This window comes from Streptomyces sp. NPDC007917 (genome assembly GCF_042959105.1).
GTDB lineage: Bacteria > Actinomycetota > Actinomycetes > Streptomycetales > Streptomycetaceae > Streptomyces.
The window spans coordinates 399381-455657 of sequence record NZ_JBIBKK010000002.1 but is presented as its reverse complement, the minus strand read 5'-3'; the positions used below and the strand labels follow the sequence as shown (position 1 = coordinate 455657).

16 protein-coding genes and 1 pseudogene (1 of these 17 cut by a window edge) are annotated in these 56277 nt (G+C 73.1%); 10 read left to right on the top strand and 7 right to left on the bottom strand.

Features of this window, described 5'->3' with window-relative positions; genetic code table 11:
- From ACFZDL_RS04895 to ACFZDL_RS04855, 9 genes and pseudogenes are all read left to right on the top strand, one after another.
- A pseudogene (locus ACFZDL_RS04895) lies at nucleotides 1-2524 on the top strand (hypothetical protein); the annotation flags it as partial.
- 91 nt (nucleotides 2525-2615) lie between these two features.
- Entirely contained in the window at nucleotides 2616-3095 is a 480-nt protein-coding gene (locus ACFZDL_RS04890; protein WP_353591959.1) for a YbaB/EbfC family nucleoid-associated protein, read from the top strand.
- A complete protein-coding gene (locus ACFZDL_RS04885; protein WP_353591958.1) occupies nucleotides 3092-3496 on the top strand; it encodes a hypothetical protein in 405 nt (134 codons plus the stop codon). Before ACFZDL_RS04890 ends, ACFZDL_RS04885 begins: the two co-directional genes overlap by 4 nt.
- Nucleotides 3497-3500: 4 nt before the next feature.
- Complete coding sequence (locus ACFZDL_RS04880) at nucleotides 3501-42056, top strand: lonely Cys domain-containing protein (protein ID WP_353591957.1); 38556 nt, start codon at nucleotides 3501-3503, stop codon at nucleotides 42054-42056.
- A 121-nt stretch (nucleotides 42057-42177) separates the two neighbouring features.
- On the top strand, nucleotides 42178-42324 hold the full coding sequence (locus tag ACFZDL_RS04875) for a hypothetical protein (protein ID WP_353591956.1): 147 nt from the start codon (nucleotides 42178-42180) through the stop codon (nucleotides 42322-42324).
- A gap of 116 nt (nucleotides 42325-42440) precedes the next feature.
- Complete coding sequence (locus ACFZDL_RS04870; protein ID WP_391190398.1) at nucleotides 42441-43301, top strand: type VII secretion system-associated protein; 861 nt, start codon at nucleotides 42441-42443, stop codon at nucleotides 43299-43301.
- Nucleotides 43298-43840, top strand: a complete 543-nt coding sequence (locus tag ACFZDL_RS04865) for a hypothetical protein (protein WP_353591955.1) — start codon at nucleotides 43298-43300, stop codon at nucleotides 43838-43840. The genes ACFZDL_RS04870 and ACFZDL_RS04865 overlap by 4 nt, the downstream gene beginning before the upstream one ends.
- Nucleotides 43837-46890, top strand: coding sequence for a hypothetical protein (locus ACFZDL_RS04860; RefSeq protein WP_353591954.1), 3054 nt, complete (start codon nucleotides 43837-43839; stop codon nucleotides 46888-46890). The genes ACFZDL_RS04865 and ACFZDL_RS04860 overlap by 4 nt, the downstream gene beginning before the upstream one ends.
- A 49-nt stretch (nucleotides 46891-46939) precedes the next feature.
- Nucleotides 46940-48223: an RICIN domain-containing protein gene (locus ACFZDL_RS04855; RefSeq protein WP_353591953.1), complete on the top strand. Its 1284-nt coding sequence runs from the start codon at nucleotides 46940-46942 to the stop codon at nucleotides 48221-48223.
- A 78-nt stretch (nucleotides 48224-48301) separates the two neighbouring features.
- Here ACFZDL_RS04855 and ACFZDL_RS04850 read toward each other — a convergent pair whose 3' ends face one another.
- The gene (locus ACFZDL_RS04850; protein WP_353591952.1) at nucleotides 48302-49099 is read right to left on the bottom strand and encodes a thymidylate synthase; all 798 of its coding nucleotides are present in this window, start codon (nucleotides 49097-49099) and stop codon (nucleotides 48302-48304) included.
- A 205-nt stretch (nucleotides 49100-49304) separates the two neighbouring features.
- Complete coding sequence (locus ACFZDL_RS04845) at nucleotides 49305-50570, bottom strand: MFS transporter (protein ID WP_353591951.1); 1266 nt, start codon at nucleotides 50568-50570, stop codon at nucleotides 49305-49307.
- Between the two features lie 86 nt (nucleotides 50571-50656).
- Here ACFZDL_RS04845 and ACFZDL_RS04840 point away from each other — a divergent pair, with 86 nt between their 5' ends.
- The gene (locus ACFZDL_RS04840) at nucleotides 50657-51238 is read left to right on the top strand and encodes a TetR family transcriptional regulator (RefSeq protein ID WP_353591950.1); all 582 of its coding nucleotides are present in this window, start codon (nucleotides 50657-50659) and stop codon (nucleotides 51236-51238) included.
- A gap of 123 nt (nucleotides 51239-51361) precedes the next feature.
- On the opposite strand, the gene ACFZDL_RS04835 is transcribed toward ACFZDL_RS04840, so the two are convergent.
- From ACFZDL_RS04835 to ACFZDL_RS04815, 5 genes are all read right to left on the bottom strand, one after another.
- Nucleotides 51362-52873, bottom strand: a complete 1512-nt coding sequence (locus tag ACFZDL_RS04835; protein ID WP_353592144.1) for an FAD-dependent monooxygenase — start codon at nucleotides 52871-52873, stop codon at nucleotides 51362-51364.
- Between the two features lie 198 nt (nucleotides 52874-53071).
- A complete protein-coding gene (locus ACFZDL_RS04830) occupies nucleotides 53072-54076 on the bottom strand; it encodes a twin-arginine translocation signal domain-containing protein (RefSeq protein WP_353591949.1) in 1005 nt (334 codons plus the stop codon).
- 36 nt (nucleotides 54077-54112) lie between these two features.
- Nucleotides 54113-55399 (bottom strand): transporter, encoded by a 1287-nt coding sequence (locus ACFZDL_RS04825; RefSeq protein ID WP_353591948.1) that lies wholly within the window; start codon nucleotides 55397-55399, stop codon nucleotides 54113-54115.
- On the bottom strand, nucleotides 55387-55983 hold the full coding sequence (locus ACFZDL_RS04820; RefSeq protein ID WP_353591947.1) for a hypothetical protein: 597 nt from the start codon (nucleotides 55981-55983) through the stop codon (nucleotides 55387-55389). Before ACFZDL_RS04820 ends, ACFZDL_RS04825 begins: the two co-directional genes overlap by 13 nt.
- Nucleotides 55980-56277: the 3' end of a hydantoinase/oxoprolinase family protein gene (locus tag ACFZDL_RS04815; RefSeq protein WP_353591946.1), read on the bottom strand. 1835 nt of this gene lie beyond the right edge of the window; the window shows 298 of its 2133 coding nt (coding positions 1836-2133); its start codon lies beyond the right edge, outside the window; it ends in the stop codon at nucleotides 55980-55982. Before ACFZDL_RS04815 ends, ACFZDL_RS04820 begins: the two co-directional genes overlap by 4 nt.

The following is a 56277-nucleotide window of genomic DNA, read 5'->3' as shown; positions in this document are numbered from 1 at the left end:
GCAGGAAGAGAAGGAGAAGAAGGCCAAGGCGGAGGCGGACGGGTATCGGAAGGAGCAGGAGGAGAAGGAGGAGAAGTACCGGAAGGAGCAGGAAGAGAAGGAGAAGAAGGCCAAGGCGGAGGCGGACGGGTATCGGAAGGAGCAGGAGGAGAAGGAGGAGAAGTACCGGAAGGAGCAGGAAGAAAAGGAGAAGAAGGCTGAGGCCGAGGCTGACCGGAAGGAGAAGGACCAGGAGAAGAAGCAGGCCGAGGCCGAGGCCAAGCAGGAGAAGTACCTGAAGGAGCAAGAGGCCAAGCAGGCCGAGGCGAAGGAGGGGCAGGAGCAGAAAGAGAAGGAGGCCGAGCAGGAGCAGGCGGCGAAGGAGAAGGAGCAGGAGCAGAAGCAGGCCCAGGCGGAGAAGGAACAGGAACAGAAGCAGAAGGAGCAGGAAGCCAAGCAGGAACAGAAGGAGCAGGAGGCCAGGCAGGAGCAGGAGCAGGCGAAGAAGGAGGCCGAGGCCAAGCAGGCGGAGCAGGAGAAGAAGCAGGAACAGGCGCAGAGGGAGCAGGAACAGAAGCAGGCCGAGGCTGAGAAGGAGCAGGCGCAGAAGGAGAAGGAGGCCGAGGCCAAGCAGGCGGAGCAGCAGAAGAAGCAGGAGGAGTACCAGCAACAGCAACAGCAGGTCCAACTTGGCCAAGTGGCTCAGCAGAAGGCCGAACAGGATCGGGCGAAGAAGAAGCAGGAGCAGGAGCAGCAGGAGCAGGAACAGAAGCAGGCCCAGGCGGAGAAGGAACAGGAGCAGAAGCAGAAGGAGCAGGAAGCCAAGCAGGAACAAAAGGAGCAGGAGGCCAGGCAGGAGCAGGAGCAGGCGAAGAAGGAGGCCGAGGCCAAGCAGGCGGAGCAGGAGAAGAAGCAGGAACAGGAGCAGAGGGAGGCCAAGCAGGAGCAGGAGCAGAAGGAGAAGGAGGCCGAGGCCGAGCAGGCGGAGCAGGAGAAGAAACAGGAGCAGTACCAGAAGGAGCAGGAGCAGAAGCAGGTCCAGGCGGAGCAGGAGCAGGAGCAGGCGAAGAAGGAGGCCGAGGCCAAGCAGGCAGAGCAGGAGAAGAAGCAAGAACAGGAGCAGAGGGAGGCCGAGAAAGAGCAGGAACAGGCGAAGAAGGAGGCCGAGGCCGACCAGAGGGAGCAGCGGAAGAAGCAGGAGGAGTACCAGCAGCGGCAACAGCAGTACCAGGAGGAGCAGCAGCAGCGGCAGGAGCAGCAACAGGAGGAGCAGCAGAAGAAGCAGGAGGAGTACCAGCAGCGGCAGCAGGAATACCAGGACAAGCAGTACCAGCAGCAGGAACAACAGCAGCAACGGCAGTACCAGCAGGAGCAGCAGCGATACCAGCAGGAACAGCAGCAGGAGCAGCAGCGGTACCAGCAGGAACAGCAGCGGTACCAGCAGGAGCAGCAGCTGGAGCAGCAGCGGTACCAGCAGGAACAGCAGCAGTATCAGCAGCAGCAGGAGCACAACCAGCAGCAGCAAGAGCAGTACCAGAAGCAGCAGGATCAGGCGCTCAACCGCATTGGCGGCGCGCTGAACGGCGATAACTTGCCGCCGTTGTCGCACGACCCGATCACGGGGCCGGTGAACGGCGATGACTCACTGCACAACCCCGGTGGGAGCGAGTCGGACATCGACTCCCACGGCCGGGTGGTCACGGAGTACCCGGACGGCCACACCACCACGATCGATCCCGACACCCAGACTTCCAGTATCACCACGCCGGACGGCCACACGCGCTCCGGCCCGCTCAATGTCGATAACGTCCTCAACAACCCCGACGGCAGCAGGTCGCACATCGATCCCCAGGGGCAGGTCGTCACGGAGTACCCGGACGGCAGCACGTCCACGATCGATCCGCACACCGGCGCCACCTCGATCACCGACTCGGACGGCAAGTCGATCACGGGGCACCTGAACGGAAGCGGCAACTCACTCCCGGACTTCCAGCACCAGACCCCCGGGTCCAACTTCGGCCACATCGGAGGCAACGGCGGGGGCGGCAACTCCCATTCGCTGTACGACCCGTCCTCGTACGAGGAGGAGTTGTGGGACAAGGACCCGTACCAGTCGCCCGGTGATCAGAACGGCAACGGCAACAACCAGGCGGCGGCCAACCTCGGCAACCAGAACCAGCCCGGGGCACCGGGGGGCGGCGGCATGCCCCTCAACCCCGGAACGATGCCCGGACGCGGTGGTGGTGGCGAGGGCGGCCCCACCGAGCGGGTCCGCAACGTGATCGACAGCGACGACGTGGTCAGCAACCGCCGGGCGGCGCCCAGGCCCGGCCGCCCCGGCGGCGGACTCCTCGACGAGCGAGAGAACGTGATCACCAGTGGCGGCACCCCGTTCATGCCGCCGATGGGCGGCGCGGGCGGAGCCGGGGCGCCCGGCCAGGTGGCGACCCAGACCGACGACCGCGAGCGCGAGTCGTGGGTGCCGGAGGACGAGGACGTGTGGGGCAGCGACGAGGGCGGCTCACCGGCCGTGATCGGCCGATGAGCCCCCGCCGCGCCGTCGTTCCGGCAAACCGTGCAGCCAAACCGATCAGCCTGACCAGTCCGACCAGTCCGACCAGCCCGAGGAGCACACGTTGAGCGAGTTGAACGATTCGTACGCGGAGCGCGTCCATCAGGCCAGGGCGCACCTCGAAGCCACGAAGGCCGCCATCGCCCGTGCCGAGCAGGAGCTCGCGGCCAACAAGGTGAAGGCCCGTTCGCGGGACCGTGCGGTCGAGGTCACCATCGGCCCGCAGGGAGAGCTGGCCGGGCTGACGTTCGTGGACAACAAGTACCTGAACATGACCGGACCGCAACTGGCCGCCTCGGTGATGGAGGCGGCCGAGCGGGGGCGTCAGCAGGTCACCCAGCGGGTGATGGACACCTTCCGCCCGCTGTTGGCGGCGAACCCCGATGTCCCGGGGTCCCGGGACATCGGCATCGACTGGGACCGGCTCTTCGACTTCGGGTCGGCGTTCGAGGGCGGCGGGCGAGCGGGTGGCGGCAGGCCGTCCAGCGACGGGTTGCGCGACGAGATCCACGAGGACCCGGATGTCCCCGGAGGAAAGCCATGAGCGACGACACCTATGACATGGATCTGGGCAGGATACGGGGAGCGCTCGCCGGCCTGGCCGGTGTGGAGAACCAGTTCATGGCGCTGAAGGGGGAGTACCTGGGCGACCATGAGAGGTACAGGGGCTGGAACGGCGACAAAGACGCACCGGACGACTACTACACGAAGACCGAGCCCGACGACGAGAAGACGGTGCGGACGCTCACCGAAGCGATCGAGGGTCTCGGGTTGGCGGTATCGGCGCTGAGAGCCGGACTGTTGGAGAGTCTCGGCAGCGTCAAGGCCGTTCAGACCGACGTGAGCGAGTTGATCGAGCAGCAGAGACGTATCGCTGACCCCGACAGCGGCGACGACTCCGGCTACGAGTCCGGCGACGACGACCAGTCCGGCGGAAAGCACTGACTCCATGCAGGAGATCAACTTCAGCCCCGAGGAACGGTACTGGATCCTGGTCCTCATCGGTGAAAAGCCGATCGGCGCCAGGGAGAACCTGGCGTGGGACAGCCAGGACCAGTATCCCGATCTCGCCGACAAGCTGGCTGCGGCCCTGGACAACCTCCGGGACTCCTTGGGGGATGTCGCCCGCGCGTTTCCGAAGCAGGTCGGGGACGCGATCAACAAGGCCATGGGGCCACTGCTCGACTCCAGCGGATCGGACGGCATCGGGGACCTGCTCAACCGGCTCCGGATGGACCTGCCCAATGAGCGGGGCAACCAGTCGATCAAGATCCAGCAGGCGAAGTGGGAGATCATCGCCGAGATCACGATGATGCTCATCGAGCTGGCCGCGCTTTCGGCGATGTCCTTCTTCACCGGCGGTCTTTCGCTGTCCACGGCCGTACTGGTGAGGGCGCGGGCGGCGCTCGGCATCCTGATGGCGATGCAGCGCCTGCTCAACTTCTTCCCCATCGCGGGGGCCCTGCTGGAGGCGGTCCAGGAGATGATCCAGGCCCTCGCGGTCAACCTGGCGCAGCTCGCCATCAATCCCCCGGCACGCAGGCCGAAGGGCATCGACGGGAGCAACCTCCGGGACAGCTTCTTCGGCGGCTTCATGACCGGTCTCTTCATCGACGTCTTCCGGGGCGCGGCGAACTACTTCAAGAAGGGCATTTCGGACTTCTTCAAGAAGAATTTCGACAAGGACATCTTCGACAAGTTCGACGGAGACTTCGGGAACACGTTCAAGGACATCGACTTCAACTCACCGCATCTTGATCGCATCTTCAAGAACCCCGGCGGGTTCAATCCCTACACGATCAAGAACATGGCCTACGACTTCCCGGCTACGTTTGTCACCCACGGTCTGGGCGAGGGCTTCGGCGAGGTGGTCTCCCAGGGGATACTCCACGGCAACTGGGCGTTCAAGTGGGAGACGTTCGTCTTCTCCGGCACCAGCGGCATGGCGGACATGGGCGCGGGGTACGCGCTGGAGTCCGGCGCCGGCTGGCTGCACGGCAAGGCATTCCCCAACGGGAACATCTTCACCGACTTCATCAACAAGAGCTATGCGATAGCTGATCTCCGGGACGGGGCGGGGAGCGATTCCCCAGGCGATTCCGATTCCGATTCCGGCTCCGACGCGCCCCCGGACATTCCGAAGTCCGCCCTCCCCATCACGTCGTCCTCGGATATCCCCGACTACGGGGACAGCTACTCGATGTACGAGGGCATCAGCTCGTTGTACGAGGACAACGGCTCGCTGCCCGGCGACAACAGCTCGTTCACGCCCGGCGGCCGCGACTCCGACACCTACTCCGTGGACTCGTACGGCTCCTCAGACTCCTCCAACTCCTCGGACACCTCCGTCTTCGACGACGCCGCGTCCACCAACTCCGCCGGTTCCTTCGACTCCATCAACTCCATTGGTTCGGACCGCGCCACGGCCCCCGCCCCCTCGCCCTCCCCTCTCCCCTTCCCGGGGTACAACTCTTCGTCGTCGAATGTGCCCCACGCGAACTTCACGGCTGACAAGGGTTTCCAGGCCACCCCGCAGTACCCGCCGCTGAAGGTCGAGGACTTCAAGGGGAACAAGGAGTTCCAGACGGTCCCCGATGGTCCGCCGAACACCTTGGGTTCCCCGGCCACCTCTGACTTCCCGGGAACCTCTGGCTTCCCGAACGCCTCTGGCTTCCCGAACACCTCTGACTTCCCGGCCACCTCGGACCTCCCGAACACCTCGGGCCTCCCGAACACCTCGGGCCTGCCGAACTCGTCGAGTCTGCCGGGCACCTCGGGTCTCCCGGACTCGTCGAGCGTCCCGGCGCCGCCGGCGACGCGTACCCCCACGGTCTCCAACCCGGACACGGCGTTCGACGGGACTCCCGGCGAGAACAGCGGGAGCACCCCCGCAGACCAGAACAGCCCCGCAAACCGGAGCGCGGGCACGGCCCTGCCCCCCGTCACTCACAGTGGCGGGCAGACCCCGGCCACCACTCCGCACTCGCCCTCGTCCGGGCAGCACTCCGGCTCCGGCACCCCTCAGTCGGGACAGGGACCCCGCACCGAGGGGGAGCAGCAACCGCGTCCGGACACCGAGACGTCCGGCGGCCCGTCGGACGACTTCGCCATCGACGCGGACACCGACACGGCCGTCACCCCCGACACCGACACCGACGCCGACGCCGACACCCGGCCCGACACGGACCCCGCCGACCGGGGCAAGGCACCGGCCACCCCGGCGGCCCCGGACCAGGAGGAGGTCGTCCGCGCCCGGAGGGACTACGAGGACGCGCTGGACTCCTTCACCTCCGCCGCGACCGAGGTGGACACCATCGGCGAGCGGCTGGACACGGGGGTCGGCACCAGCGCCGACACCGCCGCGCACCAGGACGCCGGGCACCGGGCCGAGCAGGCGCGCGGGCGGCTGCTCGACGCGGCGGCGCGGCTGCGGGGCCTCGGCGTCGACCCGCACGGCGACCCGTACACCCAAGGTCAGGAGGGCATCGAGGGCGACGAGCGGTCGCGGCAGGTGCCCGTCGTCCACCGCGATGACGCGCAGCGCCAGTGGATCGCCCAGCAGGTCATCCCGGACGACCTGCCGGAGAACCCGCCTCTGCTCGACCCGGACGACGAGGTGGACATCGCCGAGCTGAACGCCGCGGGCGTCACACCAGGACCCAGGCAGCAGACCGCCGCGGCCCTCGGCATGGACCGGTTCCCGGTGCACGACAGCGATCTGGCCCCGGTGGACCACGTCAAGGTCCAGATGGTGCGGTCCGGTCCCTGGCCTGCCCCGCTCGACGAAACCGCGGCCAACGCCACCCGGCGCATCTGGCAGTCGGCGTACGCGGACTTCGCGGGCGCGATACCGGACGACGGACCGGAGCGGCTGGCCGCGGGCCGCGCCTGGGACAAGGCCGTCTCCCTGGTGCTGCCGCCGGCGTCGACCCCTCTCCTGGCGGACTCCCGCCACGCCGAGGCCACGTACCGCGACGCGGTACGGCAGATCGCCGACCACCTGCTGAGGCACGGGCTGGACGCGCCGTCGGGCCTCGCGCTCGCCGATACGCTCCGGAAGAACCTCGGCCACGCCCCCCTCGTCCACGGTGGCGCGACGGCGCCCATCGAGTCGCAGGCCCAGGTCACCGTCACGGACCCGCTCCCGCCGACGCCGACCGCCACCACGTCCACCGACCTCCCGGCCGACCCGGCGCCCACCCCTTCCCGGCCCACCGCCGCCTCGACGCGCCCCGGGGCCGCCCCGGCGGCCAGTGCGCCCAGCGGACCCGTGCGCACCGAGGCCGGGGTGTGGGCCGCGCCGCACTTCGACACCTTCGTCACCACCGCCGGGAAGAAAAAGAAGGCTCCGGCAACGAAGGGCGATCAGGCCACGGCCCCCGCCGGGAAAGCCACCGCCGGGAAAGCCCCCACCCCCACCGCCACCGCCACCGCCGGGATGGCTTCGCTCTCGCTGTCGGACCAGGGTGGCGCGGAGCGCCGTTGGGGCCCCGTCGAGTCGGTGCTGCCGGTGTCGGCCCGGATCAATTTCGCGGAGGGCGCGGAGAAGCCCAGCAACAACCAGCGGGCCCGGATCCGGGAGCTCGTCGGGCGCGCCATCGAGGTGGGGGAGCGGAACGCCCTCGCGGGTCTTCCGGGGCCGCGCCTGGTGGTGACCGGCTATGACGACAGCGGCCAGGTGTCCGGGTCCGGGGCCGCCGGGCGGCGGGCCGCGGCGGTCGCGGAGGCGTACCGCGCCGGGCTGGAGCGGCCGGGCGCGGCGGGCACGTTCACCGTCGCGGCGTCCGGCCGGAAGCCGGGGGAGGTTTCCGGGGAGGGCGACGCCCGGCAGGTGGTGGTCGAGTTCGAGCTGCCGTCCGGGACGGCCGCGGTGCGGCGGCTGGACGAACTGCGCCGTACGGACCCGGAGCTGGAGGACGGCCCGTTCGACCCGGTTCCGCTGGTGCGGAAGGTCCTGCACCTGGACCCGGCCGCGCCCGTGGACGCGGCGGTGCGCGACGAGCTGTACGCGCTGGTGGACGAGGCGATGGCCGAAGGGCGGGACAAGAGCCTCGCGGCTCTGGGCGCGTTCCACCTCGTCCGGCGGGGCGATGTGCTGTCCGGGCGGACCCTGCTGTTCTCCCCCGAGGACGGTTCGGTGGTGGGCCGCACCTTCCGGGACCGGCAGACACCGCCGCCCGCCACGCCCGGCCCCGACCAGTCCGGCAGCAACCGTCCCTACCTCGTGGACGCGGACGGCGGGCGGGACCACCTCGTGGTGACGTGGCCGGACGGTTCGACCCGTCGTGTTCCGGGCGACGAGGTCACCGAACTGCTCGCCATGGACGAGGAGCTGGCCAAGCGGGGCCCCCAGGCCGTGGTGACGCTGGTGGTGCCGCACGCCGGTGACGGCGGCCTGGAGATGCCCCGGGGCATCTCCGCCGGCATCCGCCGGGGGTTGCTGGTACACAGCGGCACACCCGTGTTGAGCTACAACCCGAACACCAAGCGGTACAACGTCCCCTCGGCGGACCAGCGGGCGCAGGGGACACCGCGGGGCAGATGGATCTCCATCAGCCCCGACGACCTGGGCCCGGACGGCGCGTGGGCCAAGACGGGGAACGGGTTCATCGTTCTGTCCGACGGCTCACGGCTGATGGACCGGGACGTGAAGAGCGTCACCCTCACCACGCCGGGGACCAACCGGCCGGGTGGCCGGGCCATGTTCACCGACGCCGATCTGATCGAGCGGGAGGCCCTCCTCAAGGACCTCCAGAACGCGCAGTACGTTCACTTCGACCCGGTGACCAAGCGGCCGATCAGCGCCAGGCAGGACCCCCCGTGGAAGGGGCGGGACGCCTACCACTTCCTGCTGCACGGCCTCCCGGGCTTCTTCTTCGCGGTGGACGCCAGGGCCGGCGCCGGGCACGGCGAGGCGAGGACCACCGCAGGCGAGCAGGTCGGCCGCTATCTGAAGCGCCGTCCGAGCGTGCGGGCGCTCCCCAAGGGGACCCCGATCGTGATGGAGGCGTGCTGGGGCGACGCCGCCTTCGACGGTCCTCCTCTCGTCCCGCACGACGGCGCCGACACGCCGTTCGTGCCCAACCGGCTGACGACCATCTCCCAGGCGCAGAAGGCGGCCAACGAGCTCGGCGAGGACCACCCGCTGATCGTCCCCAATCGGGTGCACGCCCTCGCGGGGAACAGCGCCACGGGTGAATTCGTTCACGGCATCAACGCCACGGCCACGGGCGAGCAGGGGGCGTGGTCGGAGCTGCGGGCGGAGCCCGAGCCGGAGGTGCTGGACCGGCTCGCGCGGGTGGCCTTCGGCATACCGGACTCCGCCCCGGTGCCGGAGGCCGACCGGGACAACACCCTGTTGCTGGTACGGGCCCTGCGCGAGGTGTTCGGCCACGAGGTCGAGAACGACAGGGACGACCCGTCGGGGGAGTACCAGAAGCTCCTGCGCGGGATCGGGGCGCTGGACGTCATGCGCCGCCACGATCCGGGGCTGGCGGAGGCGGGTCCGTTCAGCCTGGACCTGCTGGACTTCGTGGTGCGGGCCCACCTCGAACAGCAGGGGACACCGAAGCCGAGGCCGGCCGCCTTCGCCGACTCCACCGAACTGCGCAGCGCCGTCCGGCAGGTACTGGACGACGCGCGTGGCCGTCTCCAGGGCGCGCCCGGCCCGGTCGCCCTGCGCGACTTCGTCCCGCTCACCGTCCTCGACCAGGCCGCGGCCATGATGGGGCTGCTCCCCCCGCAGAGCCTCGGCGCCATGGGGCTGAAGGCCCTCCCCGCTCCGGGACAGCCCTCCCGGCCGCTGGTGTTCTGGGCGCTCGCCAAGGCGGGGCCGGCGCTCATGAACCACCCGGACCCGGATGCCCTGGCGGCCAGGATCCTGCACGTGGAGGGCGCGCCGTCCAACCCGGACGCGATGCGGCAGATGGCCCTGTGGCTGATGGCGGGGGCCGCGCTGATCGGCGTCGACGTGTACGACCCGGTCGCCCTGGCCGCGCACCACCTCAGGCGGAGCGGGCTGTTGTCCCCGGCCACGGCCATCACCTCGCCCGCCGGACAGACGACGGGCCTCAACCTGACGGGCAAGCCCCTGGTCGGCCCGCTGAACCCGGACGTCCACCGGGTGTCGCCCGACGGTACGACCGGGAGCGGCGAGAGCCGCACCACCCAGGGCCCGAAGTTCGTGCTGATGGTCGACGGCGACCAGGACCACGCCGAGATCCCCTGGCGCGGCGGCACCACCCGCAAGGTGCCGTACGAGGAGATCGTCGCGCTGGTCGCGCAGGCCCTGCGCACCACCCCGCTCACCGTGCCCATCGCCCTGGTGGGACCGGGCACGGGTCCCGGGGGCACCAGGATGGCGGAGGCCCTGGCCGCCCGGGAGGGGACGGCCAGGACGGTGCTGACGCCCGCCCACCCCGCCGCGGTGGTGGCCGACAGCGCGACCGGTCAGCACGTGATCGTGCTGACCGGGGACCCGGCGCGGTCGAGTGCCGCGGACGACTGGGGGCGCACCGAGCCCCCGGAGCTGACCACGGGCCACGCCCCCATGTCGGTCGTCACGCAAGCCCCGCCGCCCGTGCACACCGCGCCGGTGGGGAGCCCGGCCGACAAGTTCTGGTCCCACGCCCCCCGGCTGACGGAGGTGCCCTTCGAGCCGGCGGACACCGACCTGTCCGAGACCGCCCAGGATTCACTGGAGGAACTGGCCGGCCGGGTGGCCCGGGACGGGCTGCGCAGCCGCAAGCACGACCTCCCGCTGCCCTTCGTGATCCTGACCGGGTACGGCGAGGGAACGTACGCGGAGGCGCAGGCCGAAGGAGAAGCCCGCGCCACCAACGCGTACGTGGAGTTCCTGGCGAGCCTGGACGTCGAGCTGAGCCGCCGCCAAAAAAGCTTTCCCGCCGATGAGCAGCTCACGGCCAATGACTTCACCATCGACTGGGGCGGTTTCGACGGGGACGTCGGGCAGTCCGCGGGCGGGAACGCGGAAGCGCTGCGCCGCCGGGTGACGGTCGAGGTCGTCTCGCCCATGACGCTGCTGAACGACCTGCGCAAGGCCGATCCCGACCTGCGGAACGCGCCGCCGGACATGGACGGTCTGGTCCGCCGCGTCCTGCACCGCCCCGACGGCGCCCCCGTGGACCTGGGCGAACGCGAACGGTTCGCCGGGCTGGTCCACGACGCGTACCAGGACGGCTGGGCGGACAGCCTGGGGGCGCTGGGCGCGTACCACGCCTTCGTGAAGGGATTGATCTCCAGGCAGCGGGACCGCCACTTCACGGTGAACGGCCAGCGCGCCGCGGGTCTCAACTGGAGCCCGGCGGCAGAGGTCGTCGGACTGGCCCTCGGCGGGGTCGACATCCTGCGGGAACGTCCCGGTGGCGGGTTCGACAAGGTCGGCGGGGGCCCAGCCCCGTGGGGACCGGGCTGGTTCCCGTACACCGTGGTGGCCGAGGGCGGCCACGACCGCGTGACGGCGAGGTGGCCGGACGGTACGGCACGCGACCTGACCCCCGACGAGTTCGTCGAACTGGTCGCGGCCGACCTGGAACGGACCAAAGCGCCTCCGGGCATCCCGATCGTGCTGGTCATCCCCCAGGGCGGGGACCGGGGGCTGGACCTGCCGCGGAAGCTGGCGGACCGGACGGGCAAGACGGTGTGGGCGCACAGCGGACATCCCACGCTCCACGAGACCGGGCCGCAGACGTACGGCATCGGCGTGATCCACCGGGACGGCCGCATCCAGGGCGACTGGATCCCCAGCCGGCCCGGCACGGCGCCCGACGCGGCGGCGGACGGCCCGAGCTGGTGGCGCAAGGTGGTCAACAGGACCCTCGTGGGGCCCACGGGCCTGAGCTTCGGGCGCACCGCGATCCGTCCGGAGGAGGTCGCCGAGAAGCAGATGGAGGGGGAACAGCGTCATCTCGCCGCGATGAAGCACTACGCCCACTACAACTCCGCTGTGGGGAGGTTCGTCAGCGGTCTGCTCCCGCTGCCGCGCCCGGGCAAGCCGGGTACCAGGCGGTACTTCTTCGACGCGCACGGCGGGCCCGGCTACATCAGCCTCCCCCTGGAGGACGGCGGGGCGGTCCGCGCCTGGAACGAAGAGGGTGCGCGGTACATCGCGCGCCGCAGGAGCGTGCAGGAGCTCGGCAAGGACGACTGGATCGATCTGGTGGTCTGCTACGCCGGTTCGCCCCAGGACCGTGGCGTGGACGGCGGCCGTGTCAACCTCGGCGGAAGCTTCCCCGGCTCCTTCGTGCCCGACCCGCTCGCGGACGTCGCCATGGGGCAGCACGTCGCGAACGAGACCCGGAAGAAGGTCAATGCCAGCATCCTCACCGATGCCACGGAGGCCTACCTGGGTGAATACATCCGGGCCCTGGACTCCGACGCCCGGGGGCGGCGGGGTTCGTACCAGCAGTACTTCCCCGAGCCCGACGCCGAGGAGCTGGACCGCCGGGCGCGGGAGATCGGGTACCACACGGGCCCGGGACCGGTCCCCGCGGTGGCCGGGGCGGCGACGCTGCGGCTGGTGCGGGCGCTGCGGCTGACCCTGGGCAAGGAGATCGACGACGACCTGCGGATCGACCAGGACCCGGAGTACGCGGAGCTGCTGCGCGGTGCCGCCGCGCTGGACCGGATGTGGCGCCTCGACCCGCGGTTCGCAGACGCGGGCCCGGTCACGCTGGACTTCTTCGAGCGGGTCGTCGCGGCGACGCTTCCCGCGGGCACACCCGCGCGCCAGGACGACTACCGGAACGTGCTCAAGCGGGCGGCCGCCGCCCCCGCCGGGACGACGGCGGCCACGTTCGTGACGCTGCCCTCGTCGCTGGACGACGCGGCACACTGGCTCGACACCGCGAACGTCGTCGACGCGGCCGTCCGGGCCCTGCGCCTGGGCGGCCCCGGCGACGTGGGCAGGCGCGAGTGGTCCCGGATGTTCTGGGCGCGGGTCAAGATGGAGGAGGCGTGGGGCGGCTCCGACCTCGAAAGGATCACGGCCCACCTGTACGACCTTCCCCCGTCCGCCCAGGTGACCGACCGGCAGCGCGAGTTCACCCAGGACCTCGTCATGAGGGCGTTCGCCGGCGGGCTCGACGGAGCCGACGCGGACGTGATGGTCGCGTTCCTCCTCGACAGGAACGGCGCGGTGTCGAAGACCACGGCCCTGTCCCCGCCCGGCGATCCGGACGAGGTGATCGGACGGGACTTCGTGGGGTCGCTGAACGGGACGGCCCCGGACCTGTCGAAGATCCAGACCCCGTCGGGGCCGGTGGACGCCCCGTGGGCCGGGAGGTACGCGACGGGCGAGAAGAAGCCCGTTCCGTACTCGGTGCACGCCACGGTCGACCCGAACGCCCCGGGCCGGGTGCTCGTCACCTTCGCGTCCGTCACCGGCCGCCCCCTCACCAGGAGCCTGTCGCCCCAGGAGTTCGCCGAGCTGCTGGCCCGTGACGAAGACCTGTTGGCGGAGGACCTGACGACTCCGGTCCTGCTGGACATCCAGGGACTCGTCGCCCACGCCCCCGACCTGACCGGGGTCCTGGCCCAGCGCCTCGGCCGGCGGATCTGGGTGATCGGGGAGCCGCGCCCCACGTACCCCGTCGAGCCGCAGAACCCGGAGCCCGCCCCCTCCCCGGTGCGCCCCCCGGCTCCCCGCGCCGACAAGGCGCGGGTACCGGTGAGCGATCACACCACGGGGGAGGTGTCCGCGGCTCCCGTGCCGGACGCCGCGAGTCCGCTGCCGCGGACCTTGCGGTCGTCCGGGCCGGCGGTGCGGGGGCTGCCCGGAGGGTTCTCGTTCTCGCTGCCCGTGCACACCGCGCCGGTGGCCGGTCCGGGCGCCACCGCCCCCCTCGCGCCGCCGAAGGCCGTGCGGCTGCCGTTCGCGGCGGGCTCCACGGAGCTGTCCGTTCAGGCCGGGTCCGCCATCGCGTCCGCGGCCGACGCCCTGGCCAGGTTCGCGTGGCACAACTGGCGCCGGGGCCGGCCGATCCCCGCGGTGACCATCAGCGGGTACGGCGAGGGGACGGGCCCGGACGCGGCTGAGGCGGCGCTGGAGGAGGGCGAGCAGCGCACGGGCGCCGTGCACGACGAGTTCCTGGCCGCTCTGGACACCGCGCTCGCCCGCCTCCAGACCGGCGTCCCCCAGGGCACCCGTCGTCTTCAGGCGGACGACTTCGACATCGTCGGGCGCTCCCGCGGTCAGGACCTCGAACCGTCCGCCACGCCCCCCGCCCCGGACGCGCGTCGGCAGGTGACGCTGGAAGTCGTCGACCCGCTGACGGTGCTGAATGCCGCGCGGAGGACCGACGTCGACCTCCGGCACGCCCCGCTGGACGTCGATGTCATGGCCCGTCGCCTCCTGCACCTGCCCGTGAGCGCCGCGGTGGACGATGCCGTACGCCAGGAGCTGTACGACCTGGTCATCGACGCGAGCCGGGACGGCTGGGGGACCGGCCTGGGGGCCCTGGGCGCGTACCACCTGGACCAGCAGGGTGTGCTCGACGGGAACCGGGACCGCTACCTCAAGGTGGGTGGCACACGGGTGCCGGGCGTCAACTGGGGCAAGGACAAGGTCCTCGACCTGGACGACACGGACACGGTCGAGATCCTGCGGAGTGACGGCAACGGCGCCCTCCAGGTGATCGGCAAGAAGGACGCCCCGTGGAAGGGCGGCCCGACGCCGTTCGTCGTGGTGGCCTCGGGCCGGCACGACATGGTGCGGGTGACGTTGCCGGACGACACCACCCAGGACCTGACCGTCGACGAGTTCGTGGAACTGATCGCGAACGATCCGGAGCTGTCCGGGCTGCCCCTCGACGCGCCGATCGTGCTGGCCGTTCCGCACGCCGGAGACCGGGGACTCGACCTGCCACGGCTGCTGGCCGACCGGACGGGCCGGATGGTGTGGTCGCACAGCGGTCTCGCCACGGCGGACGCCCCCCACATCGGGGTCCTCCACAAGGCCGACGCGATCCAGGGCGACTGGATCCCCAGCCCACCCGGAATGGCACCGGACCGGGACCGGAACGCCCCGGCCTGGTGGCGCAAGGTGATCACCCGGACCCTCATGAGCCGCATCACGGGGCAGCGGACGGGCCGTGAGGCGCTGCGCCCCGACGAGGTCGTCCGTGAGCGTCGGGAAAGGCTCCACGACGCACTCGACTCGATCAAGGCGGTCGCTCACTGGAATCCGGCCACCGGCCGCTACTCGATCCCGCTTCGCCTGGTACGGCCGGGCAAGCCGGACGCGAAGCGGCATCACTGGGTGATGCACGGCGGCCCGGGTTTCCTGGTGTTCCCGCTGGAGGACGGCACCACGTACCGTGCTTACGGCGCCGAGGGGGCCCGGTACCTCGCGCACCGCAAGAGCAGCCAGGCGCTCGGCGAGGACGACTGGAACGAGCTGCTGATCTGCTGGGCCGGTTCGCCCGCGGACCGCGCCGTGCCGTCCGGCTTCGGGGCCTTGGGCCGCTCCTTCCCCGGCTCCTTCGTCCCCGATCCGCTCGCGGACGTCCCCATGGGGCAGCACGTCGCGAACGAGACCCGGCACAAGACGAACACCCTCATCCGCCTGGACGGGGTGGGGGTGTACCAGAACATGCCCTTCCGGATCCTGGCCACCGATCGCCAGGGGCGGCGGCAATGGTTCCAGCAGTTCTACCCCGAGCCCGACGCCGCCGAGCTGGACCGCCGGGTGCGCGAGGCCGGGTACTACACCGGCCCCCAGCCCCCGCCCTGGGCGCGGGAGCACACGCTGCGCCTCGTGCGGGCGCTGAAGCTGATGCTGGGGAACGACGTCGACGACGGCGTGCGGGTGGGGCAGGACCCGGAGTACGCGGAGCTGCTGCGCGGTGCCGCCGCGCTGGACCGGATGCGGATGAAGGAGCCGCAGCTGCGCGGCACGGGTCCGGTCACGCTGGACCTCTTCCGGCGGATCGTCGAGGCGCGGCTTCCCGCGGGGCGGACACAGGCGCGTCAGGCCGACTACCGGGACGTGCTGAAGGCGGCGGGCGCCGCCCCCGACGGTACGAAGCTGAGCGACTTCGTGACACTGCCGTCGTCGGTGGTCCGGGCGGCCGAGTGGAAAGCCACGGTGGACCTGTCCGCGGTGGCCACCAAGGCCCTGCGCATGGACGGCTCCACCAAGCCCTACGAGGCCGAGTGGTCCCGGATGTTCTGGGCGCGGGTCAAGACGTACGAGGCGCTGGACACGTCCGTGAACCTCGACGAGCTGACCGCCCAGCTGTACGACCTGCCCTCCGCCGGCCAGGTGGACGACGCGGGGCGCGACTTCACCCGGGAGCTGATGACCACGGCGTACGCGATGGGGCTCGACGGGTCCGATCCCGCCGTGCTGTACGCGTACCACCTCGACACCCTCGGCGCCGTGGCCGATCCGACGGCCCTGCACGCGCCCGGCACCCCGAACGAGGTGTCCGGACGCGACTACCGGCCCGGACCGAAGGACGCCTTCCCGGATCTGTCGCAGGTCCGGACGCCGTCCGGGGTGCGGGCCGCGCCGTGGGCGGGGAAGGACACGACGACGAACACGGCCAGGCCGGAGCCCTATGTGGTGCGCGCCACGGTGGACCCGAAGGTCCCGGGCCGCCTGCTCGTGTCCTTCGGAACCGTCACCAGGAGTCTGACCCCCCGGCAGTTCACCGAGCTGCTGGACCGCGACCGCTCCCTGCTCCGCAAGGAACTGGCGGTTCCGCTCCTGCTGGACATCGCCGAGTTCGACCGCCACTTCCCCGGGCTGGCGCGGGACATGGCCCAGCAGTTCGGCCGGGAGATCTGGACCACTTCGGCCGTCCCGAGCCAGACGGTGCCCCAGGGCGCGCAGCGCCCGGTGCTGACCCTGAACCCGCCGGCCCAGACCGGTGCGTCCTCGGCGGCCGTGCAATGGACCTCCACGAAGCCGGTCGACCCGCAGAACCCGACCGACACGTCCCGCCCCGTGCCGGCCCCGCCTCCCCTGGCGGCGTCGGAGGCGGTGCCGGCTCCGGCGGGGCGTGCGTTCACGGTGCGGTTCGATTCGGGGTCGACCATGGTGTCCGAGGACGATGTGGCGGACATCGAGGATCTGGCGCGTGAGGTGGCGTCTTCGGCGCTGGCGGACTGGCGGGCGGGGCGGCCGTTGCCGTCGGGTGTGGTCACCGGCTTCGGCGAGGGTCCGGCGGTGCGGGCGCGGGAGATGGGGCAGGAGCGGGCCGAGACGGTTCTCGCGTGGTTCGAGGAATCCTTGGACGAGGTGCTGGCCGGGCTTCAGCGGGGGGTGCCGGAGGCCGACCGGCTCACCGCCGCGCACTTCCGGTTCACCGCCCGCAGCCATGGCGAGGGCGTGGCGTCCGGTGACGCGGACCCGGAGGTGCTGCGGCAGACGACGATCGAACTGACCGAGCCGACGGGGACGTTCACGACTCTCGAGCCGGACACCGTGCCGGGCCTCTTCGATTCCGAGTTCGACGCCGAGTTCGACACCGACGCCGATTCCGCCACCGATTCCGACACCGGGTTCGACGCCGAGTTCGACACCGACGCCGAGCCCGACACCGATTCCGACACCGAGCCCGACTCCGACACCGAGTCGTCCGTCGCCCCCGACGGCGTACCGGTCGCCAAGCCCCGGCCGCAGCCCGCTTCGGTGGTCCGGGCGGCGCCCGGGGCGCCGATGCCCGGGCTGCGGCCGGCGACCCCGCCGCCGGTGCACGTCGCCCCGGTCACACCCCCGGCTGCCGCGCCCGGCCCCGTGCCCCTCACGCGGGTGCACTTCGCCCCGGGGTCGGCCACGCTGTCCGAGGACGCCGGGACGGCGCTGAGGGACCTGGCCGACCAGGTGGCCCGGATCGGTCTCGACCACCACGGCCGGGGCGTCGCCAAGCCCGGCGCGATCATCCTCGGCTACGGCGAGGGCACGGCGCAGGACGCGGACTCCGAGGCACTGCGGCGCGCGGCCGCCGTGCGCGAGCGGTTCGCGGCCGACCTGGACCGCGCGCTGGAACGCCTCCAGGGGAACGTCCCCGTGGACAGCCGGATCACGGTGGACGACTTCCACATCGTCTGGCGCGGACGCGGTGCGGACGTGGGGCGGACCGGCACCACTCCGGACGCGGACGTGGCGGCGGCGCGCCGTCAGGTGACGATCGAGTCGGCCGACCCGGCCGCGACGCTGAACGAACTCCGCCTCGCCGACCCGGACCTGGTGAACGACCCACTGGACGGCGACGTCATCGCCCGCCGCATCCTCCATCTCCCCCCGGACGCCCCGGTGGACGCGACCGTCCGCGAGCGGCTGCACGCGCTGATCACCGACGCCGCCGCGGACGGCTGGGCGACCAGCCTGGCGGCGCTGGGCGCGTACCACGCCTTCCAGCACGGCGTGATCGCCCCGAACCGGGACCGCTACCTGACGGTGGGCGGCACCCGTGTCCCGGGCCTCAACTGGTCCGACGAGAAGGCCGCCGAGGTGATGACCAATTGGTTCGACATCATCGAGCAGCGGCCGGACGGCAGCTTCGACGTGGTCGACACCCCCGACGCCGAGTGGCTCGGCGGGCCGAGGCCCTATGTCGTGGCGGCCGAGGGCACCCACGAGAAGGTCGTCGTGCCGTGGCCGGACGGCACGACCCGCGACCTGACCGCCGGGGAGTTCATCGAGCTGGTCGCGCGCGACCTGGAGCGGGAGGGCCTGCCGAAGGACCACCCCATCGTGCTGGCCGTCCCCTTCGCCGGCGACCAGGGGGGTGATCTGCCGAGGCTGCTGGCCGAGCGGACCGGCAGGACGGTGTGGGCGCACTCCGGCCATGTGCTCGCCGGCAGCGAGCAGGGCCTGATGTCCCTCGGCGTGTTCCACGGGAGCGACCGTCACCAGGGCGACTGGATCCCCAGCCCGCCCGGTATGGCGCCCGACCGCGGCCCCGGCCTCCCGGAGTGGTACCGCAAGGTGCTGACGCGGACCATCATGGACGTGCGGTCGAAGCGGCAGGCCGGCCGCTCCGGCCTGCCGGACGATGAGGTCGCGCGGCTGGGCACGGAGGACGATCAGCGTCACTTCGGCACGATGACGCACTACGTCCACGTCAACGCCATCACGGGCGAGGTCGTGTCCGGGAAGATCCCGCTGCCGTACCTGGGCAGGAGGTACACCTGGGACGGACACGGCAAGCCGGGCTGGATGGCGTTCCGGCTCGCGGACGGCACGACCCACTACGCCTACGGCGCCGAGGGGCCCCGGTACCTCGCGCACCGCAAGAGCGTGCAGAACCTCGGCGAGGACGACTGGATTCACATGGAGTCGTGCTGGAGCGGCTCTCCCGTGGACCGTGCCGTTCCGGGCATCGGGAACCCGGACACCGTCTTCCCCGGGGCGCTGCACGCACTGTCCACCGCCTTCGTCCCCGATCCGCTCGCCGACATCTCCGTCGCACAGCACACGGCGAACGAGACCCGGCACAAGGTCAGCGCCGCCTTCGGGCCGATCGGCGTCCTGTTCCACGACGGCGAATACGTCATCACGGTCTACACCGACCCGCAGGGGCGGCTCGGCGCGATCGTCACGTTCTACCCCGAGCCCGACACCGCCGAGTTGGACCGCCGCGCCCGCGTGGCCGGATACCACACTGGCCCGGGGGAGGTGCCCGAGGAGGCCGGGCAGCAGACGCTGCGTCTGGTGCGGGCGCTGAAGCTGACGCTGGGGAACGACATCGACGACCGCGTCCAGGTGGAGCAGGACGCGGAGTACGCGGAACTGCTGCGCGGGGCCGCCGCACTGGACCGGATGTGGCGGGACGACCCGCGGTCCGACGCCGCGGGTCCGTTCACGCTGGACCTCTTCCAGCGGATCGTCGCCGCCCGGCTCCCCGAGGGGCGGACCGAGGCCCGCCACGACGACTACCGCGCGGTGCTCACCGCCGCGGCGGCCGCGCCCGACGGTACGCCCCTGACCGCCTTCGCCCCGAGGCTGACGGGGACGCTGGACGAGGCGGCCGCCTGGTGGAGCGGTGTGGACCCGGCCGTGGCCACCGCCGCCGCCCTGTCCCTGGACGACCCGCGGCAGGTGGGAACCGCCGAGCTCTCCCGGGTTTTCTGGGCCCGGGTCAAGATGCACGAGGCCCTGGCCGCTAGCGGCATGGACATCGACCGGATCACCGCCCACGTCTTCGGCATGACGCCCGACGACGACCTGCGCGATGCCACCCGGTGGGTGATGGCCGCGCTGTACGCGATCGGGCGCGACGGGGGCGACCTCGTCACGGTGAGGGCGGGCTACCTGGAGAGCCTGGGCGCTCTGTCGGACGCCACCGCCGTGTCCACCCCCGGCAAGCCGGGAGACCCCCCGCAACTGGCGTCCGGACGCCACTTCGTGGACGCGCCGAAGACCGCGGACCTGGACCTGTCGACGATCTGGACGCCCGGCGGTCTCGTGGACGCGCCGTGGGCGGAGTCCGGCCGGCCGGCCCCGTACGTGGTGCGGGCCTCGGTGGACTGGAACAACCCGGGCCGCCTCGCGCTGTTCCTCGACGGCTCGGACGTGAGCGTGTCGGAGGCGGAGTTCGTCGAGCTGCTGGCAGGCGACCGTCACCTGCTCGTCACGCCACGGAACACCGCCGTCCTTCTGGAGATCTCGCAGCTCGACCGGCACTTCCCCGGCCTGGCGCAACGGCTCGCCCAGCGGATCGGCCATCCGGTCCACTCGACCTCCCTGCCCGTGGACCGGATCACGCCTCCCGCGGCCCAGGGCTCCCGGGCGCCCGTGATCGCCCTGATCCCGCCTCCGAGCGGCCCGGCCCCCACGGCCGCGGACTTCCGCGAGACCGAACCCATCGCCCCGAACCCGCCGGTCGACACCCCGCGCCCGGTGCCGGCCCCGCTGCCCCGCAGCGCCGACCGGATCATGCCGTCGCCCTGGGCGCCGATGCCGGCGCTGCCCCCGGCGCTCCGGTCCGCCCTGGCGCGGGCGTCGGCCGCCCGGCCCGCGCAGCCGTCGGCGGCCCCGTCCGTGTCACCGCCGGCGCCGGGCCCGCGCCTGTCCGCGGGCCGGATCGCGGAGCTGGCCGCCCGGATCGACTCGGACCAGGTGCACACCGTGCCCGTCGGCGAGCCGCCCGCCGCTCCGGCCGCCCCGCCCGCCGCCTCTTCCCCCGGGCCGTCCGTGCTGCCGCGGTCCACCACGGTGGCGTTCGACGGGCAGTCCGCCGAGGTGTCGGCCGGCCAGGAGGCGGAGATCGCGCGGCTGGCGGCCCGGGTGGCCGAGACCGGCCTGCGGAACAAGCGGGCGAAGCTGGCCAAGACCCCGATCCGCATCACCGGACACGGCAGCGGAGCGGACGGGCAGCTCGCCCGCTCGCGGGCCGACGCGGTGGCCGCGGTGTTCCGGCGCCACCTCGACCGGGCGCTGAGCGCGCTCGGCGCGGCCGGAGCGGACCTGTCCGCAGGCGGCTTCACCCTCCATGTGACGACCGACGGCACCACGTCACCGGATCCGGCGCCCGCCTCGGTGACGATCGGCATCACCGCCGACCGGCACTCGGCGACGGCACTGCGCCTGGACGAGCTGCGGCAGGCCGAACCCGGTCTACGGGACGGCCCGTTCCGGCCGGCCGGCCTGGCCAGGCGCGTCCTGGGCCTGGCCGACGCCACCCCGGTCACCGGCGCACTTCGCGCGGACCTGTACGCGGTGACCGACGCGGCGATGCGGGACGGCCGGGCGGGCAGCCTGGCGGAGGTGGCGGCGTACCGCGCCGAGAAGGACGCGGAACGCTACGCGGACCACCGCTTCACCACGGGCGGCACCCGGGTCCCGGGCCTGAACTGGACGGGCCTGCCCGACGGCGAGCTGTACGCGGACACCATCGGCCTCCTGGAGGAGGGGCCGGGCGCCACCCCCCGGATCCTCGACTCGAAGGTCCCCAGGTGGCTGGGCGGCCCCACGCCGTACCTGCTGGCGGCCACCATGGACGGCGACCGGGTGACGATCCCGGCGCTGGACGGCACGACGCGGGCCGTGAGCGCCGAGCGGTTCGTGGCGGAGGTCCTGAAGGACCAGGAGCTGGCGAGCCTCCCCGCGGACGCGCCCGTCGTGCTGGCCATGCCGTTCGCCGGCGACGGCGAACAGTACCTGGCGCGGCTGCTGGCGGAGCGGACGGGCCGCACCGTATGGGCGCACAGCGGCGACGCGCGGCTGATGACCACGCCGGACGGCCGGCTGGCCGTCGCGGTCTTCACCGCTTCCGGGCGCCCGGTGGGCTCCTGGTTCCCCGTCCCGCCCGGCATGCTGCCCGACGCGGATGACACGGACGACGCGGACGACACGGACGACGGGAGCGACGAGGACTGGCACGAGGACGTGCTGTCCTCCCCGCTGGCGAGCGCGGCGACGGGCCTGCAGATCGGCCGCGCCTCCTACTCGCCCGACCATCTGGCTATACGGGAGGAGGACTTCCGCCACCTCGACCAGGTGACGAAGTACGTGCACGCCAACTTCGCCACCGGCACCATCTCCAAGACGTTCCCCCTGGAACCGGCCGCCCGGGGGAAGCTGAAGGCGTTCTTCGCCGCTCACGGCGGGGCGGGCTACACGTCCTTCGCCCTGGACGACGGGGAAAAGCACACGGCGTGGGGCGACGCGGGCGCCAAGTGGCTCAAGAAGCGCAGGAGTTTCACCGGCCTCCTGAAGGACAAGAAGGAGGACTGGCTCGGCCTGGTGATGTGCCAGGCGGGTTCCCCGAAGGACAGCGCTGTCCCGTCCCGTCGCGGCTACGACAACGCCGGCGCGTTCGTGCCCAACCCGCTCAGGGACGTCGCCCAGGGCCAGCACTACGCGAACGAGATGCGGAACAAGACGAGCGCCGCGACCGTCAGCGCAGGCGTCTTTTTCCACAACGGCGAGTACGTCCATGGCCTGGTGACCGACCCGCAGGGGCGCTGGGGGTCGTACGCGGAGTTCTTCCCGGAGCCGGAGACCGACGAGTTGGACCGCCGGGCGCGCGCCATCGGGCTGCACAGCGGTCCGGACGACCCGGTGTCCGAGGAGGAGCGGCGGCGGACGCTGGAGCTGGTGCGGGCGCTGAAGCTGACGCTCGGGAACGAGGTCGACGACGACGTCCGGATCGAGCAGGACCCCGGCTACGCGGAGCTGCTGCGCGGGGCGGCTGCGCTGGAGCGGATGTGGCGGGAGGATCCGCGTTTCCGGCAGGCGGGCCCGTTCACCCTGGAGTTCTTCCAGCGGGTCGCCGCCGCGAAGCTCTCCCTGGAACAGGCCGGGCCGAGCCGAGCGGACTACCGCGCGGTGCTCGCCCAGGCCCTCGGCAGCGGCCCCGGCACGTCACTGGGCGACTTCGTGACGCTGCCGCCGGCCGTGGACCGGGCCGTCGCCTGGCTGGGCGGCCCGGACGTGACGCGGGAGATCGCGGACGTCCTCCAGCTCTCCGGCCCGGACGAGGTGGGCGAGGACGAACGCGCGCGGATGTTCTGGGCGCGGGTCAAGGCGCACGAGGCGCTGGGCGCGCTCGACGCCGCCGGCCTGGACGCGTACACCGCGCGGGTGCTGCACCTGGACCCGTCCGAGGTGGACGACGCGCGGCGGGACCAGGCGCGGGACCTGACGGCCGCGGCGTACGGGGTCGGCCGCGACGGGGCCGACCCGGCCCAGGTGGGCGCCTACCACCTGGAGACCGAACAGGCCCTGTCCGCCGCCACGGCCATGCCCCCGGTCACGGCCGGCGGCCCGGCGGCCGGGCGCCATCTGCTGGCCACGCCGCGGGGGGACACCGCCGTGGACCTGTCGAAGCTCCACACCCCCGGCGGCACGGTGGACGCGCCATGGCACGGGAAGACCACGGAGGGGAGAGACCGGCCGCACCCGTACGTGGTCCGCGCCGAGCCGGACCGCAACGACCCGGGCCACCTCTTCGTGTCGTACGCCGGGGTGACCCGGCGGGTGCCGGCCGCGGAGTTCGTCGAACTGGTGGCGGGCGACCCGGAGCTGCTGCCCCTCGACCAGGCCGTCCCCGTCTTCCTGGCCGTCTCCGAACTGGACCGGCTCGCCCCCGGCCTGGCGCAGGACCTGGCCCAGCGCATCGGCCGGGAGACCTACTCCACCGGGTTCCCCGTCGGGCAGCACACGGCCGGCGGGGCGGCGCACCCGGTGTTCTCCCTGCACCCCTCGCCCGCCACCGGGGCCACCCCCACCGCCGGGGACATCCGGGTGTCCACTCCCCGCGCGCTGGACCCGGTGAGCATGCCGGCGCCGGTGCCGCCCCCGCCGCTCGACGCCGACACCCCCGGCTCCTCGCGCGGCGACCGCCGCGCACCCGCCCCGACCCTGGAGCTGGACGCCCCGGTGCCCGGGTTGGACGACCCGCTGCCCGACCTCGGCGGCCGGGTGCCGGGCCTCGACGATCCGCTGCCCGACCTCACCACCGCCCTCACCGAGGTCCGGCCGCCCTCACCGCCCCCGCCCCCGCCGTCGCCGCCCTCGACGCTCGGGCCCACCCCGCCGCCCGGCCAGAACCCCCGGCCGTGGCCGGCCGGGCGGCAGATCGACGAGGAGCTGGAGAAGCGCCGCCGGCCCCGCGTCGACAGTGAGATGCTGCCGCCGCCGCAGGTGCACCGGCCCAGCAGGTTCACCGACGACACCCGGATGCCGGGCTATGTCGACGGCTTCCTGGCGTTCCCCGGCGACGAGTCCGGCGACACCGCCATGCCCATCGCCTTTGGACAGAGCGACGTCTACCTCCGCGGCTGGGAGCGGATCGTGGAGCACATCGACGCCGAGATGGAGGCGGAGGGCGCGGAGACGGCCTCGGGCGAGGAGCCGTCGCGGCGCCACCGGGTGCGCGGCGGCGGTATCGACGAGTCCGTCTTCCGCCGGATGCAGCGCGCGATGCGCGAGCGCCCGCAGACCTTCCTCGGGGAGGGCCGCGAGTTCGTGTACCGCGCGGAGTCGGGGCGGCTGCGCAGGATGCACATCAGGGTCCGCAACTACGGGGAGTGGACCAAGTTCACCGACGGCACCTCCCCCATCAAGGTCGACAACGCGTCCCGCGCGCAGGCCAGCGTCGGCGGTTCGAAGACGGTCGGCCAGACCCGCCAGCTCGCCCCGACGGTGCCGCTGGGGCCGCAGTCGACGGTCTTCTCCGCGTTCGTCCGGATCGGCCTCCGGCTGGGCCTCATTCGCGAGGTCAACTACTCCATGCAGGACCAGGTCCTGAACGTGGGGGAGACCCGCGGGTGGGACACCTCGCACCCGTACCTGGACGACGCGTACGTCGAGGTGCGCATCACCGACGCCGAAACGCCGCGCCCGGCCAAGCGGGGGATCCTGGGCACCCGCTGGCGGGCGAAGCCGGCCACCGTGGCGGCCCCGGACGTGGAGTTCGCGTTCGGTGTGCGCCACGGGCTGGGGGCGCGGCTGCCGGACACCGCGACCCAGGAGTCCAAGGTCCGCCGGACCCCGAGGACGCTGGAGCTGGGGCCCGAGTCCGACTACCGGCTCGTCATCACCGAGGACTTCGGGCCCGTCGCGCAGATCCGCGACTGGGCGGTGGACCGGATCGGCGCCGAACCGGACTCCTCGGCCTACCGGGAGCTGGACCGGTTCCTCTCCTCCCGGAACTTCCACCAGCTCGCCGGGCGAATGGCCCGAGGCTCGGTTCCGGGCAAGCCGCTGTTCGCCGACGACAAGAAGCGCACCCCGCTGGGCGCTTTCGTCATCGAGCGAGTGGTCCCGGGGCGGGCCGTGCTGGCCTCGGAGACGGACAAGGCGGAGCTGCGGGATTCGGCTTTCCTGACGGTGCAGAACACCCGGAAGCAGACCAAGGCGATCGCCAAGGACTTCTCCCTCGTCCTCGGGCCCACGTTCAATCTGCCGACGTTCGGCCTCCAGAACGTCATCTCCGGCTGGATGAACCGGGTCAAGCCCCGGATCCAGGTCGGCCCCAGCGCGCGCATCGGGCACACCCGGGGCCGCTCGGCGATGACGGGCGGCTCGGGCGCGGTCCGCTCGGTCGGCCGGGCCAAGAACGTCACCTCCGACCTGTACCGGGTCGAGAAGACCGTCTGGATCCGCAAGACCGGGGACGCGCACGCGACGCCGTTCACCACCTGGAGCCTGGACCGGATGACGCGCACCGAGGCGCGCCGCCTGGCCGGCATGGAGGACGAGAACACCTTCGGCGCCACCGAGCCGTACGCCCCCGCCTACCTCACCGAGAACCACCCGCCGACCCTCGGCATGGCCCGGCCGGTGCAGTTCCTCTACGCCAACGGCCGCTACAGCCGCAGGTTCGCGGCGGCCACCGAGGGCGAGGACACCTCCTCCGGGACCGCGCCCCCGCCCGTCGCCGAAACCGACAGCGGGACCGAGACCAGCACCGGGGCCGGCACCGGGGCCGGCACCATGCCCGCGATCGAGCCCGGCCCGGCCACCGAGGCGGGCCCGCAGGTCACCTTCGCCGAGCGCAACCGGCTCGACTCGTTCACCCGGCAGGTGCTGACCGCCGTCTCCCGCAGGTACCCGACGATGGTCGCCACGCTCGAGGAGCTCGGCGACCCGGGCGACAAGAGGTGGCGCAACCACGCGCACTACCAGATGGTGCTGCACAACACGCTGACCGTCATCAACGCGCTCTCGCACCACAGCATGGCCGGCAACCTGGAGGCGATGAGCCGGACCGGCATCCGGATCGGCCTGGTGAACCCCGGCCGGTTCACCCGCGGTTACCACCACATCTGGATCGACGCGGAGCTGACCAACCGCACCTATGTGTCTCCCACGGACACCATCCTGCGCCACAGCGCGCCCGGCGCCACGACCCTGGGCGAGAGCCAGTACGGGGTGCAGGGAGCCGAGTTCGGCTTCGAGGCGCTGGCGTCGGTGCGGGACACCGCCGTCGACGACATCGGGTTCCCCAGCCACGCCCTGACCGGGCAGCTCGGCTACCAGGCCGGCTGGCAGACGCGCGACGAGTCCAACTACGGCGCGACCGCCACGTTCGACCAGATGTCGATCAGCACCAAGCCGGGCAACCTGTACTCCTACGACCTGTCCCTCACCGTGAGCACCGGCGGCTACTGGCGGCCCCGGAGCCTGCTGCGCGGCCTGGTCAGCTTCGGCATTCTCGGCACCTCCTTCTTCGTCCGCGGCCCCAAGAGCCGGGGGGACATCATCGGCGGCAACGCCGAGGTGCCGGCCGTCCGGGGCAAGGTGCTGCTGAGCATCCCGTCCGAGCACTCCCCGAAGACCGACCCGCACGCGCCGGGCGCCGACAACCCGTACCTGGACCCGAACCCGGTCACCCGCGCCCCGATGACCCGCGACGAGGCCAGGAAGCTGCTCGACGCCTCCACCGAGGACGGCCGGCAACCCGGGCCGCTCGAAGGGGTGCCCCACCAGACCCTCTCGGTGGTGGCCGACAAGACCTCCCCGGGAATCGTCGACCGGGTCCTGGCCAAGGCGTCCCACGACAAGTGGCAGTTGACCCGGGTCGGCGCCCCCGCGCACGACGCCGCCGTACGCCCGGAGCAGCCGCAGTTCCTGACGGCCAACGTCGACCAGAACGCGAGCGCGACCGGATCGCGCACCACGGGCCTGTTCGGCAAGGGGCCCTACATCGACTGGCTGGCCACCGTGGTGCACCGGATGCGGGTCACCAACCTGCGCGCGCTGACCCGGCCGCAGCCGATGGAGACCGAGCTGACGGTCGGCGGCAGCAACAAGGTGTCGGGGGTGCAGAGCAAGTCCTTCACCCACTCGGCCGGTTTCACCGCCGTCTACGGCCACTCCCACCAGCAGGCTACGAGTGTGACGGGCAACTACGGCCTGGCCTGGAAGCCGTGGTGGCGCACCCGGGGCTCCAGCGGAACCATCACCCGCACGGTCACCTCGGACATCAACCGGGTCGACCAGGGCCACCAGGTGCTCACCACCGGCGACGCCGAGCACGAGGTGGCCGCCGAGATGCGGTCCTCCGGTGTGCTCTCGCCGCTGGGCGCGGTGGTGCGCAGGCTGCGTGACTGGGCCGGGGAGCGGCAGGTCGTCAAGGGCGGCTGGCTGGGCCACCTGCCCGAGCGGGCCGCCCACCGGCTCGGCCTCATCCGGGGCGACGACCTCGGCGGCGGCCCGACGTACACCCGCCGCGACTGGCTCCAGCCCCGGTGGTTCCGCAAGGCGCCGTTCGCCACGTACCCGGTCGACTCCGTGGACACCTCCAAAGTGGTGGAGGAGTTCCAGCGGCAACTGGACGACCTGGCCATCGACGACGAGAGCCGGGAGGCCATCCACCGGCTGACCTCGGCCCGGGTCACCCGCGCGCTGCGCCGGGAGATGATGGGCACGGGCACGGCGGTGACCGCGAGGATCGGCGGCCCCGGCTGGAAGCAGATCCGGATCGGCGGGCGGAACGTACGCATCCGGGCGCAGCTCGAACCCGTGGGGGAGCCGCGTTTCGTCCAGTTGTGGCCGCGCACCGAGCTGGAGGACCACCGGTGGGCGGTGGAGACCTACAGCGACGGCTTCTCCAGCGGCCGGGGCAGCGACGCCGGAACACAGGTCAACGAGGGCGTCCACACCGGCGATACCGATGTGCCGACGGCGGGCCCGTCGATGGCCGAGACCGGCTCCAACCGGCAGAACGTCTCCGCGACCGACACCCGCGTCCGGGGCCGGGTGTGGTCCTCGTACACCAGCGAACCGCACGCCGAGTACGCCACCCGCTACCGGCTGCGCATCACCATGGAGATGGGCCGGAAGCGGGGCGACGAGCCCAGGCACCCGGAGACCCGGCGGATCGAGCACAGCGGTGACGTCGGCATCCAGCGCGAGATCGTCCCGCTCAGCCTGATGCGGCCGGACACCGCCCGGGGCTCCGCCCCGGCGAAGGGACCGGACCCGCTGGGCCCGCCGGAGATCGGCGACGAGCCGACCGCGGTGAACGTGCTCACCGGGAAAGACTCCCCGCTGGAGAAGAGCAGCGATATCACCGGTGTTCTCGATTCCTGGCGCGCCATCACCCTGCCCGACGGGACGCAGGGCCCGTTCGTCCCGCCCAAGAACGGCTTCCACGTCCGCAACGTCATCGGCGCCGAGAACATCCTCGCGGCCGGCACCATCGCGCTGGCCAAGGCGTACGACAACCGGCTCGCCACCACCTCGGGCCGGCTCACCGGGGAGGAGCTGGAGCGCGTCCTGCGCACCGCGCGGATCACCCCGCTGACCGCCGAGGGGACCGGCTCCGCGCAGGTGCTGGAGGACTCCCTCGGCTCCGGGGCGCTGTCCGCGTTCTTCGAACACGCCTCGGGCAACGGGGGTTACGAGACCGCCGGCCTGGTCGAGAACGCCCTCGCCGACCGCTCCGAGGGATGGCTGCGGGTGTTCTCCCGGCCCGACTTCGCCGGTGCGCGGTTGATGGCGGTGGCCGACGGCGCCCGGATGGAGTCCGCCACCCGGATCACCCAGAGCGACAACGCGACCGCCTCCCAGGGCGGCGACCACAACACCGTCCTCGGCGCCGCGCCCGCCCTGAAGTCGGACACCACCGGCTCGGCGAACCCGGGCGCCTCCGGCACCGGCGCCGACACCTCCGACAGCGACGGCCGGGTGATCGCGGGCGATCAGGCCCGTCAGGTGACTGTCAAGCCCAACACGGGCCGGGTGTTCGCGTTCGCCATCCCCACCGCCTGGCTGAGCGTGGCCGACGTCCACCGGCAGTTCAAGGACCTGCCGTCCAGCAACTGGGTCCGCGAGCACCTGCTGGGCTCGCTCGGCGGCGTCAAGCCGGGCCCGCAGACCGTCGAGTCGCAGACCCATGTGCTGGCCTGGGTGCGCGAGGACGTCGCCCGCCAGCTCGGGCTGATCACCGACGACAACTTCCCCGAGACCGTCGCCAAGGCATGGGACAAGGTCAAGGACGCGGCCAAGACATGGGCCGACGAGGACGCCAAGTACTGGGTGCTGCGCCGGGACCTCCCCGATCTGCGGGAGGCCGTCGGGGCCGCCCGGGTGGCCCGCTCGGTGGCCCGCCGACTGCGCCGGGAGGCCCAGGCCGCGGCGAGGGCGGAGTTCGCCGCGGCGCGGCAGGACCTCGTGGCGGCGATGGCCGCCGCCGACGCCGCGCTCACCCAGGACCCCGGGGACTTCCCGGCCCCGGTGGGCGACGAGCTGCGGTCGGCGACGGAACTGGCCGAGGGGGCGCGGCAGACCCACCAGGACGCCCTGCTGACCGACCTGACGGACGACGCCACGCCCGCGCGGCGCGCCGCCGCCGAGGCCCGGCTGGAAAGCGCCCGGCTGGCGCTGTCCGAGGCGGAGGACCTGGTCGGCTCCATCCGGCGCAGGGAGCGGGACCGGATGGCGGCGGAGGCGCGGCGGGCCTTCGAGCGCCGGACGGCCGCGGCCGACGAGCGCGTGGCCGGCGCGCGGGACACGGCCCACGCGGCGGCCCAGGCGTTCCGGGCGGCCGAGCGCGCCGTGGAGGCGCGCATCGCGGCGGTGCGGAGCCAGGAGCGCAAGGCCGAGAACGCGGCGGACGCCCTGCACCACCTGCGCGCCCAGACCGACCGGCTCACCCGCTGGCACCGGCTGCCCGAGGACCCGCCCAGCGGCGAGGAGGGCGCGGTCCCGACCCGCGCCGGGCTGCCCGAGCCCCAGGTGACGGACTGGGAGCCGGGGAAGACCGAGCGGACCGAGAACCCGGCCAGGCACTCCGACAAGCCGAAGCTGGTGCGGGCGCCGAAGCTGGACTCCATCACGGAGGAGCCGTCGGCGAAGCCGAAGCCGAAGTCGGCGCGGAAGCCGCCGTCGGGGCTGGACCCCATCGCCGAGGAGACGCCCGAGGAGCTGGCCGAGGACCTGCCCGAGGGGGACACCCCGGCGCCGGACCCCTCCGACCCGGAGAGCCCCGGCGGCGACACCGGCACCGACAGCCGCGACACCGGCACGGACCGGCGGGAGGACTCCCGGGACGGCATGTTCCGGGAGGAGCCCGAGACCTCCGGCACGCCGCCGCGGTACACCGAGGTGACCGCGCTCCGCGACGGCGCGCCCGCGCTGAAGTCCCCGGAGGGGACCACCCACCGGCTGCTGGACGTCCCCCAGGACAACTCCTTCTACCGCGCCTTCCAGCGCGCGCTGCCCGCGGCCCGCACCGGTGCCGACGGCGCCCCGCTCGACGCCGCCGGGCTGCGGAACGTACTCGCGGACGCGGTGGAGGGGCTGCCGGACGACTCGCCGCTGCTGGCGTACTTCTCCCCGGACGAGACGGACACCTTCACCTCCGCGGAACTGGACGCCGCGGCCCTGGACCTGGGCACCGACACCCCGCAGCGCCGGGAGTTCGACGCCCTCGGCGTGATCCCGCACTCGGCCGGCGACCGCCCCGGCCCCGAGCGGCGCTACCAGCCGCTGAGCCCCGCCCAGCGCCGCAGCCTCGCCGCCGGCCAGCTGCGGCGCGCCGCGAACGCCGCGAACGACACCGGCTGGGACCACAGCGCCGCCGACCTGCTCCCCGCGCTCGCCGCCCGGATGTACGGGGTGGGCGTGCGCGTCGTCCGCGAGGACGGCACCTACCAGGACTTCTCGCCCCACCCCGACCGTCCGCTGTCCTCCGGCGCCGAGCGCGTCGTGCTGTACGTGGCCGACCGGCACTTCCGCGCCGTCGAAGCGGCTGCCGTGGCCGAGGGCCCGCCCCCGCCACGCAAGCCCCAGCCCCCGGTGGACGACTCCCTGCTGACCGCCCACGCCACCCGCCCGTGGACGTGGGAGGGCCTGGAAGACGAGACCTACGCGGAGCAGCCCAAGTTCGACGCGGCCACCGACGTCCATACCCTGACCGACCCCGACGGCTACACCTACGACCTGGTCACGCCCCTGGCCGGCGACGGGAACCAGTTCTACGCCGCCGTCGCCGTCGCACTGGGAGCGAACCCCCGGGGCGGCCGCGGGTTCGAGGTGATCGACGACCTGACCGAGCTGATGGACGCGGTGCCGCTGCCGCGGACGGCCCGGCTCGATCCCCGGGCCACGTTCACCGAGGACGAGCTGTACGAGGCCGGGTTCCGCCCGCTGGACGCCGTGCGGCGCCGGGAGTTCCGGCGCGGCGGCGGCCGGCTGCCCGAGTCGTGGCCGACGCCGCCCGACTGGGTGCGGGACGGCCTGATCCGCGCCCACCTGCGGAGCTCCCGCCGCTGGAGCCGGGGGACGGCCCTGCTCGCCGCCGAGTTGGTGGCGAAGCACATGAACCTGCACGTGACCTACGTGCACGAGAACGGCACGATCGACACCTTCGGCACGGCGTCCGCCGACGTGGACAACGCCATCGTCCTGTACGAGCGCGGCGGCGACTTCCTCGCGGCGATGCCCCGAGGCGCCCGTAACCCGCGCGGCCCCTGGAACTTCCGCACCACCAAGCCGGCCCCGGCCCCGCCCTCGCCCGCCCGATCGGCGCCGCCCCCGCCACCCGCCCGGCTGGCCCCGCCGCCGCCCTCCCGGCCCGCGCCGCCCCCGCCGGTGGTCGACCTGCCCCCGGTCGGACCGCCCGGCGGCAAGGGCGTGCCGAAGCCCCCGCCCACCGGCCGGGGACGGCGGCGGCCGGTCAACGACGGCCTGCCGTTCGGCCTGGACACGCCCCCGGCCGGCACCCGCAGCCGGTCCGACGCCGAGGGCCGGTCGCTGGTCCGCCCCCGCGACCTGCGGAAGGCCCTGGACCTGCTGGACACGCTGCGGGCGGGGGTCCCCGAACTCGGCGAAGGCCCGCTGGACATGGACGCGCTCGCCCGCCATGTGCTGATGCTGGACCCGGACACGCCCGTGACCGACGCGCACCGGGACGAACTGCTGGGCATCGCGCTGGCCCCCGAGATGGCCGCCGCGCCCAGCCTCGCGGTGCTGGCCGGGTTCGGCCTGGCGGAGCGCGGGGCGACCGTCGTCCGGGACTTCGGATACGACGTGGACGCCCTCGCCGCCCGCGTCCTGCACCTGGAAGCCCCCGACCCGGCCCGGCGCCGGGAGCTGGTGCGGCTGCTGGAACGGGCCACCGACGTCGGGATCGACGCGAGCCAGAGCGCGCGGCTGGCCACGTTCCACCTGGCGACCGGGGGCCTGTTCACGCCGGAGCGGGTCATCCGACGCTTCGACGGCACGGCGATGGGCCGCGACGGCGACCAGCACCTCCCCGCCCTGGACTTGGACCTGAGCGAGGTCACCCTGGTCGGGGCCGGGCCCGACGGCAGGCTCACCTTCGGCACCACCGAAACGGCGCCCTGGGACCGGCCGGAGGGCCCGGCGCCCTGGGTGGTCCGGCTCAAGGGCCCGCTGGGCGAGGGGCTGCTGTCCGGGCGGGTCCCCGCGGAGGACTTCGCCCACCTGCTCCACATCGACCCCGAACGCCGCGCGGGCGGCGAGATCGTCCTGCTGCTCCCGCGCACCGACCCCGCCACGGCGGGGCCCGCCGTCGAAAAGCTGCTGGACGCGGTCACGCGGAGCACGGGCGTGAAGGTGCACACCGCCTACGGCATGGCGGACTTCTTCACCGACGAGGACGGCCGGACCACCATCGCCCTGGGCCCCGACCGGCACGGGCGGCAGCGCACCGCCGCCGACTTCGTCTCCGCCGGCCCGAGCGCCGACGTCACGACCACCACCGGCGTCACCCCCCGCCCGGCGACCGGCCGCAAGCGGCCCCGTCCGCGGGCCGGGGCCAAGCGGCACGCTCGTCCGCTCGGAGCGGCGCCGCCCCCCGCCAAGCGGCCGCGCAGGGTGCTGCCGGCCACGATGCCCGAGGCCCCGCCGCGGTTGCTGAAGAGGCCGGCACTGGAGGAGACACCGCCGGACGGGACGCTGCTGAAGGAGACACCGCCGGAGGGGACGACGCCGGAGGGGGCACCGCCCAAGGCGCCGCCCCGGCCGCCCATCATGACGTCGCCGGTGGGCGGCACCCCGGGCTGGGCCCGGGGGCGGCCGCTGCCGGTGGCCGGGGACGGCTTCTGCCTGCTGCACGCGTTCCTGGCGAGCGGCCCGCTGCTCGTCCGCGACGCCCTGCCCGGCCTGGCCGCGGACGGCCGGTCCACCGCCGACCGGGACGCGTACGCCTGGCTGTCGGACCCCGCCCGAGTCCGGGCCGACCTGGCGCGCGCCGCCGCGCCCGACCCCTCGGACCGCCATGTCCTCGACGCCATGCGACGGTTCGTCGCGGACCGCCTGACCGCGAGCCGGGGACGGCTGCCGGTCGAGATCGTCCACCAGTACCGCAACTCGGTGCCCGGCGGACTGGCCGCGGCCGTGGACCGGATGGACGAGGTCGCGCTGGTGACTCGGCTGACCGAGCTGGGCGTCCCCGTACCGGACCAGAGCCGGTTCCCGAGCAGGGGGCAACTGCGCGGGGAGATGGGCGACCTGGTCCTCCGGCACACCCCGCTGGACGACAGGGAGCTGTCCGGCCTGCGCGCGGTGGTCCTGGACTGGGACAACAGCTGGAACTCCGACATCGGCGACGTATTCCCCCACCTGCTGGCCCACGCCTTCGACGTACGGATCGACATCGCCTCGTCCCACAGCCGGGCCGACGGGCGGACGGGCCTGCGCGGCATGCGGCGCGGGATCGGTCCCGCGAGCGCCGCATGGGAGATCGAGCTCTTCCACAGCAGAGTGGTCGACGCGAGCGGGCGCCCCATGGGAGGGGACCACTACGAGGGCAGCACCGCGGCCCCCCGGTTCGCCTCCACCACGGCCCCCGCCGGCCGCACCACCGCCGGACCGGTCACCGGCCCCGGCACCTCCACCGGCGATCCGGCCACGGGACCCGGCCCCACCTACAGCGGGCGCCCCGCGGCCGGCGGGACCGCACCCGGCGGCCCCGCACCCCGACAGGCGCACAGGCCCGGACCGGGCAGGGTGAACCGGTACCGGCCCGGAACCCACCGGACCGGGCCGTGGGCGGGCTCCCGGGGACGGGCCCGAGGCCGGTGGCAGCGGCCCGACCGCGCCGTCGGCAGCCCCTCCTCGCCCGGCCGCACGGTCTGGCTCACGCCCGGTGAACCGGCCGCCCGGACCCGGCTCAACCAACTCCGGTCGGCCGACCCCGAGCTGCGCCACGGCCCGCTGGACATGAACCGGCTCGCCCGCCGCGTACTGCTGCTCACCCCCGAGGAGCGGGTGACCGGCGACCGGCGCGCCGAGCTGATCCGGCTGGCGTCCTCGCCCGAGGCCCGGAACGTGACGAGCCTGGCGGGCCTGAGCGCGCTGTACGTCGCGGACCGGGGCGTGTTCGACGACCGCTTCCGCGTCACCGACACCCGGGGCCGTCCGCGGGGGATCAACTGGACCGGGAGCCCGATCCCCGCCGACCTGGATCCGAGCACCACCGCGGTGATGGTCCGCCGGGACGGGGGGAGCACCGTCGGCGACGTCCGGCCGGCGCTGTGGGCCTCCGGGCCGGACCGCCCCGACCCCTATTTCCTCGCCACTTCGGGTGAGGACCGGATTCTGGTGCGGGGCCGCGCGGGATTCGCGCGCCATGTGCCGTTCGAGGTGTTCAACGAGCTGATGGCGCTCGACCCGGTCCTGGCCGCCCTCCCGTGGGACGTCGCGGTGGCCCTGGTGATCCCCGGCCTGGGCCGGATCGCCGCCCGGCCCCGGACGTTCGCCACCCGGCACAACCGCAACGTGGTGTCCACCAGCGGCTTCCTGGCCGTCATGGACCTTCCGGGCCGGGCGGGTCACCGGGTGCTGGGCCTGCTGGACGAGGAGGGGCGACCCCGGGGCGACTTCTTCATGTCCCATCCCGGGCCGGTGGCCCCGGTCCCGGGGACGGACGACTGGGTGCGGGACGCGGACACCTTCCCCCTCCCCGACGCCGACGGCTGGGTGACGGGCTTCGTCTCGGTCGACCTCGGCGCCGACGACGACGGGGGCCGGACTCGGCTGCTGGACGCCGCGCGGGTGCCGACGGCGACCTCGTTGGTGACCTACAACGCCCAGCTCCATGCGTATGGCGCGAAGCGGGACGTGCCCTGGACGCCCGGCACGACCGTCTTCCAGGCCCTGCACGGCCTCCCGGGCGCCGTCTCCTGGATCACGCGGGACGGGCGCCGTGACATGAGCGGCCGTGACCACGCCCGTGCCGTGGTCCGCTGGTTCTCCCTGGCCCAGGTGTCGCCGCGCCGCTCGCAGGCGCTGCTGATCTGCTTCTCCGCCGCCCGGCCGGGCGGCGGCGGCGTCGTCGGACACGGAGTGCACGACGGCCCGCTGCCGTTCGTCCCCGACCCGCTCGCGGTGGTGGCCGTCGGACAGGACGTGGCCAACGAGACGGGGGCGACGGCGTACGGCCCCCTCTACCGCGTTGCCACGCCGACGCTGGCGGACGGCACCCTGGCCGTAGCCCTGTTCACCAACGCCCGCGGGGAGGGCGACCGTCTGGTGAAGTTCCCGCCGGAGCCGAAGGGCGCCGCGCTCGACGAGCGGGCCCGGACGGCCGGGCTGCACCACGGCCCCGGCCCCGCGTCCGAGGCGACGCGCGACCGGGCGCTGCGGCTGGTGCGCGCGCTGCGCGAGGCATTCGACGACCCGGACGTGGACGACCGGCCGGACTATCCGGACCTGCTCAGGGGCCTCGGCGCGCTGGACCGCATGCGCGAGCGCGATCCGGACCTCGACCGCGACGGCATCCGCGAGTTCACCCTTGACCTGCTGTACCGGGTGGTGCACCGGTTCCCGCCGGGCCGGCCCGGCACGCGGCCCGGTGGCGCCGAGCACATCCAGGAGGTGCTGGCCCGGGCCGACGCCGCGTGGCAGGCCGGGCCCGGGCGCCCGCTCGGCGGCTTCGCCGCGCTGCCGCACCTGACCACCGCGCTGAACCGGCTCCCCGCGGCGGGCACGTCGGCCGCCGAGGCCATGGCCCGGGAGGTCCTGGGCCTCGGGGCCGGACAGCCGGTGGGCGAGGCGGAGCTGTCCTGGCTGCTGTGGACCGAGGTCAGGCTGCTGGAGCTGCTGGACAACATCGTCGACGGCGCGGAGTTCGCCGCCGGCTTGCTGCACCTGGACCGCCCCGACCCGGCGCGGTTCGACGAGGCGGTCGCGCTGGCGCGCAAGGCGCTGGCCGTGGGCCGTTTCTCGTTGCCCGAGCTGGCCGCCTACCACCTGGAGAGCGGGGGCGCCCTGTCGGACCGTACGCTCGGGAGGAACACCGCGGGCGCGGTCACCGGCCGGGACTTGAGCCACGGCTCAGCCGGACTGGACGGCGACTTCGACGCCAGTGTCATCACCCTCATGGACTACGCGCCCGACGGCTCGCTGGTCGAGGTCGGCACGGCCCCGGCCCCCTGGTACGCACCGGGCCACCCGGCCCCGTTCCGGTACGTCTTCGACGGCGGCTTCCTGGGCGCGCCGGTGCCGCGGCAGGAGTTCGGCGAACTGGTCTTCCGCGACGCCATGCTGCACGGCGCGCCCTGGAAGGCCGACATCCTCCTGGTGGCGGACGGCGCCCGGCCCCCGGCCGGGGCGCCCCTCGCCGGGACGCTCGCCGGGGAGGCCGCCCGGAACTCGGGCCGTGGCGTCTGGGCCACCTCCGGCCGGACCGGGATCCACCGCCGGCCGGGGTCCCGGACATACACCGTGTACATGGCGCCGGACGCGTCGGGGCGCCGGCCCCAGCCGTCCGACTGGGGCCTCATCAGGCCGGGCGATCTCACGCCGCCGACCTTGGGGCCCGCCTGGGCGCTGCCGCCCGCGGGCGGCCCCGTGGCCACCTACGGGATCGGTCGCGCGGCGCCGCACGCCGTGGAGCCCGCCGACACTCCGGCCGCGCCGCCCGGGGACGCCGACGACGCCACCGCCACGCCGCCCCCGGACGACGGCCGCCAGGACACCGATACCGTCGCGCTCGCCTGGGACGAGCACACCCGGGCGCTGGCGTCTCTCGCCGAGGCGGCGGAGGCCGCCACGGACGCCGGCACGGACACCGCCACGGACGTCGCCGGGCGGCTGGAGGACGCCCTGGCGCGGCTCGAGGACGCCGCGGCCCGGCTGTACGGCCTCGGCGTCCCGCCGGCCGAGCTGACCGCCGCCACCACGCCCCGGGACACCGCCGCGGTCCCGACTCCGGCCCTGGGCGAGGACCTGCGGGGGTGGCTCGCCGGCCAGGTGACGACCGAGGACCTGCGCCAGGGCGCGCCGCGCCTGGACCCGGACGAGTCCGTGACCCTCGCCGAACTGCGGGCCGCAGGCGCTGAGCTGACGCCCGCTCTGGAGATCCAAGCCACACTGGGCGGCGACCGCCTCCAGGCAAGGCGCCTGACCCCGCAGGACCAGGTGCGGCTGCTGCTGCACCGGCCCGGCCCGGGGCCGGACGGGCTCGACACGGTCGCGGCCGAGGTGTCGCGGCGACTGTGGCGATCGGCGTACGCGGAGTTCGCGCAGGCCGCCGTGGCGCGCGAGGGCGCGGCCCCGGCGGGCACCCCGACCCCGGCGGACAATCCGGCCCCGCAGGACGACGCGCGACCGCAGGACGGCACCGGGGCGCAGGGCGGCCCCGGGGTCCCGGAGGGGTCGGGCCTGGATGCCGCTCGGGCCTGGGAGCTCGCCGCCTTCCTGGTGCTGCCCCTTCCGCCGTACGCGGCGCAGGCCGACGTCCGCTACGCCAGGGACGCGTTCCGCGAGGCGGTACGGAACGTCGCCGAACACCTGCTCGCCCACGGGCCGAACACCCGGTCGGCCGGGGAACTGGCCGACACGCTGCGGGGGGAGCTGGGTCTGCGGCCCCGGTGGACCGAGGCCGCCCCGCCCGCCCCGCTTCCCCGGCCGGTGGTGTCGGCGGCCTCGGCGTCGTTGGACGGGGACGCGTGGGACGCCGATCTGCTGGACTTCGAGACGTCGGCGGAGTCGGACTCCGACGAGGACATGCCGGACGCCTTGGACGACTCGGCGTCCGAGTCCTCCGACTCGGAGGGCAGCCTGTTCTCCGACGACGCCCGCTCGTCCGGAACCGAGGACAGCGACTCCGACTCCGATTCCGACTCCGATTCCGACTCCGATTCGGATTCCGACCGCTCCGCGTCGGCCTCGAATCCCGTTTCCCGTACCGCGCTGCCGCCGACGGCCGGGGTGCGGTTCGCGCGGGGATCGACCGCGCTGTCCGACGCGGACAAGGCGAACGTGCGCAAGCTGGCCCGTCGCCTCGCCCTGACCGGGTTGCGGAACCATCGGGCCGGGGCACCCCTGCCGGAAGTCCTCATCGCCGGCTTCGGCAACGACGTACGGTCCAACGCCGAGCTGCCGGCCCGGCAGGAGATGGCCCGGGAGCGCGGTGCGCGGCGCGCCCAGGCCGTGTACGCGCACCTGACGCAGGAGCTGGGCGTCGCGCTGGCCATCCTCCAGCGGGACCTGTCGGCGGATCAGTCGCGCCTGGGCCCGGACGGCTTCGACCTGCGGAAGTACGGCCTGCCCGAAGTCCCCCCCAACAAGAGGGTCGCCCAGTTCCCCCGGCCCACGCTGATCCGGATCACCACCGAACCCCGCGCGAACGCGGCGGAGACCCTGGACCGGCTGCGCCGCCGGGAAAAGGGCATGCGCCACGGACCGATGGACGTGTCCGCACTCGCCGGGCGCATCCTCCACCTGCCCCCGGGCACGGTCGTCGACCAGGGCGTCAGGGACGAGCTGTTCGACCTGGTGCTGGAGGCGGACAAGGCGGGCCGGGCGACCGGCCTGGCGGCGCTGGGCGCGTTCCACGCCCAGCGGCAGGGCGTACTGGACGACCGCCACCGGTTCACCGACGTCCAGACCCCGGGGGAGCCCGCGGGCGTGAACTGGACGGGCTCGGGCGCCGCGGAGCTGGACACCTCCGCCGTCGATCTGGTCAAGAAGGACAAGCAGGGCACGGTCACCGGCGCGCGGCTGGACGACCAGCCGTGGGACTGGGACGAACCCGCCTATGTCGTGGCCGCCGCGGGGGACCCGCACAAGATCGTGGTGCCGTGGCCGGACGGCACCACCCGGGACCTGGGGCTCGACGAGTTCGCCGAGCTGATGGCGAACGACCCGGGGCTGTCGAGGCTGCCGAAGGACGTGCCGATCGTGCTGGCCGTCCCGTACGCGGGGCGTGGCCTGCTGTTCCTGGCGCGCCGGCTCGCGTTCCGCACCGGCCGCCTGGTGTACGCGCACAGCGGCGACGTGGAGCTCACCGTCCAGCAGGGGAAGCCGGCGAAGGTGCGGGTGGTCCACCACCAGGGCGACCCCCAGGGCGACTGGGTGCCCAATCCCCCCGACCTGGACCCCGGTTCCCCCGACGACGTGCCCGACTGGCACCATGACGTGCAGACCTGGCCCATCGTCAGCAAGCGGACCAGGAAGCAGATCGGACGCACCGCGTTCACCCCCGCCGAACTGGCCGGCCTCCGTGAGGCATTCTTCCGCCGCATCGACCAGGTGACGACGTTCGCCCACTACAACCCCGCCACGGGCGACTACTCCACACGCTTCACCCTGGCGGACCCGGACGAGGCCGCCCCGGCGGTCTACCAGGGCGCCCACGGGTATCCGGGGGGCATCTCGGTCCCGATGCGGGACGGCAGCACGCGGGCGCTGGACGGTCCCGAGACGCAGCGATGGGCCCGCGCGCGGCGGAACAGCCTGTCCGTCATCCCCGCGGATCACTGGGCCGACCTGGAGATCTGCTGGGCGGGTTCGCCCAGGAACACCCGGATACCCCTCGTCGACAACGCCGGTGCGGGTTTCCCCGGGCCGTTCGTCGCCGACCCGCTGGAGGACGTGCCCGTCGGTCAGCACTACGCCAACGGGCTGCGGCGCAAGGTGCGCTGCACCGTCCGGATAGCGGGGCTCACGGAGGCCGGGCCGCCGAACCGCCGCGTCTACTTCCGCACGATGCTCACCGATCCCCAGGGGCGGCGGTCCGAGCGTGCGAAGTTCTTCCCCGAGCCCCGGGCCGCCGAGCTGAACCGCCGGGCGCGCGCGATCGGTTTCGGCGGCCCGGACGGAAGGGTGTCCGGACCGCAGCGGCACCGGACGCTGCGACTGGTGCGAGCGCTGAAGCTGGCGCTGGGCAACGAGGTGGACGACGCCGTGCGCGTCAAGAAGGATCCCGAGTACGCCAGGCTGCTGCGCGGGGCCGCCGCGCTGGACCGGATGTGGCACGCCGACGGGCGGTTCGACGCCTCGGGCCCGTTCACGATGGAGCTGTTCCACCGGATCGTCGCGGCGAAGCTCCCCGCCGGTCGGACGGAGCCGCGCCGGGCGGACTACCGCGCGGTGCTCCTGGAAGCGGCGAACGCGGCCGACGGCACGCGCCTGAGCGACTTCGTGACGCTGTCGCCGGCCGTGGACGCGGCCAGTTCCTGGAAGGGCGTCATGTCGGCAGCGGCCTGGGACGGCGTCGTCGGGCCGATGCTGCAGGTCAGCGCCGCCGACGTTACGGACGGCCATCGCTCCCGGGCGTTCTGGGCCCAGGTCAAGGCCCATGAACTGCTGTATCGACCCGGCCTCGACGTCGACGGACTCGCCCGGAAGGCCCTCCACCTGGAGGCGACCGACCCGGTGGACGCCGCGCGCCGGGAGGAGCTGTGGCGGCTGGTCGCCAAGGCGTACGCGCGTGGCCGCGACGCCGCCGATTTCCATGTGCTGGCCGCGGTCCACCTGGAGGCGGCCAAGCCCTTCTCCCGGACCTGCCGGCTGAAGGACCCGCTGCTGAACGGGCAGAACGCCGGGAACGACTGGTCCACCGGGACGAGGATCGACCGACTGGACACCTCCAGGATCCAGACGCCCGACGGCCTCGAGGACGCCCCGTGGACCGGCCAGGACGACGCCGGCGACGCCCGGGCCGTGCCCTTCGTGGTGCGGGCGTCCTACGACCCGTCGGACCCGGACGCCCTGCGCCTGCGCTTCCGCGGCAACAAACCGGTCTTCCGGGTGCCGTTCGAGGAATTCGTGGAGCTGATGGCCTACCATCCCAAACTCGTGGACCGGGACCTCAACGGCGTCCTGGTGCTGGACATCCCCGGCCTCTACGACACCCGCCTCGCGGACATGCTGACCGAGCGGCTGGGCCGCCCCACCACGGTCACAAGCGGCACCACGGGGATCGCCCACCCCAGCGGGGCGCAGTACCCGGTCCTGTCCCTGTCCCCCTCGCCGCTGGATGCGAAGCCGACGGCGAAGAGCTGGGTCGTCATGGAACCGGTCGAACCCGCCACCCCCACGAACGCCCCGCTCCCGGTGCCACCCGTGCTCAGTGGCGCGCCCGTGAACCCCGGCAGCACCCCGGCCCGCCCGTCCCCGGAGGTCTACGACGCCCCGGCCGTCCTCGCGGAACAGGGCATCGACGACTGGCGGGCGCTGCGCCCCGAGGAGTTCGGCGACCGGCTCGCCGAAGGGTTCGCCGAGCAGGACGCGCGGGCCCAGGTATGGCTGGACGCGGGCGAGGTGCCGCACGGCTCGGCCTCCGAGACGCCGGTGCCGTCGGCCGAGGTGACCGAGGGGGTGCCGTAGATCGTGGTGACGCCCCCGCAGAACAAGCCGACGCCGGACCGTACGGTCGGCACCAGCCTGGTCACCCTCGCCGTGGCACCCGTCCACCGCCCCGTAAACCCCTCAGCCGGTGGACGGGAGAGTGCCCGCGCATGTGATCACGCGGGTGCCCGATCTCCTCGATGGCTTGTCCGAGGACCGGGAATTGGTGTTCCTCAGCTCCTCCGCCCAGGTGGCCCAGCTCGTACCGGTGAGCGAGTTGCGGGTGAGCCGGGTGGGACGGGCGTGACGCGCCTCGGGGGACGGAACGGGCACACCGGGCAACCCCGCAGGGGTGCGCCCACATCATCCACCACGCCGAGCATTGCCAGCAGTGAGCCAGTCGGCCCAGTAAGCGAGGACAGCATGAGCGACAAGGGCGCTTCCGCCGCGATCACCCCATCCGCATCGGCCGAACCGTCGGCCGGTTTCACGGAGTTCGAGTCGGCAGCCGATTCCCCGGCACCCGGGACGTCCCCCGACGGAATGGTGCCCGGGGTGTCCGACGACACCGAAGTTCCGGAGCCGCCGGAGGAGTTCGTCAAGGCCGCCAAACTGGCGCCGAACCACTGGCTGTACCTGACCGACCCCGCGTGGCAGGGCGAAGGCCCGCCGCCGGACTGGGCCGTGGTGGGCCAGTGGCGCTCCGACGACGACGGCGAGATCGTGGAGTGGCAGGACAACGAGAGCTACCAGCCCTCCCCGGAAGCGCTCGGCTGGCCCGAGCCCGAGGACGACGTGGACGCCGCCATCCAGCTTGCCACCACCGGCTACGGTCCGGCGGAGGATGTCACCGCCGCGCTGGCCAAGGCGGAGGTCGCGGTGCTGGTGACGGCGAACGGCGAACCGGTGAGCGCGTCGGCGCCGGACGGCACGGCGGTGGTCCCCATCTACACCTCGCCCCGCTATCTGCACGCGGCCGGACGCCTGGGGTTCGAGCGGGTGCGGGTGCCCGCGTTCCTGGAGCGGCTTCCGGAGGGGCACAGCCTGTGCATCAACAGCTCCGCCCCGGTCAGCATGGTGATGACCACGGACGGTCTGGCGGACATCATGGCCGCCGCGGCCGAGGCGCCCGCGGAGGAGGCCGGGGCGGAGGAGTCCCAGGTCGAGTGGCCGACGACGGTGGCCCGCGAGGGCACCGCACCGGGGGGCGGTACTGCGGCGCCCCGCAGCAAGCGCGTCACCGACCCTCAGCTGCCGGACTCCGGCGAGGGCGAGAGCCGTTGACCGAGGCGGACGACACCGCCAAGCGCCGCCGGAAGGCTTCGCCGGCCAGTCCTGTGGTGCGCCGGTCGGTCACCCTGGCCGAGTCGGTGGGCGAGTTGTCAGGGCCGCTCGCCCAGCAAGAGAACAGTGCGACAGCAAGCGAGGACACGATGAGTGAGTCCAACGGCGAGGCCACCACCCCGGCCACCACTGCCGCCACGGTTGACCCCGCGCCGCCCGAGTTCGCGGTGGTCGGCCAGTGGCGCTCCGACGACGACGGCGAGGTCGTCGAATGGCAGGCCAACGAGGACTGCGTGCCATCGCCGGGTGCGCGGGGGAGGCCCGAGCCCACCGACGATGTGGACCGCGTCATCCGGCTCGCCGCCACCGGCTACGGCCCGGCGGTGGTCCCGATCTACACCTCGCCGCGCCACCTCCACCGGACCGGCACGCTGGGGTTCGAGCAGACGGATGGGGTCGAACGGGCGGAAGCGGTTCAGGCCGAAGCCACATCGGCCGGTGCCCGCGAAGAACGAGGAGAACGAGGAGGACAGGCGTGAGCCGTTCCGGGGGCGCCAGAGCGCGCTGGTTCAGCGGGCGGGGCGCCCGAGCCCGTACCGGGCCCGCCACCGACGCCGCGCCGTCCGCGCCCGTCACCACGCTGGACACGCTGGAGCGTTCCGAGGGCGGCGGCCACGGGCGCGGCGGGGCGCTGCTCGTCGAGGAGCACGGCGGCGTCATGCTGCTCCGCTCTCCCGCGGACGACACACTGTCCGCCTCCGACGTCGCCGACTTGGTCCGGGCCCTCTCCGCCGACCCGGAGCACACCGTGACGGTGGTCGCCGGGGCCGACGCGTCGTCGGCCGGTGAGCTGTGGCCGCGGCTCGGCGGGGTGCTCGACTCGCTCCGCGCGGACGGCGTCGCAGTGGTCCGGCTCGTCCTGTCGGCCGCGGGTGACGACCGGCCGGACCAGCCCGCCGTGGCCCGCCGGATCGCCGACGCCTGGGAGATCGAGGTGATCGCCCCCGACGGCGTCGCCCTGGTGGTGCCCGGCGGCGGTCTGTTCGTACCGGAGCGGCGCCCGGGCCGGGGCGGTGAGCGAAGCGGCTCGGGCCGGGTCGGCGAGCGTGGCGGTGGCGAACGCGGTGGATGGTGGCGCTTCGCGCCGGGGGCGGAACCGGTGCGGATCGGCTCGCGCCAGCCGGCCCCCGCGTGGCAGCCCGCGGTCGAGCACCTGCCGACCGGCACCTCCGGCGGATACGCCGTCGAACAGATCCCGGCGGGCGTGCTGGTCCGGTCCCGGGACGCGATCCCGCCCCACCCCGGCGACCTCTGCTACGCCGTACCGGCCGACCCGCGCGGCCCCACCGTGCTGCTGGGCGCGCCACGGGACGAGGACGTCCCGGCGGGCGACCTCACCGAACTCCTCACCGCCCTCCCCGAGGCCGTCAGGCCCCGCGTCCGGCTCGCCCCCGGCGGCCCCCGGGACATCCTGCGCACCAGCCAGTCGGTCGCCGACTCGCTCGGCGTCGAACTCGTCGTCCGCACCGGCATGCCGCTGATGTCCTACGGCAGCCCGACCGAGCCCGGCACGGTGCGGTCCGTGCTCGTCGGCGCCGATGGCGCGCCTCGCTGGCAGTCGTTCGTGGACGCCGTGGTGTGCGCCCCGGCGCGCGAGGGCGAGACCGCCCCGAGCCCCCGCCTGTTGCGCTGGAGTCCGCCCGTTCCGGGCCGCGGCAGCGCGCAACACGGTGCCATACGCCTCTCCGACCGGTGGCGTGTCACGGTCACCCGGGCGGGCCTGTGGATCACCGACACCGAGAGCGAGCCGCCACCTGCCACCGCCCGCGCGGTGGACCCCGAAGGACCGGCGATCGAACTGGGCCATCCCGGGCAGCCGATCGACGCGACGCTGTACCCCGTGCTCGGCAAACTGCTCGGCGGACTCGGCGCCGACGTGTGCGGCCGGGCCAGGCTGTTCGTGCTCGGTACGTGTGCGGACGGCGGCCGCGAACTGCGCCGCACAGCCGCGGAACACGGCCTGCGGACGCTCCGCTTCGGGGCCGGCCTCGCGCCCGCCAGGCCCGAGGCGCGCCGCCCGGCCCCAGCCGAGTCCGCCCAGGCGCCGACGGAGTCCGGCCCGGCGCCGGCCGTTTCCGCCCCGGCCGCCTCGGCCACGCCCGTTCCCGCCCCTGCCACCTCCGCGTCGGCCGTTCCCGCCCCTGCCGCGGAAGCAGAGCCCGAGCCGGACCACGAGTTGGACCACGAGCGCGATCCGATGTCCCTGGGAACGCTTGCGGAAGCCACCGAGGATCCGCGTCCCGTGCTTCCCCCGACGCGGCCGTCGATGGTCAGCACGGCCCCGGCCCCGGCCGCGCGCGACACCTCCGCCGCGCCCGGCTTGCCTGCCGCGTCCGCCACATCCGGGGCAGGGGCAGGGGCAGGATCCCCGGAGCCCCCAAGGCCGCGAACGGGCGGCCAGGGCCTGAGCAAGCCGCCGGGCTCCGGCCGCGCCCTCGCCACCCCGGCCGTGCCGAACGGCCGGTCCGCCCAGGACGGGCGGGCGACCGCGGCAACCCCCGCCGCTCCGGCGGCTCCGGCCGCCCCCCGGCCGTCGGAGCACTCCGCCCCCCGGACGCCCGACGAGAGTCCGGCTCCTCCGGAGCTGCCGACGCCTGCCGAGCTGATGGCACCCCCTGTACGCCCGGCGGCCCCCGAGCCCCCGGCCGCTCGTACGCCGTCCGTGCCTCTCCGGCCGTTGCCGCCGGTTCCGTTCCTGCCGGGGCATGTCAGTACGGAGGCCGAGCGGACCGCCTTCCGGGCGCTCGCGGACGCGGTGTGGGAGCGGCACAGCGCCGCGGTCACCCGCGCCCTCACCCGGATGCCCGCGCTGCGCGGGCCGGAGCAGGAGGCGGCGCGCACCGATCTGATCGCGCTCCACGTGTACCTCGACACCTCGTACGGCCCCGACGCCTCTGACACCCCGGACACTCCGGCGGCGTCGCTGAGCCATGCCGCGCTCGCCCGCGCCATGCGTACGGGCGACGAGCGGCTGCTGCCGTACGCCGCCTGTGTGGCCTCCGCGCTGCGGCGGCTCCCGTCGCACCGGGGCCTGGCGTGCCGCCGTACCCACGAGGCGGACGGCGGGCTGGTCCCCGGAACCCTGCTGCGCGACCCGGGGCCGGTGTGCGCGCTGCCGCTGGGGGCCGGGGCGCCGCGCCCTGCCGGCGCGCAGTACGCCATCTGGTCGGTCACCGGGCGCCGCACGCGCCAGCTGACCGGCCGCCCCGGCTCCGCTTCCGGTGGGGACGAGGTCGTCTTCGCCCCCGGGACGCTGCTGCGGGTGCTCGATGTCCGTAAGGCCGACGGCGCCCCGCTGGTGCTGTTGCGAGAAGTACCCGCCACCGCGTCCTCCCCGTCCGCCGCCGGGGCGGTACCGCAGGACGCACGGCTCGATGACCACGACCGCGCCGCGCTCGACCGGCTGGACGAGGCGCTGCGCCGCCACCCCGTCGCACCGGGGCCCCTCCCGTGGCCGGAGATGTGCGAAGGACCGCTGGGGGAGGGCGGGGACCCGGCCGCCCGACCTCGGCCCGGCACCGGCCGATGACCGGTCGGCCGCCGCGCATGGACAACGCAAACGGATACAAGGAGAAATGATGTCAAGTCAGGAACCCATGAACCCCAAGGGGCCCGTGGTGCGCCGCGCCGTCGCCCTGCCGGGCACCGCCGCTACGCCGGATTCCTCCGCGCTGACACCGCTGGGTACGGAGAGCACGGACACCGCCGAGCAGCCGAAGGTCTCGCCGGACGAGTCCGCGTCGGCTGGTGGGCCCGTTGAGTCCGTTGAGTCCCTTGAGTCCGTGACGCCGGGCGCGGCCGGGGCCACCGTGGCGTCCGCCGGGGCCACAGCGGCGTCCGAGGCCGGGGCGCCGGACGTACCGGCGGCCCCGGACGTACCGCCCGCCGAGGCCGGCGGCCACGCGGACGGCCGCGAATCCGCCGACGCCATGGCGTCGGCCGTGGGTGATCACCCGCCGGGCGCCGACACCGGGGTCGGCGAGGAGGACGAGCCCCCCTCGGGCCGTCCCACCAAGGCGCTGCTCGCCGCCGCGGCCATCGCGGGCGCGCTGCTGATATCCCTGCCGTTCCTGGCCTTCGGGGCCGATGACGACGATCACAAGACCAAGGCGGCACCCGAGCCCAACTCCGGCATGACGGTCCCGAAGGCCGAGGAGGAGGGCCCCGGTACGTACGCCGCCGAGTCGCCGACTCCGCCCCCCGCCAAGAAGAGCGAGTCCCCTTCACCGGAGACCAAGCCCCGGCCCGAGCCGAGCAGCGAGCAGCCGAAGTCCCGGCCCCAGCCTGATCCCGAGCCGAGCAGCGAGCAGCCGAAGCCTCGGGCGAAGAAGGTGGTGCCGGCCGGCAAGACCTATCTGCTCGCCCCGGACCAGCGTACGAACTTCCAGCTCAAGAACGTCACGACCGGCCGGTGCGCGGACCTGCCCGGCATGGGCAAGGGCAAGCTCGACGGCGTGGTCCTGCAGCACGACTGCCTTGACGACTGGGGCGCGGACAACCAGGTCTGGGACTTCGTCCTGGCGCAGAAGAACAAGGGGCCCCAGGGCCGCAATCTCGTCGTGATCAAGAACAGGAAGAGCGGCCTGTGCCTTGACCTGCCCGGCCGCGGCGGCAAGCCGGACAGGACCGGGCTCAACCAGACCCACTGCAACCGCACGCTCCAGGACAACCAGCTGTGGTGGGTCGAGAACCGGGGCGGCAACCGGACGTTCTGGATCCACAACTACGCCAGCGATCAGCGGTGCCTGGAGGTCTGGGGCGGGAAGCCCGACTTCGGCGGCAACGAAGCACGTCTGGGCATCTACAAGTGCTCTCCCACTGACGACCACGAGTGGCGGCTGATGTCCAAGGGCGAGTCCTGACGTCCACGCGTCTCCGCCCCCGCGGGTACGGGCACGCCACGTGCCCGCGGGGGCTTCCACGACGCGACGGCCCGGCGTTCACACCGCGACCGGGGCTTTGATGGCCGGGTGGTGTTGGTAGTCGAGCACGTCCACATCGGAGTAGGCGTATGCGAAAAGCGAGGCGGCTTGACGCAGACGCAGCCCCGGGAACGGGAACGGGGTGCGCGAGAGCTGCTCGGTCACCTGCTCGACATGATTGTCATAGAGGTGGCAGTCGCCGCCGGTCCAGATGAAGTCACCCGGTTTCAGGCCGACCTGCTGCGCCACCATGTGCGTGAGCAGGGCATAGCTGGCGATGTTGAACGGGACGCCGAGGAACAGGTCCGCGCTGCGCTGGTACAGCTGGCAGGAGAGTTTGCCGTCGGCCACGTAGAACTGGAAGAAGGCGTGACACGGCGCGAGAGCCATCTTGTCCAGCTCGGCGACGTTCCAGGCGGAGACGATCATCCGGCGGGAGTCCGGGTCCCGGCGCAGAGTGTCGAGGACCTCGCTGATCTGGTCGATGTGCCTGCCGTCCGGGGCGGGCCAGGAACGCCACTGTGCGCCGTAGACCGGACCGAGCTCGCCGTTCGCGTCGGCCCATTCGTCCCAGATGGTGATGCCGTGCTCATGCAGCCAGCCGACGTTCGAGTCGCCTCGCAGGAACCACAGCAGTTCGTACACGATGGACTTCAGATGCACCTTTTTGGTGGTGATCAGTGGGAACCCCTGCGAGAGGTCGTAGCGCAGTTGGTGCCCGAAGACACTTCGGGTGCCGGTGCCCGTCCGGTCGGCCTTGGCCGTCCCGGAGGTGAGTACCAGCCGCAACAGGTCTTCGTACTGGGTGTCCGCCACGGCCGTCGAGTCTACTGGCCACCTGCGAGGCGGCCCCTCATAGTGCTTCAGCGTGCTGCGAACCTTGCCTGTGCCGCACGCGAGGACCCGTTTCCCGTTTCGAGTCCGCCCGCCGCCTGCGGGCCGCACAAAGTTTCCCAGCACGGCCACCGGCCACGCCCGGTCACCGGCCCGGCCCGGCCCGCAGCCGGCCCCGACGACGACCTCACCGCCCGCCGGACCGACGACAGCAAGGCGCGCTCCCGCCAGCGCAGTCCGCCTCGTGGCGCGGTGCGACCCCCGACGCTCTTGCCGGGGTGCCCGCAGCGTGGGCCGTACGGGCGGCAGGCGTGGCGAAGGATGCGGCCACGACGAGTATCAGGACCAGGAACAGCGCGTTGCGGAGTCCGAAGTGCTCGCCGAGTTGGCCGAGTGACGGCGGTCCCACGAGGAAGGCGACGTAGCCGAGGGTGGCGGCGAGGGAGACCCTTGCTGCGGAGTTGTCGCCGGAGTCGCCGGCCGCGGAGAGCGCGACGGGGAAGCCCAGGGACGCGCCGATGCCCCACAGGACGGCGGCTGTCGCCGCGACGGCCTGGTTGTCGACCAGGATCACGAGTGCGATGCCGACGGCGCCGATGACCGCGCTGGCGCGCAGGGCGGCCGCGCGGCCGTAGCGGTCGACGAACCGGCCGCCCGCGAAGCGGCCGACGGTCATCGAGGCCGCGAAGATGGCGTACACGGCCGATCCGAGCGCGGGGTCGAAGTCATGGCCGTCGACCATGACCAGGGGCAGCCAGTCGTTCGCCGTTCCCTCGGCCATGGCGAGGGCGAGGATGATGGCGCCGATGAGCAGCAGTCTCGGTTCCCTCCACACCGCGGGGCGCGCGGAGGCCTGTGCGTGCGTGCCGCTGCCGGTTCGCCGGCCCACCCCGGCAGGAACGTATCGGATCATGGGTACCAGTACCGCCACTACCACGGCGGTGACGACGGCGAGATGCCACAGGACGGGGAACGAGACGGCGGTCAACGTCATGCCGCCGACCGCGCCGACCACCGTACCGAGACTGTAGAAGCCGTGCATCGCGGGGAGGGTGGAACGGCCGAGCAGGCGTTCCACCTCCGCCCCTTCGATGTTGAGGGCCACCTCGCCACCGCCCATCCCGAGGCCGATGAGCCCGAGCCCGAGGGCCACGACCGCATCCGTGCCCGCCGCGGCCCCCAGGCCGATGATGCCGGACCCCGCCGCGGTCGCGAGCGTCCCGGCCGCGATGAGGGGCCGGGCGCCCCAACGGGCCACGAGCGGCCCCGAGCACAGGATGCCCGCCATGGACCCGACCGAGAGCCCGAACAGGACCAGGCCCATGCGTCCGGTGGAGGCCCCGAGCAGGTCGCGCACGTCGGGGGTGCGCGTCACCCAGGAGGCCATGGCCAGACCGGGCAGGAAGAACAGGGCGAACGTGGCGGCCCGACGCCGGCCGAGGCTGACAGTCACAGGGCGTGCCTCCAGGAGATGCCGAACACAGAAGTCTGTACGATCGTACACACTTAGGGGAAGGCGCCTTGTGACACATTGGGGACGTGAGCGGCACACGGCGTGAGATCCCGAACGACCCCGGACGCCGGGAGCGGATTCTCGATGCCGCCCTCGACGTCATCGCCGAGGGCGGTGTGCACAGGACGACCCATCGCAAGATCGCTTCACGGGCCGGTGTCCCCCTGGGCTCCCTGACGTACTACTTCGACGGCATGGACGATCTGCTGGCGCTGGCGTTCGCCCGCCTCGCCGACACGATGTCCCAGCTCTACCGCCGCACCCTGCGCAGCGCGGAGACGACCGCCGAGGCCGAGGCGGCCGTGGTCGAGCTGATCTGCGGGCCGGCCTACGCCACTGACCGCGACATGACGCTCATCTTCGAGATGTATGCGTACGCCAACCACAACACCGCGGTAGCCGCCACCACCTGCTCCTGGCTCGCCCGCAGCCGGGAGAGCCTCGCCCTGCACTTCACTCCCGGAGTGGCCCGAGCCCTCGACGCCCTGATCGAGGGCTGGCCCATGCACCGCCGCTTCGCCGCCGCCCCCCTCAACCGGCAGCTCGTCGCCGGGGTGGTGCACGCCGTCGTCAGCGCCGCGCCTGACCTCCCCGACGAACAGCTGTGACCTCTTCGCCTTGACGCGAGGGGGTCGGGGTGCGCTCAGTCTCAGGCCGGGAGCCGGCGGTGAACTCAGCGAGAGAGCGACGTGCTCGATGTCCGCCCCGGCGGAGGGGGACAGGGCAGCTGCTCAGAGTGCCGGACTGCCGAACCAGCGGCCGGCGGCCCGCTCGAACGCTTCGCGGTCAAAGCCGCTGTCGCCTGCCCAGGCGACGACGCCGTCGGGTCGGACGAGCACGGCACCCAAGCCGAGGTCGTTGCGCGCCACCCCGGCTGCGTACCGGACCCGCTTGTCCCAGCCCTTCGCTGAATCGCGCAGACGACGGTCGGTGGTGAAGTCGAGGGCGACGCCTCGTCCTTCCTGCATCAGGTCGCCGAGGCGGGTGCCGTCCTCGAGACGGAGTTCCGGGGCGTTGCGGCCGACGAGCGGCTGCTCGCTGCCAAGGTCGTAGCGGACCGACGATCCGGACATCTTCGCGAACACGTAGGTCGTTCCGTCACGGGTCCCGATCAGGTCGCGGATCAGTGCCTGGACCGCCTGGCCGTGCTGGTCCGGCTTCATGGCCGCCACCTGGGCGCGCGACCAGTCGAGCACCCCAGCGCCGATCGGATGGCGCTCGCGGGTATAGGTGTCGAGAAGCCCCTCCGGCGCGTTCCCGCGCACGGTCGCAGCGAGCTTCCACCCCAGGTTCAGGGCGTCGCCGATGCCGAGGTTGAGTCCCTGCCCTCCCAGGGGAGAGTGGATGTGGGCGGCGTCGCCCGCGAGCAGGACGCGTCCCTGGCGGTACGTCGTCGTTTGCTTCGCCCGATCGGTATAGCTCGAGGCGAGGTGGACATCGCTCAGCGTCACATCAGTGCCGGACACTCGGCGCAGAACCGCCTGGAGGTGTTCGCGAGTCGGCTGCTGGGAGCGGTCGAACGCGCCTGCGTCGAACTCCATCACGCCGATGTGTCCTGGCACGGGCGTTTGCAGGTACATGCCCGTAGGCGTCAGATGGAACCCGGGGCGCAGCTTTTCGGGATCGGCGACGGTGGCGTGCATGGTGTAGCCGGTGAACTGCGGCTCGGTGCCGACGAAGTCGAAGCCCGCGAGCCTGCGCACTGTGCTGCGTCCGCCATCGCAGCCGACGAGCCAGCGCGCCGCGTACTCGTGCTCGCCGGCGTGTGCGACCACGTTCTCCTCGTTCTCTGTGACGGCTGAGACCCTGACGCCGCGCCTGATCTCCACGCCCAGCTTGGCTGCCCGCTCGGACAGCACCGTCTCAACCGCGTCGAGGTTTGTCATCATGCCTTCCATCGCCGGGCTGGGAAGCCGGTACGGCAGGGCGGTGACGTCGACGTCGGCCGGATCGAGCACCATGCCGGCGAAGTGGCCCACCTGGCGAGGGGGCGTCGGCTCGTCCGGCGCGTCGGGGTAGTCGTTGACGCCCGACGCCGTCAGCAACTGCCGCAGCATCCCGCGGCGGTAGAACGTCTCGACCGACGCGGCGGACAGGCCCCGCAGCCCGAGCGGGAGCGCCCTCCAGGGGGAGTGGAGCCCCGGCTCCTGTTCAAGTACCAGGACGGAGCAGTCCGCGAGGCCGAGCTCGCAGGCCAGGAACAGTCCAACTGGGCCCGCGCCCACGATCACTACGTCATGCACGAAGATCGCCTTTCCCGAACGCATGGATCGGCCGAGTGGGTACCCGGCGGGTTTTCCCGAAAGGTGCCAAACCCCACCGACAAGCAGCCGACGCCGAACCGACAGCCCCCGATACGCGACCGACACCGATCGCCGTCGAGGCTGTGCGCTGTCCGGCGAACCTGGCGGGACAGCGCACAGCCCTGAGGCGGGCCCGGGCTACCCCCGTGCCACCGCGATCGAGCCCTTGAGCCGTTCCCCCGCCTCGTAGATCATGTACGGCACTCCGCCGTCGGTGCCGAACGACGGCGCCGCCGCTCTGCCGTTCTCGGGTGCCCCGGAGTGAGAGTTGTAGAAGACGCCGAGATGGCGACGGAGCGAGAAGTCCGCACCCACCTCGGTGATCATGAGGTCGCCGCCGCTCTCCTTGTCCTTGTTGTAGACCACGTACGCGGAACCGTTGCGCGTGAGCAGGTGGGGGCCGCCGACGTTCACCGCGCCCACGTCCGAGTGGCGCACCAGCGGGGTCTGGTCGAAGGTCCAGGTCCGGCCGTCGGCGGACCAACCCCAGCAGATGTCACGGTGGTTGGTGGTGTTGTTGAGCATGAACAGCATCACGTATCGGGCTCCGCGCGACGGCAGGTCGTGCCGGAAGACCCTGGCGTACGAGGTCTCGGTGGTGCCCGACGGCATCATCGACGTGGACAGGACGACCTTGTCGTACGTGAAGTGGACGCCGTCCTTGGAACGGGCGAGCCGGGTCGTGGTGTTCTCGCCGTGGAAGTACAGCCAGAACTCCTTGAGGTCCGCGTTCCACAGCACATGCGGCGAGGAGACATGACTGACCGAGTAGTGCGGGTCCCACGTGTTCGACACGATGGGGTTCGCCGGGTACTCCGTGAACGGGCCCTCCAGCGAGTTGCCGTAGGCGAGGCAGATACCGCCCGGCGCGTCGTGGGGTGCGTAGTAGAGGTAGTAACGGCCGAGCGGTGACGCCAACTTGTCGTAGACACCGCGCACGGTCGGGAAGATGATCTCGCCCGTCGGGTTGTACTTCAGCTGCGACGGAGTCAGCAGTGTCCGTACGTACGTGTAGTCGGGGAAGCCTCCGGGCGCGGCCGACGCGGTGTGCGTCGACAGGCTGCCGAGGGTGAGCGCGGCGCCGGTGACGGCGGTCGCGCGCAGGAACATACGGCGGTCCAGGCCGGACTGCGGTTCTTGCATGGTCGGCTCCTGAGGTTGGTGGGTGTCGAGAGGACGTCACAGGTGGGTCGCGGCGGTGACGCACAGGCCCCCGAGCGCCACAGCCCACACGTACGGCAGCGTCCGCACCATCACCTGTTGCGGTGAGACGCCCGCGTACTGGGCGCTCCACACCGTCTGGGTGCTGGTCGGGTCGGCGACGCCGAAGACCTGGTTGTACGAGGTGGCCATGCCGAGGACGGCGGTGGCCGGGTAGATACCGGTGGCGATGAGGACGCTCGCGATGCCGGCGCCGAGGCCGAAGACATTCAGCGGACCTCGGTACAGGCACAGCGGCACCAGGAGTGTGAAGACCAGCACGAACAGCACCGCGTTCTGCGGGCTGACCGCCTTGACCAGCGGCTCCAGCGCGTCGACCGCGCCGGGCAGCTTCACCGCGGCGAGCAGGATGCCGATCGCCACGAACAAGGTGATCGGCGGAGCCGCCACCTCGAAGCCGCCGTACAGAGTGCGCAGCAGGCGGCGGTTCATCTCGCGCGGCGGCGTGGTCGTCACCAGCGCGTACAACACCCCCGCCAGCAGCGAGGGGATGATGGCCAGCTCGAAGCCGAGGGCCAGGACGAGCGGCACCACCGGCGTGAGGAGCGCGTACCACGGGGCGTCCCCGAGCTGCTGCCGGCGGCTGCGCGGTTTCGACTCGCCCCGCACCGACGCGAGCGACCACGTGTGCTCCACGCCACGCCGCCGCGACTCCACCAGAACGTATGCGACCGCCGCCACCAGCGCGAAGGGGAACAGCTTCAGCATGAAGCCGCGTACGGTGTCCACGGGCAGTTCCAGCGCCGTGGAGAAGAACTGCCACACCGGCAGCTCGAACGGGATGCCCACCGCGATGCCCATGAGGATCGTGCCGGCGGCCGTCACCTTCGGGATGCCCACCGCGATCATGGCCGGGATCCCGATGAGCCCGGCGAGCATCGCCGCGGGCGCGGACCCCGTCACCGTGCCCACGAGGGCCGACACCGCGAGGACGCCGAGCGCCACGAACACCGGCCGGTCGCCCCCGAATTCGACGATCTTGCGGACCAGGGTGCCCGCGATGCCGGTCTCTTCCAGGAGCTTGCCGAGCCACGAACCGAGCAGGATCGCGATCATCGTGGCCGCCAGCGCGGGCGCGCCCTCCTGGAGCACCGTGTCGAACACGCTGTTCTTTCCGGTCAGCGGCGCGCCCGCGGCGAACGCGATCGCCACGGCGAGCAGCACCAACGCGAACGCGGTGGGCAGCCTGCGGGTGAGCATGGCGGCGACGCCCGCCGCCATCAGGAGCAGAATCACGACACCCATCGATCACTTCTCGCTTTCGGACACCTCTGGATTTCGGAACATGCGGCGGCCAGCGCCTCAGTGAGCAGCAGGGGGCTGCGGCCCAGGCCGCAGGCGGCGCGGGCGTAGGCGTGCGCTGCGAGTTCGTCGGCGCCCGCGACGTGCGCGTACAGGCGGCGCCGCCCGAGCCGCAGTGCCGTGTGGCCGAGCGCCCGCTTGAACTCGGCCCGGACGGGCGCGTGGTGGAGCCAGGCGTGCGCCTGCTCGTGGGCGAGGGCCGCGGCCAGCACCGACCCCGCGGGGAACCAGTGCCGCCAGCCGCGCTGGACGACGAGCCGTTCGGCACGGTCGACCGTGTCGACGTACACCTCGACCACCGGCGGCCGCGACCGGTACCGGGCCAGCAGCCCGGCGGCGAGCCCGCCGTCCCGCTCGACCACCTCGACCGGCGCCGGATCGGGGGTCATACGGCGCCCGAACTCCTCGGCCGCCTCGGCCCACCGGCGCAGGACCAGGGGGTCGCGACCCTCGTGCGTGGGCGTCCCCGCGAGCAGTCGCACGGCGAGATCCAGATCGTGGTCGAGGCCACTGTCGTCGCCGCTCATGCCCGGGACTCCACGACCGCGATCACCGGCTCGTCGGCCGCGCGCGCACGCAGCTCGCTGCGGGCCAGCGCGAGCAGGGCCCCGGGTTCGAGCACACCGGACAGATCCGCGATCCGGCCGCCCACCAGCAGGCGCACCGCGGGCGCCCGCACCCCGCCGTCGCCGTACGAGGTGGCGTCCCACACCAGCGAGGCCAGCGTCTCGCCGGCCGCGCCCACGGTCGTCGTCGTCACCCGCGCGTCGGACACCCCGAGCCGCACCACCCCGTCCGCGTCCACGACCCGCACCGGCCGC

Bases quoted from the DNA above. Each gene is read 5' to 3' on its own strand.
- ACFZDL_RS04885 (WP_353591958.1), top strand. From the start codon at position 3,092: ATGAGCGACGACACCTATGACATGGATCTGGGCAGGATACGGGGAGCG.
- ACFZDL_RS04880 (WP_353591957.1), top strand. From the start codon at position 3,501: ATGCAGGAGATCAACTTCAGCCCCGAGGAACGGTACTGGATCCTGGTC.
- ACFZDL_RS04870 (WP_391190398.1), top strand. From the start codon at position 42,441: ATGAGCGACAAGGGCGCTTCCGCCGCGATCACCCCATCCGCATCGGCC.
- ACFZDL_RS04855 (WP_353591953.1), top strand. From the start codon at position 46,940: ATGTCAAGTCAGGAACCCATGAACCCCAAGGGGCCCGTGGTGCGCCGC.
- ACFZDL_RS04830 (WP_353591949.1), bottom strand. From the start codon at position 54,076: ATGCAAGAACCGCAGTCCGGCCTGGACCGCCGTATGTTCCTGCGCGCG.
- ACFZDL_RS04825 (WP_353591948.1), bottom strand. From the start codon at position 55,399: ATGGGTGTCGTGATTCTGCTCCTGATGGCGGCGGGCGTCGCCGCCATG.
- ACFZDL_RS04820 (WP_353591947.1), bottom strand. From the start codon at position 55,983: ATGAGCGGCGACGACAGTGGCCTCGACCACGATCTGGATCTCGCCGTG.